General features: G+C 61.0%; 32 protein-coding genes, 2 tRNA genes and 1 other RNA gene. 17 read left to right on the top strand and 18 right to left on the bottom strand.

Annotated elements, in window-relative coordinates; genetic code table 11:
• Positions 1-162 precede the first annotated feature (162 nt).
• The 14 genes from HMPREF2874_RS06520 to HMPREF2874_RS06455 form a co-directional block, all read right to left on the bottom strand.
• Entirely contained in the window at positions 163-1,617 is a 1,455-nt protein-coding gene (locus HMPREF2874_RS06520; protein WP_141754234.1) for a hypothetical protein, read from the bottom strand.
• A 315-nt stretch (positions 1,618-1,932) separates the two neighbouring features.
• On the bottom strand, positions 1,933-3,204 hold the full coding sequence (gene fabF, locus HMPREF2874_RS06515; protein WP_070649545.1) for a beta-ketoacyl-ACP synthase II: 1,272 nt from the start codon (positions 3,202-3,204) through the stop codon (positions 1,933-1,935).
• Positions 3,205-3,385: 181 nt separating this feature from the next.
• The gene (locus HMPREF2874_RS06510; RefSeq protein WP_049334085.1) at positions 3,386-3,628 is read right to left on the bottom strand and encodes an acyl carrier protein; all 243 of its coding nucleotides are present in this window, start codon (positions 3,626-3,628) and stop codon (positions 3,386-3,388) included.
• Between the two features lie 145 nt (positions 3,629-3,773).
• The gene (locus HMPREF2874_RS06505; RefSeq protein ID WP_070649543.1) at positions 3,774-4,799 is read right to left on the bottom strand and encodes a beta-ketoacyl-ACP synthase III; all 1,026 of its coding nucleotides are present in this window, start codon (positions 4,797-4,799) and stop codon (positions 3,774-3,776) included.
• 79 nt (positions 4,800-4,878) lie between these two features.
• The gene (locus HMPREF2874_RS06500) at positions 4,879-5,778 is read right to left on the bottom strand and encodes an ACP S-malonyltransferase (protein WP_070649541.1); all 900 of its coding nucleotides are present in this window, start codon (positions 5,776-5,778) and stop codon (positions 4,879-4,881) included.
• A gap of 219 nt (positions 5,779-5,997) precedes the next feature.
• The gene (locus tag HMPREF2874_RS06495; protein WP_083309858.1) at positions 5,998-7,068 is read right to left on the bottom strand and encodes a tyrosine recombinase XerC; all 1,071 of its coding nucleotides are present in this window, start codon (positions 7,066-7,068) and stop codon (positions 5,998-6,000) included.
• A 245-nt stretch (positions 7,069-7,313) separates the two neighbouring features.
• Positions 7,314-9,110 (bottom strand): DNA-processing protein DprA, encoded by a 1,797-nt coding sequence (gene dprA, locus HMPREF2874_RS06490; protein WP_371440549.1) that lies wholly within the window; start codon positions 9,108-9,110, stop codon positions 7,314-7,316.
• 189 nt (positions 9,111-9,299) lie between these two features.
• The gene (locus tag HMPREF2874_RS06485) at positions 9,300-10,838 is read right to left on the bottom strand and encodes a YifB family Mg chelatase-like AAA ATPase (RefSeq protein WP_070649540.1); all 1,539 of its coding nucleotides are present in this window, start codon (positions 10,836-10,838) and stop codon (positions 9,300-9,302) included.
• The gene (locus HMPREF2874_RS09230) at positions 10,838-11,221 is read right to left on the bottom strand and encodes a YraN family protein (protein ID WP_070649643.1); all 384 of its coding nucleotides are present in this window, start codon (positions 11,219-11,221) and stop codon (positions 10,838-10,840) included. The genes HMPREF2874_RS06485 and HMPREF2874_RS09230 overlap by 1 nt, the downstream gene beginning before the upstream one ends.
• A 334-nt stretch (positions 11,222-11,555) precedes the next feature.
• Entirely contained in the window at positions 11,556-11,882 is a 327-nt protein-coding gene (locus HMPREF2874_RS06475) for a DUF2469 domain-containing protein (RefSeq protein WP_070649538.1), read from the bottom strand.
• A 118-nt stretch (positions 11,883-12,000) separates the two neighbouring features.
• Positions 12,001-12,843, bottom strand: coding sequence for a ribonuclease HII (locus HMPREF2874_RS06470; protein WP_070649641.1), 843 nt, complete (start codon positions 12,841-12,843; stop codon positions 12,001-12,003).
• Between the two features lie 16 nt (positions 12,844-12,859).
• The gene (gene lepB, locus HMPREF2874_RS06465) at positions 12,860-13,936 is read right to left on the bottom strand and encodes a signal peptidase I (RefSeq protein ID WP_070649536.1); all 1,077 of its coding nucleotides are present in this window, start codon (positions 13,934-13,936) and stop codon (positions 12,860-12,862) included.
• Positions 13,937-14,220: 284 nt separating this feature from the next.
• A complete protein-coding gene (gene rplS / locus HMPREF2874_RS06460; RefSeq protein ID WP_049337710.1) occupies positions 14,221-14,568 on the bottom strand; it encodes a 50S ribosomal protein L19 in 348 nt (115 codons plus the stop codon).
• A gap of 217 nt (positions 14,569-14,785) precedes the next feature.
• A complete protein-coding gene (locus HMPREF2874_RS06455; RefSeq protein ID WP_070649534.1) occupies positions 14,786-15,355 on the bottom strand; it encodes a single-stranded DNA-binding protein in 570 nt (189 codons plus the stop codon).
• A gap of 505 nt (positions 15,356-15,860) precedes the next feature.
• On the opposite strand from HMPREF2874_RS06455, the gene HMPREF2874_RS06450 reads away from it, so the two are divergent.
• Positions 15,861-16,760 (top strand): HNH endonuclease family protein, encoded by a 900-nt coding sequence (locus HMPREF2874_RS06450; RefSeq protein WP_070649531.1) that lies wholly within the window; start codon positions 15,861-15,863, stop codon positions 16,758-16,760.
• Between the two features lie 88 nt (positions 16,761-16,848).
• Here the strand turns inward: HMPREF2874_RS06450 and HMPREF2874_RS06445 are convergent.
• A tRNA-Arg gene (locus HMPREF2874_RS06445) sits at positions 16,849-16,921 on the bottom strand.
• A gap of 84 nt (positions 16,922-17,005) precedes the next feature.
• On the bottom strand, positions 17,006-18,685 hold the full coding sequence (gene mptB, locus HMPREF2874_RS06440; RefSeq protein ID WP_070649530.1) for a polyprenol phosphomannose-dependent alpha 1,6 mannosyltransferase MptB: 1,680 nt from the start codon (positions 18,683-18,685) through the stop codon (positions 17,006-17,008).
• Between the two features lie 192 nt (positions 18,686-18,877).
• Between mptB and orn the strand changes: the two genes are divergently transcribed.
• The 3 genes from orn to def all read left to right on the top strand — a co-directional run bounded on the left by orn (position 18,878) and on the right by def (position 20,597).
• Positions 18,878-19,534 (top strand): oligoribonuclease, encoded by a 657-nt coding sequence (gene orn / locus HMPREF2874_RS06435; RefSeq protein WP_070649527.1) that lies wholly within the window; start codon positions 18,878-18,880, stop codon positions 19,532-19,534.
• Between the two features lie 218 nt (positions 19,535-19,752).
• Positions 19,753-19,825, top strand: a tRNA-His gene (locus HMPREF2874_RS06430).
• A gap of 199 nt (positions 19,826-20,024) precedes the next feature.
• Positions 20,025-20,597 carry a peptide deformylase gene (gene def / locus HMPREF2874_RS06425; protein WP_049334074.1) on the top strand — a complete coding sequence of 191 codons (573 nt, stop codon included), beginning with the start codon at positions 20,025-20,027 and terminating at the stop codon, positions 20,595-20,597.
• A gap of 126 nt (positions 20,598-20,723) precedes the next feature.
• Here the strand turns inward: def and rnpB are convergent.
• Positions 20,724-21,117: RNase P RNA component class A (rnpB, locus tag HMPREF2874_RS06420), an RNA gene on the bottom strand.
• Between the two features lie 115 nt (positions 21,118-21,232).
• Between rnpB and HMPREF2874_RS06415 the strand changes: the two genes are divergently transcribed.
• From HMPREF2874_RS06415 to HMPREF2874_RS06380, 8 genes are all read left to right on the top strand, one after another.
• The gene (locus tag HMPREF2874_RS06415) at positions 21,233-22,027 is read left to right on the top strand and encodes a YaaA family protein (protein ID WP_070649526.1); all 795 of its coding nucleotides are present in this window, start codon (positions 21,233-21,235) and stop codon (positions 22,025-22,027) included.
• Between the two features lie 396 nt (positions 22,028-22,423).
• Positions 22,424-23,488 (top strand): twin-arginine translocation signal domain-containing protein, encoded by a 1,065-nt coding sequence (locus HMPREF2874_RS06410; protein ID WP_070649524.1) that lies wholly within the window; start codon positions 22,424-22,426, stop codon positions 23,486-23,488.
• Between the two features lie 411 nt (positions 23,489-23,899).
• Entirely contained in the window at positions 23,900-25,732 is a 1,833-nt protein-coding gene (locus tag HMPREF2874_RS06405) for an S-layer homology domain-containing protein (RefSeq protein ID WP_070649522.1), read from the top strand.
• Between the two features lie 321 nt (positions 25,733-26,053).
• Positions 26,054-26,953: an S-layer homology domain-containing protein gene (locus HMPREF2874_RS06400; RefSeq protein WP_070649520.1), complete on the top strand. Its 900-nt coding sequence runs from the start codon at positions 26,054-26,056 to the stop codon at positions 26,951-26,953.
• 264 nt (positions 26,954-27,217) lie between these two features.
• Entirely contained in the window at positions 27,218-29,335 is a 2,118-nt protein-coding gene (locus tag HMPREF2874_RS06395; protein WP_070649518.1) for an S-layer homology domain-containing protein, read from the top strand.
• A 344-nt stretch (positions 29,336-29,679) separates the two neighbouring features.
• Positions 29,680-31,623, top strand: coding sequence for an S-layer homology domain-containing protein (locus HMPREF2874_RS06390; RefSeq protein ID WP_070649516.1), 1,944 nt, complete (start codon positions 29,680-29,682; stop codon positions 31,621-31,623).
• Positions 31,624-31,921: 298 nt separating this feature from the next.
• On the top strand, positions 31,922-33,457 hold the full coding sequence (locus tag HMPREF2874_RS06385) for an S-layer homology domain-containing protein (protein ID WP_070649515.1): 1,536 nt from the start codon (positions 31,922-31,924) through the stop codon (positions 33,455-33,457).
• 320 nt (positions 33,458-33,777) lie between these two features.
• On the top strand, positions 33,778-35,403 hold the full coding sequence (locus tag HMPREF2874_RS06380) for an S-layer homology domain-containing protein (RefSeq protein WP_070649513.1): 1,626 nt from the start codon (positions 33,778-33,780) through the stop codon (positions 35,401-35,403).
• Between the two features lie 136 nt (positions 35,404-35,539).
• Here HMPREF2874_RS06380 and HMPREF2874_RS06375 read toward each other — a convergent pair whose 3' ends face one another.
• Positions 35,540-36,472 (bottom strand): Nif3-like dinuclear metal center hexameric protein, encoded by a 933-nt coding sequence (locus HMPREF2874_RS06375; protein WP_070649511.1) that lies wholly within the window; start codon positions 36,470-36,472, stop codon positions 35,540-35,542.
• 129 nt (positions 36,473-36,601) lie between these two features.
• Between HMPREF2874_RS06375 and msrA the strand changes: the two genes are divergently transcribed.
• The 5 genes from msrA to HMPREF2874_RS06350 all read left to right on the top strand — a co-directional run bounded on the left by msrA (position 36,602) and on the right by HMPREF2874_RS06350 (position 40,413).
• Positions 36,602-37,123: a peptide-methionine (S)-S-oxide reductase MsrA gene (gene msrA, locus HMPREF2874_RS06370; protein ID WP_070649510.1), complete on the top strand. Its 522-nt coding sequence runs from the start codon at positions 36,602-36,604 to the stop codon at positions 37,121-37,123.
• 97 nt (positions 37,124-37,220) lie between these two features.
• Positions 37,221-38,015 (top strand): DUF6318 family protein, encoded by a 795-nt coding sequence (locus HMPREF2874_RS06365; RefSeq protein ID WP_371440410.1) that lies wholly within the window; start codon positions 37,221-37,223, stop codon positions 38,013-38,015.
• Between the two features lie 200 nt (positions 38,016-38,215).
• Positions 38,216-39,046, top strand: coding sequence for a DUF6318 family protein (locus tag HMPREF2874_RS06360; protein WP_070649506.1), 831 nt, complete (start codon positions 38,216-38,218; stop codon positions 39,044-39,046).
• 166 nt (positions 39,047-39,212) lie between these two features.
• Positions 39,213-40,040, top strand: coding sequence for a DUF6318 family protein (locus HMPREF2874_RS06355; RefSeq protein ID WP_070649504.1), 828 nt, complete (start codon positions 39,213-39,215; stop codon positions 40,038-40,040).
• 70 nt (positions 40,041-40,110) lie between these two features.
• Entirely contained in the window at positions 40,111-40,413 is a 303-nt protein-coding gene (locus tag HMPREF2874_RS06350; protein ID WP_070649502.1) for a hypothetical protein, read from the top strand.
• Positions 40,414-40,428 lie beyond the last annotated feature (15 nt).

The raw sequence follows: 40,428 nt of genomic DNA, 5'->3' as shown, positions 1-40,428 counted from the left end.
CGCCGCAGAGGGGGCACTCCCCCGCGAGCGGCGTCCGGTATGCACTCTCAAACAACCAACCCACGGAAGCCTAACTCCCCCGCACGCCGGTATGCCATCTCTCCCCGCATTTAGCGCACGGAGCACCCGCTTTCTCGGGGATAAATTTCTTGGGATAGATTTCTAGGGGATAAACCAAATGTTCCTAATGGTATCCGGACCTCCCCAGAACATGTGGACCCACGCAGCGGAGGCCAGCACCCCGAGAAGGACCAGCCCCGGGCGGTAGACGCGACTCTTGGGCAGATAGGAGGCCACCAGCAGGGAGAGGGTAAACATCGGCAGGATGATACGAGGCGTGGAGGTAATGGGGAGCCAGAAGATGAAGAGGTATCCGGCGTAGCAGGCCGTCCACAGCCACAGTGCGGGGTGTAGCAGGGAGCGATTGCCCTTGAGCGAAATCCACCAATAGAAGCCCAGGATGAGCGCCACGAAGAATAGCGCCACGATTTCCCAGGGAAGGGATCCGCCAAGGTATTCGTCCCATTGCTTGACCCACTGGATAAAGATAAGGTGTCCCTCTTCAGGCTTGCGACCGCTCCATCCCAGTTCCGTCGCGAGGTACGCATCGGGGCGTCCGGTGCGGAGGGCGGCGTGCAGGGGGTGCACGAAGGCGAAGGAGCACACCACCAGGGCGCTCAGAAGCTGGCCGAGGCGGCCGCGGAACGCAGCCCACGCATCCGAGAGCGATAGCCGCAGGATGCCGCCGGTGCGGTCGCGGTAGTCGGCAACCGTGCACCAGAGCCACCACAGACCCACGAAGGCACCCAGCGGCACACCCACCGGCCGGGACAGGGCCGCGCAAAGGGCCACGGGGAGCAGCAGAAGGTAGCGGTTACGCACCACGCACCACGCGCACAGGGCCAGGAACAGGGTCGAGAGGGCTTCAGCGTAACCGGTGACAAAGATTGGGCTTGCGGGGCTCAGGGCGTACACGGCCAGGGCCCACAGCGCCAGGCGGTTGCGGGATTCATCCCCCGCCTGCGGGCGGGTGTCGAAGACGCCTCGGGCACTCCAGTTCAGGGAACCCACGAAAAGGCGGTAGAGCACGAGGGACAACGCGCACCCGGCCACAAGAGTCACCAGGACCGACGCCAGGCGGTAGTCAATACCGAAAACATTGGATACCCCACCGCTGAGCACCGACTGCAGGGGCATGAACGCCCAGGTGTTGTGGTTTACCGTTCCGTCGGGAAGGAAGGGCAACTCCTGGGGGTAGCCGTGTTTATAGATACGCTCGTAGAAGAGGGCGTCCCAAATGTTCAGGTAAGACAGGTAGTCGAGGCTCCGGTTGACCTTGCTCATGGGATGCTGCAGGTCTCGGGAAAGGGAGAGCGCAAAGATGCCGAAGTGAACCGCGCAGGAAAGAATCCAGATCAGCAGCGCCGGGACCCAGGTGCGGTAGGCGGGCAGCCGACGAATAGGGCGAGCATCCGAGGAATCAGCCGTTGCAGGGAGGGTAGACCGAGCCGTCCCCGCACTCTTCGTCGAGACGCGGGGCTCGTCGGGGGTCAACGCTTGATCGCTGATGTTTGAGGTAGTGGAGGAGGGCGCGGCCCGGTTCAGATGTTTAGCCATACTGCTCTCGAGTGTATAGTCCGATGGGGTTTTGGATACCCTGGTGCTGAAACTGCTATATGTGATGTGTTTTGGTGAATAACTTACCTATAGGATACCGGTAGGTTATGCCGTTACGACGTTGAACGCGGTATCCGCGGGAAATATGACGCAGACTGATTCGTGCGATTTCGACACACGACGCTGAAGCTCTAAATGGCTACCCGGGCAGATAAGAGACACCCCAGCAGCCCCTCCCAAAACGCAACGCTCCCCCGCTACACACGGTAGCTGAGGGAGCGTTACGTCTATCAGGAGCTAAAAGCCCCAGGATGCTTAGTTTTCGACCGAGCGGAATGCCACGACAGCGTTGTGGCCGCCGAAGCCGAAGGAGTTCGAGATGGCGACGACCTCACCGGCGGGCAGTTCGCGTGCCTCGGTGACAACGTTCAGGTCAATCTGCGGGTCCCTGTTGTCAAGGTTGATGGTGCAGGGTGCGGTGCGGTGGTGCAGCGCGAGAACGGTCAGCACGGCCTCGAGAGCGCCAGCGCCACCGAGCAGGTGGCCGGTCATCGACTTGGTTGCGGAGACAGCAATGTCCTTGGTGTGCTCGCCGAAGGTTTCGTGGATCGCGATTGCTTCGGGGAGGTCACCGGCGGGGGTGCTGGTCGCGTGGGCGTTAATATGCACCACGGTCTTGGGGTCGATGTTGCCGTCTTCGAGGGCTTCGCGCAGCGCGCGAGTTGCGCCGAGCGCTGCGGGGTCGGGCGCGGTGATGTGGTAGGAGTCTGCGGAGACGCCGGTACCGGCGAGCTCTGCGTAGACGCGTGCGCCGCGAGCCTTGGCGTGCTCTTCGGACTCGAGGATGAGGGCCGCTGCACCTTCACCCATGACGAAGCCGTCGCGGTCGACGTCGTAGGGACGCGATGCCTTCTCGGGCTCATCGTTACGGGAGGAGAGCGCCTGCATCTTGGCGAATGCCGCCATGGGCAGCGGGTGGATGGCAGCTTCGGAGCCGCCAACGATAACCACGTCGGCCTTGCCGCTACGAATCATCTCGGCGCCAATCTGCATGGCCTCGGTGGAGGATGCGCAAGCCGAGACAACGGTCTGGGCTGCCGCGCGTGCCTTGAGGTTCATAGAAACCGCGGCTGCGTTGCCGTTGGGCATGAGCATCGGCACGGTCATGGGCAGGACGCGGCGGGGACCCTTTTCGCGGAGGGTATCCCAGGCGTCCAGGAGGGTCCACACACCGCCGATACCGGTACCGAAGGCGACACCGGTGCGAAGGGGATCGACTTCCTCGGCAGATTCAGCGTCGGGGCCGGAGAAACCTGCGTCTTCCCACGCCTCGCGAGCTGCGATGAGGGCGAGCTGTCCCGAAGGATCGAGGCGCTTGGCTTCGACCTTGGTGAGGCGGCCGGATTCGAGGGGTTCAACGGCAAGCTGACCGGCGATGTAGACCGGTAGGTCGTATTCCTGAACCCAGGGCTGATCAATCGTGGAGACACCGGAAACGCCCTTGGTGGCGTTTGCCCAGGTGGTGGGGACGTCGCCGCCGATGGGGGTGGTTGCGCCGAGGCCGGTCACCAGCACTTTTCGAGACATTGTGGCACTTTCTCTTGGGTGGTTTTGTGGGTGGTCTATCCGGTGGTGTGTGGATAAAAACCTGTGGTCCCCGGGAGGCTTCGGTGCGCGGGCACGTTTGCGGGACCGGGGGTATGCAGTGGGGGTATGGTGATGCGGCGCGGACCGGTGAGAGCCCGCGCCGCGTCGGTCGCGTTACAGCTTAGGCTGCGTTTGCGATGAAGTCGACTGCGTCGCCAACGGTCTTGAGGTTCTTGACCTCTTCGTCGGGGATGGTAACTTCGAACTTCTCTTCGGCGTTCACGACGATGGTCATCATCGAGATGGAGTCGATGTCCAGGTCCTCGGTGAAGGACTTGTCCAGCTGAACGTCCTCAACCTCAACGCCGGTCTCTTCGTTAACGATCTCTGCCAGACCTGCGAGGATCTCTTCCTTGTTAGCCATTCAGGGGCTCCTTTTGTTATTTCGATGGTCGTCGCACCCACCGGACGGGGGTACGCGTGCATTACCGAGTTTATCGTGTATGCGCTGTGAACGCATGCGGCAACTCGGAGTGTGTGGGGATCCGTGTGGATCCGGCTCGGGGCCGTTACGGAAGAACGACTACCTGAGCTGCGAAGGCAAGACCCGCGCCAAAGCCAATCTGCAGGGCGAACTTACCGGAAAGCTCCGGGTTTTCCTTGAGCAGTCGGTGGGCTGCCAGCGGCACGGATGCGGCGGAGGTGTTGCCGGCATCGACGATGTCGCGCGCAACGGCGACGGTGTCGGGAAGCTTGAGGGTCTTGACCATCTGGTCGATGATGCGGGCGTTAGCCTGGTGCGGGATGAGGGCACCGAGCTCGTCGGGGGTAATGCCGGCTTCTTCAAGGGCCTTCTTGGCGACCTTGGCCATCTCCCAGACGGCCCAGCGGAAGACGGAGGGGCCATCCTGGCGCAGGGTGGGCCAAATCTTCTCGCCTTCCTGCACGGGGTTGGCAACGAAGTCGCGGTTGCGAATGTCGAGAAGGGAGTGGGTCATGCCGACGGTATGCCAGCGGGAGCCGTCCGAACCCCAGACGGTGGGGGCGATGCCGGGCTCGTCGGAGACGCCGACAACTGCGGCACCCGCGCCGTCGCCGAGCAGGAAGGAGATGGAGCGCTCGGTGTTATCGATGAAGTCCGACAGCTTTTCAACGCCGATCACGAGGACGTTCTTGGCGGTACCGGCGCGCACAAGTGCATCCGCCTGAGCGATGCCGTAGCAGAAGCCCGCGCAGGCTGCGGAGATGTCGTAGGCGGGGCACTTGGAGCCAATAGCATTAGCGACGATGGTAGCCAGAGAGGGAGTTGCGTAGGGGTGCGAAATGGTCGAGATGATGACCGCTTCGATATCTTCGCCAGCTACACCGGAGGACTGCAGGGCGTCCTTTGCGGCACCGATGGCGAGGTCGGTGACGGACTGGTTCTCGCTGGCGCGGTGGCGAGTAATGATGCCGGTGCGCTGACGAATCCACTCATCGGAGGAGTCGATGGCCTCGACAATGTCATCGTTGTGCACGATGACCTCGCCGCGGGCGGCACCGTAGCCGAGGATGCGGGAGTAGCGGTTGATCTCGTACTGCTTGAGGGTAGTCACGTATTCAATCCTTTATGCTGTTGCGGCTCGCAGGCTGCGGGCTGCTGTCTATGGGGTGAAGCTGAGTCGGTGCCCGTACTTAGGCCTTGAGGGCGTCGAGGTCCTCGGGAGTGTTGATGGCGGTCCCGGGGACGCCGCGCATGGCGCGCTTGGCCAGGCCGACGAGGGTGCCGGCGGGGGCCACCTCGATAATGCCCTCGACGTTACGGTCGAGCAGGGTTGCCATGCACAGGTCCCAGCGCACGGGGCTGGTGACCTGCGAAACCAGGGTCTGCACGAACTCTTCACCCGAGGTGACGACGGAGCCGTCACGGTTGGTCAGAAGCAGCGAGCTCGGGTCGGAGACCTTGAGGGAATCCGCAAATTCCTTGAGGGCGGGGACGGCCGGTGCCATAGCCTCGGTGTGGAATGCACCGGCCACCTTCAGGGGAATCACGCGGGTGCGGGCCGGCGGGTTGGCGGCGAATTCCTCGATGGCGGGGATGGGGCCTGCGGCAACAATCTGGCCGCCGCCGTTGGAGTTTGCGGCAACCAGGCCTGCTGCGGCGATGGCCTCGCGAACGGTGTCTTCAACGCCGCCGAGGACTGCGGCCATGCCGGTCGGGGAGGCAGCGGCTGCCTCCGCCATGCCGTTGGCACGCACGCGCACGAAACGCATGGCGTCTTCCTCGCTGAGCACGCCGGCCAGGGCGGCGGCGGTGATTTCACCGACGGAGTGTCCGGCAAAGACGAGCTCTTCACCCTCGAGATCCTTGAGCGCGAGGCGACCGGTCACGATACCCGCTGCCACGATGAGGGGCTGGGCAATGGCGGTGTCCTTGATGGTTTCCTCTTCGGCTTCGGTGCCGTAGTGGATCAGGTCGATACCTGCAGCCTCGGAGAGTCGTTCCAGGTGCTCGCGCACCCCTTCAATCTCAAGCCAGGGGCTCAGAAAGCCCTTCTTCTGGGATCCCTGACCGGGGCAAACGAGTGCGCGCATGCGGTGCGACCTTTCTGATTTTGGTACTCGTACGCGGCGCCGCAACGGGTGCGGCACCCTCGGATAATCTGTTACCTATGCTACCGCGTTCCACTGCCGTGCATAAAGTTTCAGCGTAAGTTGAACGGTGTATAGCTTAGAGCGAACGTACCCCGCCCATATAGAGAGACGACCCCGGGCGGCCCAACGACGCATTGCCAGGGGCCTCTCCCCCGTGGGTTAGGCCCGGGGGTGGGCGCGGGCATAGGTCTCGGCCAGGCGCCGCATCGACACGTGCGTATAAATCTGCGTTGTCGCAAGCGATGAGTGCCCCAGTAGCTCCTGCACCGAACGGATGTCGGCACCGCCATCGACCAGGTGGGTCGCCGCTGAATGACGCAGAACGTGCGCGCCGGAGGCCTGAGTGTTCTCCACGGTGCGCAGCAGGCGCGTCAGGTCCTCACGAATCTGACGGCTATTGGCCCGCCCGCCGCGAGGCCCGATGAACAGCGCCGTCACCCCGCTTGAGCCCTCGGGAATCCACTGCGGACGCCCCTTGGAAACCCAGCGGTTGAGGGCTTTGAGAGCCGGGGTTCCCAGCGGAACCACTCGTTCCTTGTTGCCCTTGCCCAGCACGCGCACCGTCTTATTCATGCGGTCGATGCTCTGCAGGTCCAGGCCGGTGAGTTCGGAGATGCGCATCCCGGAGGCGTAGAGAACCTCAACGACGGCTTCCAGGCGTAGCAGACGAGGGTTCCGGGGGTCTTCGGCCCGTTGCCGCTGAACGTTTTCGATGAGCTGGCTCATCTGGTCTCGGCTGAGCACAGGCGGCAGATGGCTCTCGCGCTTGGGGGTGCGCATACCGCGCGTGGGATTGGCCTGCACAAGCTCTTCCTCCTGTGCCCAGGAGAAGAAGGTTCGCAGGGTCGAGCCTCGACGGGCCACGGTCGAGCGGGCAGCACGGCGCAGGTGAAGCGAGCCGAACCATTCGCGAATGAGGGAGGCATCGATGCTGTCCACATGCCGCACGCCACGACGAGCCACGTAGCCGAAGAACCCCTCCAGGTCTGATACGTAGGATCGGATGGTCTCCTCGGAACGGTGCTTTTCGTAACGCAGGAAGCGTTCGAACCGCTCGATAACCGGGCGGAAGACCTCACCCGAGACGCCCAGGGCCGATTCACCGTTTGCCGATTCGCCGGAGGCCCGGCCCTCCGGTTCTGCCATCGGTCGGGTGTAGGCAACGGGAAGCGTGGTCGAGGGAGCATCCCGGCTCGTGTCGGACTGCGCAGGATGCGCCGGCTGGTTCATAGCGTCTCCTCTCGACCTCTTGGGTAACTGCCGTAGTACCGGTGGACGGGTACCGATGCGCGCCTCCCAGGGGTGGCACGATGCGTCGGGGTGCAACCGGCTCTCCCCATTCTAAGCGTTGGCTTGCTCCACGGGCCTACACGAGGGCTAAGCCTACACGAGGCCTAAACCTCAGCTGGCGGTGACGCAAGGTGCATCACCGCGTTGAGGTGGAGCCGGGGTGGAGCCTCTCCCCGGCTGTCTTCTCACGCTCCCTTCTTCGGGGGCATCTTACGCCAGCTGGTGCCGTTGCTCTCGGCCAGGCCCAGCCGTTCCAGTTGAGCAAGATCCATCATGACCTCTCGAGCGCCCAGCCCCAGAGCACTGGCGATATCGTCCACACCGCGGTAAGAACGCAAGCCCAAATCGTCCCACACCCTTCCCTGCCGTTCCGTAAGGTCGTCAAGAACGGTGGAGGCCGCCGACTCCTCGGCATCCCAGTCCCCGGCGTGCTCGGCGCCAAGCTCGTATCCCGCGGCGGCATCGTACTCCAACAGGTCGGCAGCCTCCGTCAAAATCTGGGCGAGACCGTCGCGCAGCAGGCGGTTCGTGCCCACCGAGTTGGGCGAGTTAATCTGCCCGGGAACAGCCCAGAGGGGGCGACCTATTTCGAGGGCGTGGCGTGCGGTGTTGAGCGCCCCGGAGCGCCAGCGGGCTTCAATCACGACCGTGTGCCTGGCCAGCCCCGCAATGAGGCGATTGCGTTCAAGAAAACGCCAGCGGGTCGGGGTGTTACCGATGCTCACTTCGCTCATGATGAGCCCGCGCTCGACGATGTTTTTGAGCGTATCGCCGTTCTGAGCCGGGTAGAGACGGTCCAAGCCTCCGGCCATGAATGCAACGGTGGGTAGCTCAGCGGTGCTGTGGGTGAGGGCCGCGCGATGAGCCGTGATGTCGATGCCCATCGCACCCCCGGAGATCACGAGGTACCCCCGGCGGGCGAGCTCAGCAGCCAGGTGCGTGGTCGCCTCGCTACCGTAGATGCTGGGGTCTCGCGAACCCACCAGGGCAGCGCTCGGCAGGTTAGCAAGGTCGAGCAGATGCCGTGAATCCCCCAGGCACCACAGTCCGTAGGGTTGGGCCGGGCCCAGGTCGCGGAGCTGTTCGGGCCAGAGCGGGTCGGCGGGGGTAACGAGCCACGCACCGAAGGTGGCGGCCATATGGGCCTCGGAGGCCAGGGTGCGTTCCATACGGCGGTGCCAGCGCAGACGGCGGGTTGCGAGTTCGGCGTGGAAGGCATCGCGGTTCATCTGATGCTCTCCGGGGCGGTAGTAGTCGCACGTATTCGTCATGAGTCGGGGGCTCTTCTCGTCGCCCACGACCCCGCGTAGAAAATCGCCAATCTGCGGGTCCGGTTCGCCCAGCTCCCAGATCTCGGACGGCACCCTTTCGCCGGTGAGCAGGTAGTACACCGTGAGGGGCGTTCCCAGGCAGGCGAGCGCCTCAACCACAAGCTCATCGGCCGGTTCTGCGCAACGCATCAGCTGGGCGGTACAACAGCGCACGTATTCGCGGCACGCGGCGGCAAGCTCTTCGGGGCTAAGGCCAGGATCGAAGAGCGGAGGTAGCCCGCCGGGTTCCTCGTTCGCAAAAACTCCGTCGGGTTTCTCAGCTCCGGATTTTTCCTCCCGGGCATCAGCCTTTTGAGGGTCGCCGATAGTCTCCTCCGCGCCCCTCTCCCCCGCGACCGCCGAGGGCTCAGGGGCTGCCGAGGGCTCCGCATTTGCCGAAGGCTCAGCGTTCATCAAAGGCTCAGCGTTCATCGAAGGGTCGGCGTTCATCGAAGGGTCGGCCGTCGACGTACCGGAGTCTACATCTTCTTGCCCATCCTGCGGGTTGGGCAGGTACACCGGGTTGAGGCACGCGGCGAGATATCCCGGCTCGCGCGCGGCGCTATAGGGGCTCGGCGAGGGCTCGTTCCCCAGGGAAAGGATGTGCCGGGCCCGCCAGCGGGTCATGGCCCGCAGGTCAAAGTCTGCCTCCAGGGCAAGCTCTCCCTGCACGTACCCCTGCCCCTTCGGCTTAGTTCCGGTCGCGGCGTGTGACGCCCCCTCTCGGGCGTTCTCCTTACTCCGTTTCGTACCGTGACGAGTGGCGGCTGAGCGGCGGTTTATGGTTGAGGTCATTGTTGTTCTCCCCTATCATCATTGATTTTCACGTCTTGAAGACCCTTGGTTCGCGTGCACCACGCGTTAGTGCAGCTGGCCCTGTTGGCGTAGGAACAGGGCCACGTCCAGGTGTTCCCGGCTCGGGTATGCGGCCCCTTCCAGGTCGGCCAGCGTCCAGGCGATGCGCAGCACCCGGTCGTAGCCGCGCGCCGTCAGGTTTCCCCGGTCGACAGCGGCGTTGAGCTCGCCGGTGAGTTTCGCGTCCAGGCGCAGCGGGCCGCGCAGAATCTTGCCGTTCATCTCCGCGTTCGTCTTCAGACCGTAGGGTTCTAATCGCTCGCGCTGAGCCTCACGGGCAGCCAGCACGCGCTCGCGAATCTGCGCCGAGCTCTCATTCATCTGACCTCCCGCAAGCTCCGTGGACGAGACCTTCGGGACCGTCACGTTGACGTCAATGCGGTCCACGAGCGGCCCGGAAAGACGCCCGAAGTAGGCGCGTCGCTCCCGGGGCGCGCAGGTGCACTCGGTACCGAGCCCCACGTTCATGCCGCAGGGGCAGGGGTTGGCGGCCAGAATCAGCTGAAAACGCGCGGGGTACGTGGCGGATGCGGTGGAACGGTCCAGGGTTACAACCCCGGATTCGAGGGGCTGACGTAGGGAGTCGAGGACCGTGCGTTTGAATTCGGGGGCTTCGTCGAGAAAGAGCACGCCGCGGTGTGCTTTAGAGACGCATCCGGGCCGAGGAATACCGCTGCCGCCTCCCAAAATTGCCGGCGCGGAGGCGCTGTGATGCGGAGCCTCGAAAGGAGGCTCACGTACCAGTTCGCTGAGTGCTTCACCCGCCGAGCAGAGGGAGCGGATAGCGGTCACCTCCATCGCCGCATCGTCGTCTAGGGGCGGCAGGATGCTCGGCAACCGCTCGGCCAGCATGGTTTTGCCCGATCCGGGAGGGCCGGTGAGGAGCATATGGTGCCCACCGGCCGCCGCGATTTCCAGGGCGAAGCGGCCCTGCGCTTGACCGGCTACGTCGCTCATATCCGAAGGAATACCCGCGCTTTTCTTGGGGCGGGCCTTCTCCTCGGGGTTCGGTGCGGGCGGGTAGGTTAGCTTCTGGGTCTGTGCCCCCAGAGCCGCGAACACCTCGGCCAGACAGCGGAATCCGCTCACCTGTGCGCCGGGGATGAGGGCCGCCTCCTCCGCATTTTCGGCGGGGACGATGACCCTGCGGTGCCCGGCGGCAACCGCGGCCTTCACGGCGGGCAGGATGCCCGGAACCGGGCGAATCGTCCCGTCGAGGCCCAGCTCCCCCAGGAACACACTGTCCCCGCTCGGGTGTAGCTTCTTCTCGGCCTGCAGTGCGGCCACCACAATGGCCAGGTCGAAGGCCGATCCGCGCTTAGGCAGGGTTGCCGGGGTCAGGTTGACGGTGAGCCGATGCTGGGTCAGGGTAATTCCGGTGTTCTTGGCTGCGGAGCGAACGCGCTCCTTGGACTCGTTGAGGGCGGTATCGGGCAGGCCCAGCAGCACGAAGCCTGGAAGTCCCTGCGAGATATCGGCCTCAACGTCAACGATGTGCCCGCTCAGCCCCACGAGGGCTACGGAGTAGGTGCGTGAGAAACCCATTACGCCACCCCCTTCAGGTGTTCGAAGGTAAAGGTTTCGCAGGTTCCGGTCACCGCAATCGCGTCGATGCGAAAGCGCGCGAAGTCCAGGCTCTCGCGCAGGCGGCACCAGAGAATCGCCAGGGAACGGGTGCGGCGCGCCTTGTCGCGGCCGATGGCGGCGAAGGGGTGCCCAAAGTCCTCGGTGCTTCGGGTTTTGACCTCGATAAAGACGAGCTCATCGTCGGGGTCAATCGCGACAATATCGATTTCGCCGCGAATCTGTTCGTGCTCCAGCCCGGCGGGCGGTCGCCAATTGCGGTCTACGATGCGGTAGCCGTTCGCCTCAAGGATGCGGCTGACCACCTCTTCGCCCCAGCGTCCGACGCCGTGGGCTCGGGGCAGGGCCCGCGGGACTGCGGCGGGGTTCTTCCGGGCGCGTCGTGCGCCTCTGCGGGGCGAGCCACCAGGTTCGTTCGTTCGGGGCGCCTGTGCGGTTGTCTGCGTTGCGATGCTCTGAGGTTCGGGGGTCACGATTCCCTCCCACGGTAGATGGCTTGGTCGTGCTTCTACTGTGCCCGGGCAAACCGGGCCAAGGAATCGGAAAGAAAAAACTGTGGATAACCTCGGCCGCATCGCGGTCAGGGAGGTTATCCACAGCTTCTTATTTGAAATTTTAGGGGTATTTTTTCAAAAACCCGTCGAGGGGAACGTCATATACACACCGGCTACCGGAACACTAGGCGCTAAAATCCGGCATCTCGGGGACCGTGAATTCCTGGTTGGGCAGGCGCTCCTCCACGTTCACATCGCGCACCGAGTAGGCGTGCACCTTCTTCACAAAGCGGTTGGAGCGGAACACATCCCACACCCAGACATCGCTCATGAGCACCTCGAAGTAGAGGGTGCCGTCCTGCACGTGCGGGGTCACATCCACCTGATTTGCCAGGTAGAAGCGCCGGTCGGTTTCCACCGCGTAGCTAAAGAGCGACATGACGTCCTTGTACTCGCGGTACAGCGCCATCTGGGCTTCCGTCTCGTAGTTTTCGAGGTCTTCTGCGCTCATTCTTCCTCCTACAGTCATTCTCTGCTGCGCGTGCGACTCGGGTGTCTCTCAGCGGGTATCTCACCAGCATTGTGGGGTGCTCCGAGCAATACTCAGGCTCCCTCAACGGCGCTTTCCCCTAGCGTTCGGGGCTCTTCTCCCCGGATGCACGGGCCCGCTGCGCAGCCGCTATCTGCTCGGCGGTGGCCGGTAACGACCAGGACAGGCGGTGCATCGGGCTGGGGCCCCGCGCGCTGATTGCCTCACGGTGAGCGGCCGAGCCGTAGCCCTTGTTCTTCGCCCAGCCGTACCCCGGGTGAACCCCGTCGAGGGCCACCATCAGCTCGTCTCGCTCAACCTTCGCCACCACAGAGGCAGCCGCAATCGAGGCGCACTTGTAGTCGCCCTTGATGACCATGGTCACGGGCATAGCCGCGGGTTCTCCCACCCCTTCCCAGGCCCCGGCCAGCAGAGCGTCGTAGCGCGCCTGTGCCGGGTCCGGTGCCAGCGCGCTGAACAGGTCCTCCTGCGGAGGGGTGAACCAGTCGTGCTTACCATCGAGTAGGGCGGCATCGGCGCGGTAGCCTCGGCGTGCCAGAGCAGCCAGGGCCCGCTGGGCGGCAAGCCGCAACGACAGGGTCATGCCCAGCGCATCCACGTCCTGCGGGTCCACGTGGCCCACCTCGACGGCGCACCAGCGGCGGATCTCGGGGACCATGGATTCGCGGCGCGCAGGCGAGAGGGCCTTGGAGTCAATCAGCCCGCCCACCTCAAGGGTGGCGTCCGGGCTAAGAATTGCGACGCCCACGCTGACCGGGCCGGCCATGGAGCCGCGTCCCACCTCGTCGATACCCGCCACCGCGCGAGCCCCCGCCTCGAAGAGTCGCTTCTCATGCTCCAGGTCGGCGGCGGGCTTTGGCGCCCGAGGCTTCGCAGCCTTGGACTTCTCCGCTTTTGCGGGTTCCTCAGCCTGTGCGCTCACCGTCACGGCCTCTCTCCTACTGCTCGGGGGTCGAGGTCGGAGAGGGAACCGAGGAGAACACAGAGCTCTCGTCGGTCAGCAGGCCGAAGTGGTTCAGCGGCCAGGCCACCACGAAGACGTTACCCTGAACGTCATCCTTCGAGATGAAGGCGGTGCCGTCAGAGATGTGGTAGCGGGAATCCGCGGAGTTGCTACGGTGGTCACCCATCACGAAGTACTTGTCCTTGGGCACGGTCACCTTGAAGGCCAGCTCGGAGGGCTGGTTGCCCGGGTACAGGTAGGGCTCGTTAATCTCCACGCCATTGACCTTGATCTTGCCGGAGCCATCACTCTCCACCACGTCACCGGGAGTGCCGATAACGCGCTTGACCAGGTAGTTCGAAGAGGTATCGGGCAGAACACCCACGAAGGAGAGGCCTTCCTTAATGGGGTTGCTGCTCTTCTGGGTCGAAGGAATCCAGCCCTGCGAATCTTTGAACACGATGACGTCGCCGCGCTTGGGCTCATTGAAATAGGAACCCGCCACGTTGATGAACACGCGGTCGTTGACCTGCAGGGTCTGCTCCATCGAACCGGAGGGAATGTAGAAACCGCGCAGCAGGAAGGTCTTAATCAGGAACGCAATAATCAGAGCGTAGAGAACCACGGTACCGCCCTCACGCACCTGAACCCAGGCCCACTCGCCCAGGCGGTCCTCCTCGCGGGCCTTAGCGAAGGTCAGCTCGGCCTGCTCGGCGCGCTTGGCCTTGCGGCGCTCCTTGGCGGTCATGGCCGAGGGGTCCTTGGGCTTCTCTTCGCCCTTCTCAACGCTCTTATCGGCGGTGGTTGCGGCGTCCTCTTCTACCGAGCCCTTGGTATCAGGTGCTTCCGCGGGCTGAGCGGATGCGCTCGCCGCCTCGGCAGCGGCGGGTCGAGCGTCGCCTACGTGGGATTCCTCGCCCTGTTCGGAGGAGGCCAGCTCGGCCTGTTCACGTTTCTTCTCTTCGGCCAGACGCGCGGCGTACTCCTCCATCTCACGGCGCTCGCGACGGGATTGGGGCTTATATCCCTCGGGATAGGGGCTGTTGTTCGCAGTCGTCTTGTCATCTGCCATGCTGAAGAGCCTTTCGTTTGAGAGACATGTAGGCCAACCTGAGTGAGGCGGTACCTAGCTATTGTAACGAGAGCACCCGTGCCGCCGCCTCTTTGACTCGTATAGCGAAGCTCCGCCGAGCCCTACGGCTCGCCGACAGCAGGGGCCGCGGGAGTGCTCCTCCCCCGCTTCTAGACAGCGCATCACCGTATTCGGGGTGCTCGCCCGGATACGCAAAAACCGCCCCACACTCCGCACGGGTGCGGATGGGAGCGGTTTGCAACAGAATTCTGAATCTATAAAGATTAGAACTCGCGCTTCTCGCGGATACGAGCAGCCTTACCGTGGCGGTCGCGCATGTAGTACAGCTTTGCACGACGGACGTCACCGCGGGTCACAACCTCAATCTTCTCGATGGAGGGAGAGTGAACGGGGAAGGTACGCTCAACACCAACGCCGAAGGAAACCTTGCGGACGGTGAAGGTCTCGCGAACGCCTGCACCCTGGCGGCCAACGACGAAGCCCTTGAAGACCTGGATACGGTGGTTCTTACCTTCAACGATCTTAACGTGAACGTTCAGGGTGTCACCGGGGCCGAAGGCGGGGATGTCGTCACGGAGGGACTTCTTGTCGAGGAAGTCAAGAGTCTGCATAGTTGTAGATCTCCAGAGCCATCTGCCGCAGGTCAAATAGACTCAGATTGCTCTGCCCCACTGCGGGACAGAAAACTTGATGCTTCGGACAGGATTGGTGCCCGAAGGCTGACACCGTTGGTCGCTCTCCCCCCTGCGGCAGGGGCGTGCCCGATGTCAACACAATGTCCCATTATCCCAATGCACCCGCCTTTATGCAAGCATCCGGGGAGCACTTTTAGAAGGGGGGTTCGTCACTCTGAGCTCCCCCACCCTGGGATGCGCCACCCTGCACGCCCCCGCCCGGTGCTCCCGTAGCCTGCGCTCCAGCGCTCTGAGCCACCGCGTTCGGCAACTCGGCGTTCTGGGGCACATGCGATACCGTATCCGGCGCGCTCTGCGGCGTATTCGGTAGCGCGCCCAGCGGGGAATCCTCGTGGATTGCGCGCTTCTCCACGGTGCGAGCAAAGGAACTGGTGCCATAGTTCAGGTCGTGGCCGATGCCCTGCGCGTCAATCTCCACGGTAGTTCCCTGCGTGCCGTCCTCGCGGTTCCACCGGTTGATGCGCTGACGCCCGCTAATGACGAGCGGCTGCCCCTTCTGCACCGAGACGGCGATGTTCTGCGCCAGGCGGCGGTAGGCCTTGATGGTGTACCAATTGGTCGTGCCCTCCTTCCAGGTTCCGGTAGCGTCCTGCCAACGCGGGGTGCTGGCCAGGCGGAAGTTCACGACGGGCACGCCGTTCGGCAGGGCCGCCAAGGTCGGGTTGGATGCGGTGAATCCGCGGATTACGATGGTGTCGCTCACGATATCTCCTATGATTTCTTGGGGTTAACCCCGGGCTAAAGCCTCTGCACCGGCTGGCCCGAACCGGTTGAGGGGCCTCCGTTCGGGCTCCCGGTCGGTTGCCCCAGGTTGGGTTGGGCCGGTTGACAGCCTCAGTCAAGTTGGGCCGGCAAGTTACCCGGTCGGCTCTTCGGGTAGGTTTCTTCTACTGTGCCGCGTGCGCCGCCACCGGGCGCCCGCCCCTCGCGCATCTGTGGATAATTCACGGTCTTATCGCGCTACCATCCCACCTGTGGACGAAATATTTGAACGTTTGGGGTAGTTTTTTCAAAAAACCGACGCGAGGAACCGTCATTGGAACGAATTATGACGCCATCCGCCTCCTCGCTCCCCTCCTCGCAGAGGCGAGCTAATTCACGGCGAGTGAGTTACCTTTTACACCGCAAGCCCTCTATCCTTGATGGAGCGGCGACCCGCTGCTTTGACCAATACCTGACCGATACACCGTGCTACCCCCGGAGTTTCCGTGAGCAAAAAGCCCATGAACAGCAACGACCTGCCCACGCTGCAGGATCTTCAGCGGATTCAACGCAACCTACCCAGGCTCCCCGAGTCCATGGACCCGCAGAAGAAGCGCCTCATCTACGGCCTACTGGCCCTTCTGGCCATCATTCTGCTGATTGTCGGCATGATCTACGTGAGCAAGCACGGCGAGGGCGGCCTCTTCGGTTCGGAGTCTTCGACCTCCACTACCGACGACGATGACGCCAACGTAGCAACCGAGACGCTCTCCGAGGTCAAGAACCCGTACAAGGCGGTTGATCCCGCGACCGCGCTCGCACCGGATCTGGCCACCGCGAAGAGCGAGCTGGCATCCCTGCAGGTGAAGGAACGCGCATCGAAGGCTGGCTACTCCCGTGAACAGTTCGGCCCCGCCTGGGATGACGTTGACGGCAACAAGTGCAATACCCGCGACGACATTCTGCGCCGCGACCTGACCAACGTTCGCTTCAAGGTCAGGACCCACGCATGCACCGTCATTACCGGCACCCTGGATGACCCGTACACCGGCAAGACCATCGAGTTCAAGCGCGGCAAGAAGACCTCCGCGGCCGTACAGATTGACCACGTGGTGGCTCTGTCGAACGCATGGCAGACCGGCGCGCAGGATCTGACCGCAGAGCAGCGCCGCCAGCTGGCAAACGACCCCGAGAACCTGCTCGCCGTGGACGGCCCGGCCAACCAGCAGAAATCCGATGCGGACGCCGCCGAGTGGCTGCCGAGCAACACCGCCTACCGCTGCACCTACGTGGCTCGTCAGGTACACGTGAAGGCGAAGTACAAGCTGTGGGTCACCGCGGACGAGAAGAAGGTTATGGAGCGCGTGCTCAACTCCTGCAAGGACACGAACCCGACCAAGAAGTAACGTGCCCCACATCTTTGCGGTAGCTCAAGGGTATAAAGAAAACCGCCCCGCACCCCCGTTGAAGGGTGCGGGGCGGTTTTCGTTACGGCGCCCCAGGAGGGAATCGAACCCCCGACCAAGAGATTAGAAGGCTCCTGCTCTATCCTCTGAGCTACTGGGGCCTCCCTCTAGGGTACACGAGTCCTGGCTGTTCCCCGCACGTTTGGACGCCCATGGGAACCGTCAGGGCGGAACACGCGAGGGGGTTAGCTCCGCGTGGAGCCGGTCAGCACCTCGCGATCCTGCTTCTTCGCCTCGCGGCGGCGTGCACGGCGGCTCGATGCGCCGGGGAACAGCTGCCACCACAGGCGAATCGCGGTGCGGCGCACCTGCGTGGGGCGGAAGCTCACGTACACCATACGGCGGGTTGCCGGGTCGAGGACCATGAGGTACACAATGTAGCCCAGGCAGACCACCGTTGCGATAAGTCGGCCCATATCCTGGTTGAAATCGCGCAGATAGGGCGAAACGTTCAGCTGGTCGCTCACTGCGTAGGTGACGAAGAAGAGCGTGGTAATGAAGTACCACATGAGCTGGAAGTGCGAGCGCAGGCCGGTTGCCGCGAGCATCGGGATAGCCCAGAGCAGGTACCACGGCTGAATCATGGGGCTACACAGGAGCATGAACAGGATAGCCAGGCCGGCGTGGCGCACGATGTTGCGGTCGCGTCCGACGAATGCCATTGCTACCGCTCCGAGCATACCGATGCCCTTGCCGACGGTCTCGATGAGTTTGCGGATGACCTCGAAGGTATCCCCCTGCGTGAAGAGGGATGCCGCGCCAATCACCAGGCCGAAGGGGGTGTACCAGATGTACTGGCCGCCGGTCGTGGACAGCGCCTTGATCCAGCCGAATTCCAGTCCGGTTGCCCAGCCCATGAGCGCCATTTCGGCGAGCAGGAGCACGCCGGAGAGCGCCCAGAACACGAACTTGCGCGGCCAGGAGGCGTTCTTGCCGGCCCAGAGCAGGCCCACGAAGGGCAGCACCACGAGGGCGAGGGGCTTGACCGCCACGCCGAGAGCCACGAAGGTCACGCCGAGCGGTCCACCCCAGAGGGTGTCGCGGTAGCGCTTGGCGTAGTAGAGGCCACCGAGCATGAACATGGTCATGAGCGAGTCATTATGACCGCTGGCGATAAATGCCGCGATGAAGAGCGGGTTGGGGCCAATCTGCCAGAGGGCGCGAGCCTGGTTGAATCCGTGAACTTTGGCAAGGTTTGCCACAAAGAAGAGGATGCCGATAACCGCGAGCACGGAGAGCAGACGGAAATAGAAGATGGACAGGTCTACATCTTCGCCAGCTAAGCGCACAATCCATTCTTCAAGCTTGAGCGAGAGGGGACCGTAGGGCGGCGGAGATTCTGCCCATTGCGGGTCGGCGCCGTTCTGCATGAAGTTCGAGATTTCGGAGACACCGTGCTTGTACGGGTTGAGGCCGTGCGCCATGACCATGCCCTGACCGTAGTAGGAGAACATGTCGCGGCTGTAGATGGTGAAGGCGAAGACCTGCGGCAGGGACCAGCTGGTGATGACGGCAATCATCCACCGCATGGCGTTGGGCTCGTTCCAATCGCCCATCTTCTGGTAGATGCGCAGCCATTCACGGCACATGATCATGGCGCCGAGGGCCAGCAGGATAATGCCGGCGATGACCCATACGGCGTCAAACCTGATGGCACGAATCAGGTCGTAGCGCCAAAAGTTGGAGCTGTCCGAGAGCCATCCGACGGTGTAGGACCCCAGGGTGACCATGATTGAGCCGATGGTGCCAATGACGAGCGTTCGCAGACGGTGGTTATTGACGTAATCCAGCAGCCGGGGTGAGAGGGGTGTGTCGTGTGCTCTGGCGGCGGCGAGCCGGCGTGCGGGCTCTTTCAGTGAGCGCATTACTCCCTTTCTGTATGCGTCGTCTCTTTGGCTTTTATCATACCCGAGCGCTTCACCGGAGCCCGGCGGATTCGGGTGCGAGCGCGCGGTGTGGACACCGCCTCTGCACACACCTGAGCGTTCTTATACGTTCCGACTATGTTCCCGACGCGCGGAGGGGCGGGCGGGCGCGAATGAGGGTAGAGTTGGAGTGTGAGTATTTCTAGTGAACGTATTGTATGGATTGACTGCGAGATGACCGGCCTCGACGTGGCCAATGACGCCCTGATTGAGGTGGGCGTTCTGGTCACCGATGCCGACCTCAACATTTTGGGTTCGGGCGTGGAGTTCGTCATTAAGCCCGGCGACGAGTCCCCCGCGGGTGCGGTGGAGAACATGAACGACTTCGTGCGTTCGATGCACGAGTCCTCGGGTCTGCTGGACGACCTTGAGAACGGCGTGTCGATGGATTACGCCCAGGAGCAGGTGCTCCGCTACGTGAAGAAGTATGTTCCTGTGGCGGGCAAGGCGCAGCTGGGTGGTAACTCGGTGGGCATGGATAAGCGCTTCCTGGAACGTTACATGCCGCAGGTGATGGACCACCTGCACTACCGCGTGATTGATGTGTCCACGATTAAGGAGCTGGCTTCGCGCTGGTACCCCGCCGCCCGTCACAGCGCCCCGGTGAAGACCGGTCACCACCGCGCGCTGGGCGATATTAAGGATTCGATTGACGAGCTGAAGTACTACCGTCGCGCAATTTTTGTGGAGCAGGGTCCGGATGCCGTGGCCGCCGCTAAGATTGCCCGCGAGGTTGAGGCGGAGCGCGTCGAGCTGGAGGCGAAGGCCGCCGAACCTGCCGAGCAGTAGCCGAACGCTACGCAACGGCGCCTGAGCGCGATGTAGCTGTGCACCGGGGATGCGCGTCCTGCGGGCCCACGAGGATGTCCCGGGGCGTGCGTCCGGCGCGTCCCAACTCCCATCTCAAACTGTAACGAGCATCACCCAATCTCAGCTTGGCAGGGTTCGTGAACTCATGTACAGTAGTATCCGTTGCACATCGCAAGGGAAACCAAGCGAAGCACATGGTGGTCGTAGCTCAGTTGGCAGAGCGCCTGGTTGTGGTCCAGGAGGTCGCGGGTTCAACCCCCGTCGATCACCCCGATGGAAAGGGTCGTTATGGTTATCCGTAACGGCCCTTTCGCTTTACCCTCACCTCGGTTTACCCGCGCAAGGTTTACCGGAGCAAAACTTTTACACCAGCATTTTCAACCCTTCGAACGAGAACAGCACGCCCCGCGACTTCATGCGGCAGGCGCACCCAATAAGTTCCCGTTCAACACAAGCAAAGGATGATTCCGTGGCTATTCGCCCCATCGTTATTCACGGCAACCCCGTTCTGCACCGCCCCGCGGCACCCGTCACCGAGTTTAATGATGAGCTCAAGGAGCTCGTGGCTGACATGTACGAAACCATGGACGCATCCAACGGCGTGGGTCTGGCAGCACCGCAGATCGGTGTGGGCCTGCGCATCTTCACCTACAAGATGGAGAACGAGGACGGCGTTCCCCCGCGCGGCTGCATCATTAACCCGGTGCTGACCCTGGGCAAGATTTCTACCGCTGACCCGGACCCCTATGAGGAGGAAGAGGGCTGCCTCTCCTTCCCCGGTTACGGCTTCCCCCTCAAGCGCGCCGAGTGGGTCACGGTGAACGGCCTTGACGAGCACGGCAACCCCGTCCATTTTGAGGCGACCGGCTGGTTCGCACGCTGCATGCAGCACGAGACCGACCACCTGGACGGCAAGCTGTACGTGAACCGCCTGAACAAGAAGTGGACCAGCAAGATGAAGAAGGTCGTCAAGAAGGAAGGCTGGACCGTGGACGGCAACTCGTGGATGCCGGGCGTGGACCCCGATCCCTTCGGCCACTAATCGCGGGCTCCCCTAGAGCCTTCCCAAAGGCCGGGCGGGCCTCCCGCAAATCTTTAAAGCGAAGACCGCGAACGCGCTAGAAAATGCGTTCGCGGTCTTCGCTTACCATCTGCGGATGGTGACGTGAAAACGGGTCGTCCTATGAGCCGGGTTCTGTCTAAAACGCCGCCCGAAGGGGCGTTTCGAGGCAATCATCTATCTAGAACGTACGTTGCCGCACGTCTCAAGCAGCCTACCCGAATACGCACCCCGAGAACCGGGGATCGGGCGCACTACCCTACCATGGCGCATCCTATTTGACCTTGCTCCGGATGGGGTTTACCTAGCCGGGCACGTCACCGCGCCCGCTGGTGGTCTCTTACACCACCCTTTCACCCTTACCGCGGCGAACCGCGGCGGTTTACTTTCTGTGGCACTGGCCTGCGGGTTACCCCGAGTGGATGTTATCCACCATCCTGTGCTGTGGAGCCCGGACTTTCCTCGAAGCATCCGAGTGCCTCGCGATTGCCCGGACGACCCGTTTTCACCCCACTCATTATACGCATACCTCTTGGGGCGGTTATTTACCGGGTTCGTCTCGCGGGTACGCTGGAATCTCGCGGATGCGCTGGCAGCCTGCCGGGTACACTGGGTAGATGCTAATTCTTCTTCCCCCTTCCGAAGGTAAGACCCCCGCCCCGGCTGGCAATGCGCCGGTTTCTTTCGCTGACCTCTCGTTCCCTGAGCTCACTTCCGAGCGTGAGAGCGTCCTGGAGGAGCTGACCGCGGTCAGTTCGGGCCCCGATGCCCTGGCGGAGCTCAAGGTAGGTGCGTCCCTCGAAGCCGAGGTAGAGCGCAACACGCGTCTATTGTCCGAGCCGGCGCAGCCCGCGATTCGCACCTATACGGGTGTACTGTTTGAGGCGCTGGATTACGCGAGCTTCTCCCCCGCCGAGCGCGATGCGGCGCACTGGTCGCTGCTGATTTCTTCGGCGCTGTGGGGTGTTCTGCGCCCCGAGGACGCGATTCCCGCCTACCGCCTGTCCATGGGCGTGAAGCTGGGTTCGATTGGTGCGCTGGCAAACTTCTGGAAGGGTGCGCTGGGCACCGCTCTGGAGGACACGGCGAAGGATCAACTGATTCTGGATTGCCGTTCCTCGGCGTACGCGAAGTCGTGGGTGACTCCCCCGTCGCAGACTCTGGCGGTTCGCGTGGAGCGGGTGGCGGCCGATGGTTCTCGCAAGGTCGTCTCACACATGGCGAAGCATTACCGCGGCCTCTTTGCTCGGTATCTGATTCAGTCGGGGCTGGCGGCGCGCCCCCTGGATGGTTCCACGGCGGGTATTGCCGAATTCTTGGAGGCGGTCAGCGAGGATTGGGCGGTGGAGTGCGCTCTGCCCACGGCCCGTAAGGCGGGTGTCCTGACCCTCCTCGTGCACGAGGGGCAATAAATCTCAGCGGGTTTTATGTCGTGATTTTAGCCGGGCGGTGCGATTGTGCTGCCCGGCTAAAAATTTAATATTAAGAAATTTTTACCTTTATAAGAATCACGGGAGATAACATTCTTTCTCGATGCTTCAGCATTTCCTCTCATTAGCGCTTTCCTAATACGCTTTACGGTAGAGGTATCACTCAGTGCACTGTTTTCTTTAACCATTCGATGCGTTTATAGTATTAATTAACCCCTCACCGAGAGGGCTTGCATATTCACCTCGTTTTCTCTCGACTCAGCGTTATCGGAGCCCGGTACGTCCTGCACGCCGATAAGTCTCGCTCGGATTATGGCCGAGCTACAGGTCTAGCGGCGGTATAACAATTCATTCAGAAACACACCGATTGGACACGATATGTCTACCTCGTCATCTCGTCGCCTCTTCCTGAAGGGCACCGCCGCCCTCGGTATCGCCGGGGCACTAGGTGCTGGCCAGCTCGCCCTGCAGGGTGCGCAGGCCGCAACCCTGGACATTCAGAGCGTTCCTCTGGATTTGCGGGTCAATCAGGCAATGATTGATATCAGCGGCTTTACCCTCTCCTACGAAGTTTCCGGTTTACAACCGATTTTTGAAAACGGGCTATATACTCCCTATTTTGAAATCGGTAACTACACCGAGGATAAGGGATTTAAAGTATTCTATTTTATTTCCCTCGAGAAGAATCGTTTGGATACCGATAATGTGTACCGCCAAACGGTCATTCTTCCCACGGATATGACGACCGGCCCAAAGGGAAAGTACGGTATTCGTCTTACCCTGCGCCCCTACAATAAGCAGTACACCATTCTGCGCACGATGGTTTCTGACGTTACCGTCAATACCGATTACGCGCGGGCGCCTTTCATTATTGATCTGGAAGACGAAGATCCGTACTCTTACGACGTATACACCGTGTGCCAGCAGAAGATGATGCTCATCGACAAGAACCGCCGCATCTACCCTTACCGCGCGGCCACGCGCGGCGACCTTATGGATACGCTGTACCGCACGGTGGGTTCGCCCAAGGTAGTTCTCCCCGCAGTTTCGCCGTACCCGGATGTTTCGCCGCAGGATCCCCGGTACGCCGCCTACATCTGGGCCGTGCAGAAGGGACTGACGAGCGGCTGGTCCGACGGCAAGATGCATCCGGAGGCAGTAGCTCACCGCACCACGATGGCCGCTTTCCTGTATCGCTTCAACGAGGCGTACCCGGCCCTTACCGAAGGGACCCACCCCACTCCGGTGGTGCCTGCGGATATGCACCCCGGTTCTCCCTTCTTTAGGGAATCCGTGTGGCTGCATACGCGCGCGAATATCGACCCGAATTTCGCGTACAAGAGCGCAAATTTCTTCCCGGACCAGGAGGTTACCCGTGCCGAATGGGCTCGAGCCCTGATTATGCTGCATATGGATATTCTGTGTGCCAATATGCGAGATTAGGGACGGGTTGCCCTTCACTCGGCCTTTTCTAATTTTTCTTCGCTGGACATTTTTTGCGGGATACCCCATTTTGCGATTGCGCATCAAACCCACCGCATGACGATACTTATCAACTTTATATAGTTGATAATTTGGTTTTTATCGATTGTGCGGTGGGTTTTCTGCCCCGTTTGGAGCATGGAGCTTTGCCCGCGACTCAGTGTTTGTGCTTATCAGCACAATATTTAGGCATATTTTCCACCTCATGCACATAGTTTTTAAAGTTATACTTCAGCTTAAGATCAGCCTTCTGGTGTGAAACTTTTTCCAAGTCCACAACCGCCCCGATTACGGCAGGTCTTATCTATTTGCTACGGTGTTGATACGCACTTCCACACAATGCGTCACACCGATAAAACTGATTGGATACCAATGTCCTCACTTCAGAGCCATCCGCGTTTCGTATTCTCTAAGAATATGGTGAAGGGCGGTTGCGCCCTCACCCTTGCCGGCGCGATGCTCCTGCCTCTCTCCCCGGCCATGGCGGCCCCCACGGCGAATACCCCGGCAGTAGCCGGTGCCGTGCAGCAGGGAGAAGCACAGAACACGCAGCACCTGCAGGTCACCTCCGGCACCTTCGACATCCTCAAGGGCGGCACCATCACCGTTAACGGCTCCGGGTTCTCCCCCGAGTTCGTGCACGATAAGTCTTTCCGTCTTTACATCGTGCCCAAGGGTGAGAGCATCGCTTTCCCGCCGCATCACCCGCGCAGCTACCCCTACTACGCCCAGGACGTGCCCTCCACCGCCTTTGCTGCGGACGGCACCGTGAAGCTCACCGCATCGGTGGACGCCAACTTCTTTGAGGCAACAGGCTCCTCCTTCGACGTGGTGCTCGGCTACCGCGACTCCGACCAGGACGGTTGGATTCCGGCGGGCGAGACTCGCACCGAGCTGAAGGTTGCCGCCGTTCCCACGGTTTCGTCCCCGACCCTGAGCTACAGCGCTTCGACCGTGGATGCTTCGGCAAACACCTCGATCACCGTGAACGGCGCTGGATTCCAGGACATTTCCTACAACGGTAACGAGTCTCTGATTCTGGCCGTGCGCGCCGTTGACCCGGCCACCGGCAAGCCGACCGGTCCTGCGCTGGCCCAGTCCGAGGCAAAGTTCACCTACTACTCGGCCTTCTTCGGCCAGTACATGGGCTACGTTAACGGCCGCTTCAGCACGAACCTGAACATCCCCGCGGGCACCCTGAAGGCTGGCACTTCCTATGTGGTGCAGACCTTCGAGTACACCGTCCCGGAAGACAACGACCAGGCGAACGAGCAGGCCCTGAGCACCCAGGCATTCGTGCCGGTGACCGGCGTGAACGCCGTCCACGCAGACCCCTCGGTTACCCTGAGCACCGATTCGGTGGATCTGGGCTCTTCCACGACGGTTCGTGTGAAGGGCTCCCACCTCAATGTTCCGGCCGGTTCTTCGGTCCAGGTTCTCTTCTCCGCCGCCGAGGCTGACGGTCAGCCCACCGGCGACCCCATCCAGAAGGTTGTGCTCCCCGCCAACCGCGTGTCCCAGGGCGCCTTCGAGACTGCCCTGTCGATTGACGGAACCCAGCTCGAGGCCGATGGCCACTACGCGATCTTCGTGAACGTGGTATCGGCCAAGGGCGAGAGCGAGCGCGTCTCGGCCACCTACCTGAACCTGACCGGCACCTCGCCGCAGCAGAAGAATGGTTTTGCCGACGTTCCCTCCACCCACTCCCTGTACAAGGCCGTGCAGTGGGCCAGCGAGAAGAAGCTCCTGGACCCGCACGAGAAGACCTGGTTCGGGGCGAACGATAACGCAACCCGCGGCGACCTGACCGTTGCCCTGTACCGTCTGGCGGGTTCACCGAAGGTCACCCTTCCCGCGACCAGCCCTTATAAGGACGTGAAGACCACCGACCCGAACTACTCTGCCTACATTTGGGCTCGTCAGAAGGGTATTACCTACGGTTGGGCCGACGGTAATTTCCACGCCGAGGCCGGTGTCTCGAACGCCACCGTGGCGGCCTTCCTGTACCGTTACGACGGCAAGAAGCGCGTGACCGTCACCCAGGCTCCGTACACGGACGTCAAGGTGGGTTCGGCGTTCTACCGCGAGATTACCTGGGCTAAGCAGCGTAATCTTCAGGTGTTCCCGGGCAGCAACTACTACCCCACGGCTCTGGCAAGCCGTGGCGAGCTGGCCGGGTTCCTGATGAACTACGCGGGCCGCTAAGGGCTGACAAAGCCTTCTTCTGCCGGGCGGATGCAGATGCTACCGAGAGGTGCGTCGCGCATCCGCCCGGCGGATTTTTGCGGGGGTGGAAGCCGCGCCGATCATCTGGCTCATCTCTCACCGTTGAGCCTATTTCCATAAAACCACCCCGAGTATTCCAGCATGTCCAAGGCCTTTCAGCGGGTTGAGTTCGCATTTTGGGTCCTGCGGTTTTATGCTAGGTCTATTGCATATCCGTGCGCGTATTCCCCTTTTCCGGCGGGGAACACGCGGTAGCGCGGTACAAGAAACACACCGACACACCAACCACATCGAGGATTTATGTCCCGCAACGCGAAGCGTTCCGCCACGTCTAATTCTTCACCGAATCATCACGAGTCCGCACAGGTTCTCAGCTCCGTCGATTCTGCCGACGCATCCGACGAGCAGCGGAAGAAGTCGACTTCCCGCCGCCGCATCGAGCTGGGCGTGGGCGCGGTAATCCTGGCGGGTGTGCTGTACCTGCCGTTCTCTCCCCTTCTCTCGATGGCCGATCCCTCGCAGGCGAATACTCCGGCGGCAGATGCCACCGTCCCGGCATCGGCCAGCCTTCGTGCCTCCGCGGATGGTAGCGCCTCGCTAAGCCTCTCTTCCCCCGACACGAAGCTGCACCGTCCGGTCATTGCCTCGCCCGATTACCAGCCCGCTTTCGAGGATGTACCCGAGGGTTCTGCCTACTACGATGGTGTGCGCTGGGCCGTGCGCGCGCAGGTGATGGATCCCGATTCCGAGACTCTCTTCGGCGCGGATAACACGGTGACGCGAGGCGAGCTGATTCGCATCTTCTATCGTCTGGCGGGCTCGCCGTCCGTGACTCGGCCGGACCGCTCCCCCTACGAGGATGTGGACGAGTCCGATCCGAATTACGACGCCTACCTGTGGGCGCGCGAACAGCAGATTACGAGCGGCTGGAATGATGGCAAGTTCCACCCGGAGGCACCCCTGTCGAACGCCTCGACCGTCGCCCTGTTGCACCGTGCTGACGGTTCCTCGAAGATTCAGCTGACGGGCACCTCACCGTTTAGTGACGTGAATTCCTCGACCCCCTTCTATCGCCAGATTGTGTGGGCGTCTCGCCGCGGCGTGTCGACCGTGTCTGAGGGTGACGCGTTTGCCCCGACGGAGCACACGTCGAAGGCACGCGTGGCGATGATGCTGTACCTGTACTTCCGCACGCTGTAGCCGGCGGTCCGGGGTCTTAGAGCTTGAAATAAAGGGAAACATTCAACATGCAGTTGAGCGGGTCTGTGATTTCCGGTTGAGGGTTTGGTAGGGTGAAATCATCCCCGAAACCGACGGGGAAAACCAACCAACCCATCGCACCCGCGCCCCCATACGCGCGGGGGTGCCTCACCGTTTTGGTGCGGTATTCCGCAATGTTGCGCACCGCTTCCCGCGGTACCGCACACCGCGGTGCGAGACACAATAGAACCGATAGGGATAATGATGTCTTCTCTTCCGAACTCTAAGACCCCTTCTTCTTTTGCCCGCGCAGCACAAGGATGCGGTGCGCTGGTTCTCGCCGGTGCCATGGTGTTTCCCATGAGCCCGGCGCTGGCTCAGAATGTGACTGCGGAAGCACCCGCGGCCGTTGCCGCCGGCTCCCTGCCGGCTGACCACACCCCGAAGGCCGGCGGTGACCAGAAGGCTGAGACCAACGCCTTCACCCCGCACTGGAGCTACAGTGCCCTCACCGATACGTCCAAGGACCAGGATTTTCACTTCAACGGCTGGGACTTCAACGGCGATATTAACTCCCCCAAGGGCGTGCAGATTCTTATTCGTGAGAAGGGTTCGAACACCCCCGTCCTGGCTATCAGCGACATTGTCGAGTACAACGACCCCGAGTATGCGTTCCAGTACCAGCACGGACTCCTCAACGGTAACGTTAAGATTCCCGCTAACACCCTGGATTCGGCCAAGCAGTACACTGTCGAGGTGTGGGGCAACAACGGCTACGAGGGCAGCGACAAGCTCGTCACTCCCGTCGTGGGTCAGGCCCCCGAGGGCCGCGGCACTCTGTTGGCCTGGCAGGATCTGAACTTCAAGGGTTCGGACGGCGTTCAGGCCGCCAACCTGCCCACGGCTCAGGACAACGACAAGATGCCCGAGCCGAAGCCGGATCCCAAGCCAGTGGAGCAGACCACCACTTTTGAGGCGTCCGTGCCCGACGGCTACAAGTACGATGGCGTGAACCCCTTCCTCATCACGACCGAGGGCGGCACCGTTCACGTGAAGGGTTCGGGCTACACCAAGGAGTGGCGTGCCCAGCACGGCACCGTTGCGCTGTACATTGCCCCCGCAAAATACGCACCCTCTGGCTACAGGATTCCGACCTCGGATATGCTGCGTTTTGTGGAGGGTCAGGACTTTACCATTGCCGATGATGGCACCTTCGAGGCTGACCTGAAGGTTGAGGCGTACAAGCTTGCCGCCTACTACTTCATTGACGACGATATTTTCCACGATCCGACCGGCGGCACGAAGTACGACGTCCGCTACGAGATTCGTGTGGTCACTGAACAGAAGGACCAGAAGCCGCTGACCGCTGAGGAGCTGTGGACCAGCAAGAACGTGGTTCACACCCGGGTGCTGAACACTCTGGGCGAGAAGCCGGAGCCGTTCGCGCCGCGCCTGAGCTACGACGCTGTGGCTGATACCGCAAAGGCACAGGTTTTGAACGTTGGCGGTCAGGGGTTCAACGGCAATATTAACTCCGTTAAGGGCGTTCAGTTCGTGGTTCGTGAGAAGGGCTCGAACACCCCGGTTCTGGCAACCAGTGACATTATCGAGTTTGACCACCCCACCCAGGCTTCGGCCTACCGTGACGGCAATCTGCGCGGTACCGTGAATCTTCCGGAAAACACCCTGAATGCTTCGAAGAAGTACGTGATTGAGGTCTGGGCTAACGACGGTTACAGCGAGAACGGCGAGCTACTCGCGCCGGTCGTGGGCAAGTCCACCGAGGGGCGCGGCGAGCTGCTCGCATGGCAGGACCTGGATCTGAACGGCACTAACGGCTACAAGGATGCAAACCTGCCCACGGCTCAGGACAACGACAAGAAGCCTGACCCGGCACCGCAGCCGACCCCCAAGCCCGAGCCGAAGCCTCAGCCGTCCCCGCAGCCCGACCAGAACCAGCTTCAGAAGGCCACCCGCGGTGAGCTCGCGGCAGCCCTCTACGTGCAGGCGGGTACCCCCGAGGTGAAGCTCCCCGAGACTTCCCCGTGGCCGGATGTGAAGACCACCGACCCGAACTTCCCCGCCTACGTGTGGGCCCGTCAGAAGGGCATCACCTTCGGCTGGTCGGACGGCAAGTTCCACGCCGACGCCGGCGTTTCGAACGCAACCGTTGCGGCTTTCACCTACCGCGCGGCGGGTTCGCCTGCAGTAACGGGCACCTCCTCCTACAAGGACGTGACCCCGGGTTCGGCCTTCTACCGTGAGATTCTGTGGGCTCAGCAGAACAAGGTGGTGCTGAATGCTAACGGCACTTTTGACGCTCAGCACATGGTGACCAAGGCTGAGCTGGCCACCCTGATTGCGGCATACCAGGCCCGCTAGGCACCGTATCGGTGCGCCCGCGCCTCCCCCGGTTTTGCCTTGGGGGTGAGTGCGGCGCATCAGATAGCTCTCTGAATCCCCCGTGTTCCCGAACGGTTTTCTGTTCGGGGGCACGGGGTTCAGCTTTTAACAGCTAACCGCTGTGTGAGATTTTTCAGAACCTTATAGTGTTCCTTGAGTGTTTCCTGACAAGTGTTCAACACTTTGCTAGGGTGAGAATATCCCCGAAACCGACGGGGATACTCAACCACTTTCTCCTTGGGCCAGCGCAGATTCGACGGAAATTTCTCACCCCCATTTAGAACCTGCATCGGCGCAATGGACATGACCGATAAGGAATGTTTATGTCCGCTCTTCCGAACTCCAAGTCTTCACTCCTGTATGCAACCCGCAGCTGCAGTGCACTGGCACTAGCGGGTGCGATGATTCTGCCGCTGTCTCCTGCGCTTGCTCAGAACGCCACAGCAGATGCTCCTGCAGCGGCTAGTTCTCAGTCGGGTGATCGCGTCCGTGAGAATCCCGCTGATACTTCTGATGAGTTCACTCCCCACTTGGGATACCACTCGTTGAAGAATACTGATGAGGACCAGGTTCTGGAATTCTCGGGTTGGGGTTTTGAGGGTGATTTTAACTCCCCGAAGGGCATCCAGATTGTTGTGCGAGAGGTGGGTTTGAACTCTCCGGTTCTGGTGGTTAGCGACATCGTTGAATATAACCACGAGAATCTGGCTTTCGCTTACCAGAGCGGCTACATCCACGGTACGGTGAAGATTCCGGCAAACACCCTGGATAAGTCAAAGGATTATGTTATCGAGGTGTGGGGTAACAACGGTTACGAGGGCGACGAGTTCATTACCCCCGTCGTGGGTCAGGCGCCCGAGGGCCGCGGTACCCTGCTGGCTACCCAGGAGCTGAATTTCGAAGGCTCTGACGGCACGACGGCTGCAGATATTCCGGGTAAGACCCCGCAGAAGGCTACGTTCAAGTTTCGGTACGACAACCAGGAACAGCTGCTGTACACCTCCGAGGGCGGCACCATCCACGTGAAGGGCTGGGGCTACACCAAGGAGTGGCGTGAGAAGCACGGCAAGGTAGTGGTCTACATTGTTGCTTCTCAGGGTGTTCCTGACGGCGCTGATGTTCTGCCCGCCAATGATGTTCTGCTCCGTTTTGAAGAGGGTAAGGACTTCACCATTGCTGAAAACGGCACCCTGAATGCTCAGTTGACGGTCAAGCCCGGTGCGTTGCAGAGCTACTACAAGCCTCGCACCCCTTTCCTCGGCATTCCGCGTTACGAGAAGCGTTACGAGGTGAGTTACGAGATTGGCATGTTTACCGAGAAGCAGGGTGAGCCCCAGCTGACTGTGGAGGACCTGTCGGCTGGTAGGAACGTGCTGTATCGTACTATGCTGGACACTCAGGCGTTCCGCTCCAGCGCGTTCGCCCCCAAGGTGGAGTATAAGGCTCTGGGTGACACCGCCGCCGATCAGAGCATTTACTTCTTGGGTACCGGCTTCTACGGCAAGTTTGCCTCCGCCGGGGGTGTTCAGTATGTGATTCGTGAGAAGGGTTCGAACACCCCGGTTCTGGCGACGAGTGACATCTTTTGGTATAACCGCTATCACCATTTTTCTGAGTTCGAGAACGGCGAGGTGCGCGGCGTCGTGAAGGTTCCGGCGAGTACTCTGGACCCGGCGAAGAAGTACGTCGTGGAGGTTTGGAGTAACGACGGCTATAAGAACGGCGAGTTTGCCGGCCCTGTGGTGGGCAAGGCGCCCGAGGGTCGCAGTACCCTGTTAGCTTCTCAGGACCTGAACTTCAAGGGTTCTGACGCTACTGACGGTAAGCAGCCCAGCCTGACCGATGAGCAGCGCAAGGAACGCGCTACTCGCGGCGAGCTGGCTGCGGCGCTGTACGCTCAGGCTGGTAGCCCCAAGGTGGACCTCCCGGCTGTCTCCCCGTGGCCGGATGTGAAGACCACCGACCCGAACTATGCCGCCTACATTTGGGCTCGCCAGAAGGGCATTACCTTCGGCTGGGCTGATGGCAAGTTCCATGCGGATGCCGGAATTTCGAACGCTACCGTCGCGGCTTTCACCTACCGCGCGGCTGGGTCCCCCACCGTGCAGTACTGGTCCCCGTACACCGATGTGGCCCCGGGTTCTGCGTTCTTCCGTGAGATTGCGTGGGCTGGGCAGAACAAGGTTGCACTGAGTACCAGCGGCACGTTCAACCCCAAGCACATGGTGACTCGCGGTGAGCTGGAGGTTCTGATGATGGCTTTCTAGGCTCGCTCAGCGTAGCCACCTGAATGACCCCGTGCTCCCGAATGATTTTCTGTTCGGGAGCACGGGGTTCAGCTTTTAACAGCTAACCGCTGTGTGAGATTTTTCAGAACCTTATAGTGTTCCTTGAGTGTTTCCTGACATCTGTTCAACCCTTTGATAGGGTGAAAATGTCCCCGAAACCGACGGGGATATTCGACCACTTTCTCATTGGGTTGGCGCAGATTCCACGGAGATTTCTCACCCCAGAAACCCTATGAAGCTGCATCATCCCGGTGGGTACGACCCGTAAGGATGATGTATGTCCTCGCTTCCGAACTCTAAGTCTTCTTTCCTCCGTGCGGCGCAGGGTTGCGGCGCACTGGTGCTGGCTGGTGCGATGGTCCTGCCGATGGCCCCGGCGCTCGCCCAGGATGCGGCACCTGCCGCTAATGCACCGGCGGCGAATGCGGTAACCCCCAAGCCTGCGGCTCAGGACGCTGCCGCACAGCCGACGTACTCCACCGACTATGACACCATTTTTTACACCGGTGAGGGCGGCACCGTGACCCTGAAGGGCTCCGGTTTCACCAAGCAGTGGCGTGAGCAGCACGGCACCGTTGTCTTCTACATTGCCGCTACGAAGGATCACCCCGGTAACGCTGAGCCTTCCACCTCGATGCTTCGCTTTGAAGAGGGCAAGGACTTCACCATTGCCAATGATGGCACTTTTGAGGCAAAACTGACCATCAAGGCTAAGGCTCTGGAGAGTTTCTACACTCCTATCGATTATTTCCCGGGTATCATCCTGAATGAGGTGCGTTACGAGACGGGTATCTTGACCGAGGCTAAGGGTCAGCCCCAGTCGAGCATTGAGGATATTTGGGCTCGCAAGAACGTTATCGCCCACAACCCGATGTACACCCGTGCCTACCATCCGCAGGTCCTGGCACCTAAGTTGAAGTACGATGCTCTGAAGGACACCACGAAGGATCAGGAGCTGCTGATTAAGGGTGAGGGTTTCGTTGGGGAGGAGCTACCCGGCCGTGAGGGTGCCATGTACGTGATTCGTGAGAAGGGCACCGGCACCCCCGTCCTGGCGATGAGCGATATGAAGTCCTACTATGAAGATCCCGATGGCGTAACCCGCCTGGAGGGAGGCACTCTTTACCGCACCATCAAAATCCCCGCAAACACCCTGGATCCGTCTAAGCAGTACGTCATTGAGGCGTGGAGCGACTACGACTACGACCTCACCAAGAAGGACAGGCCCCTCATCACCCCGATCGTGGGTTTGGCGCCGGAGCACCGCGGTGTTCTTATGGCTCGTCAGGATCTGAAGTTTGAGGGTGTTCAGGACTTCACGGATGCTACCGTGCCCAAGGGAGAGTACAAGAGCCTTATCTCGAAGCTCACCTACCAGGAGCAGCAGCAGCGCGCTACTCGCGGCGAGCTGACTGCGGCGCTGTACGCTCAGGCCGGCAGCCCCAAGGTGGACCTCCCGGCGGTCTCCCCCTGGCCGGATGTGAAGACCACCGACCCGAATTATGCCGCCTACGTGTGGGCTCGCCAGAAGGGCATTACCTTCGGCTGGTCGGATGGTAAGTTCCACGCGGAGGCAAGCATTTCGAACGCTACCGTTGCGGCGTTCACCTACCGTGCAGCGGGTTCTCCGGCTGTTTCTGGTGTTTCTTCGTTCACGGATGTTAATCCGAGTTCCGCCTTCTACCGTGAGATTCTGTGGTCCACGCAGCAGTACGTCATCAATCCGGATTTCGGCGCTTTTAATGCGACGGACCTGGTGAACCGTGGTCAGCTGGAGCAGATGCTGTTCAACTTCCAGAATCGAGCTAAGTAGAACGGTGCCGGGTAGATCCACGCTAAGTAAGGCGGCCTAGTTTTACGCTGAATACCCCGTGTTCCCGAGCAGGTTCTCTGCTCAGGAACACGGGGTTTCAGCTTTTAACGGCTACTCACTGTGTGAGATTTTTCGGAACCTTCAAGTGTTCCTTGAGTGTTTCCTGACAAGTGTTCAACACTTTGCTAGGGTGAGAATATCCCCGAAACCGACGGGGATACTCAACCACTTTCTCATTGGGCTAGGACAGATTCGCCGGCAATCTTTATAACCGCTGGCGACCCCCTACAGCCCCGGAGAAACGACTTTAAGGATGTCTCATGTCCTCGCTTCCGAACTCTACGTCTTCATTCTTCCACGCGGCTCGGAACTGCAGCGCGCTCGTACTGGCGAGCGCGATGGTCCTGCCGATGGCCCCGGCACTGGCCCAGGACGCTGCACCCACCGCAAACGCGCCCGTGGCTAACGCGACTGCCAAGACCCCCGCACCTGCAGCTCAGGATGTCGCGGATGAGCCGTCGTTCACCGTTACGTATGAGGATTACTACTTCCAGGACGGCCGTGACTACATCGGGCAGGAGGGCGACGGCCTGTACACCGGTGAGGACAGTAAAATTACGGTTCTGGGCACCGGCTTCACCAAGGAGTGGCGCGAACAGCACGGCAAGGTGGTCATCTATATCGCACCCGAGGAGAACGTCCTCTATAACGCTCTGCAGATTACCGACACTCTTCTGCGGTTCGAGGAGGGCAAGGACTTCACCATTGACGATGACGGCACCTTTGTCGCCCCGCTGAAGGTTGAGGCTAATACTCTGCCGAGTTACTACACTCTCACGGAGTATTTTCCGGATATGACCCTGGACAAGGTGCGTTACGAGGTTGGCATCCTCGCCGAGCCCGAGGGCCAGCCGCAGTCAACCGTTCAGGATATCTGGGCTCGCAAGAACGTTGTGACGCATCACGGTCTGAGCACCAATGATTATCACTCCGATACCTTTGCACCTAAGTTGAAATACGATGCTCTGAAGGACACCACGAAGGATCAGGAACTGCTGATTCAGGGTCAGGGCTTCGTGGGGAATAACATCCCCGGCGCCGAGGGCATGATGTACGTCATTCGCGAGAAGGGCACTGGCTCCCCCGTCCTGGTCATGAGCGAGATGAAGCATTACATCCACGGTGATGATGAGTACGAGAGGAGCCTGGAGGGAGGCTTCGCTTTCGTCAACCTCAAGATTCCCGCAAACACGCTGGATCCGTCCAAGCAGTACGTCATTGAGGCGTGGAGCGACTACGGCTATGTCAGTCAGACGGATAAGACCCTCATCACCCCGCTTGTGGGTTTGGCTCCGGAGCACCGCGGCGTTCTTTTGGCGCACCAGGAATTGAAGTTTGAGGGCGTCCCGAGTTTCACGAACGCTTACGTACCCGTAGAGGAACGTATGTACTTTTCGACGTCGCTGAACGATGAGGAACAGAAGCAGCCTGCCACCCGCGGTGAGCTGGTTTCCACTCTTTATGAGATGAAGGGCAGCCCCAAGGTGGACCTCCCGGCTGTCTCCCCGTGGCCGGATGTGAAGACGGACGACCCGAACTACGCCGCCTACATTTGGGCTCGTGAAAAGGGCGTTACCTTCGGCGGACCCGACGGCAAGTTCCACGCGGAGGACGGTCTCACGAATGCAACCGTTGCCGCGATGGTCTACCGTGCGTCCGGTTCACCGGAAGTATCGGGTGTTTCGTCCTTCCCGGATGTTACGCCGGATTCCGCATTCTATCGTGAGATTCTGTGGGCTACCCAGCAGAATGTTATTACTCCCGAGACCGGCATGTTTGAACCGAATCATGCTGTGACCCGCATTGAGTTGGAGTGGATGTTGTTTTATTACCGGCATCGTGTGCTGAACCCTATCACTACCGGCCTGTATCGCATTGCTAACTAAGTAGGCCAGGTAACTAAGTAGGCCGGGCCGGTTCTAGCCCGGGTACCTCGTCACAACAGACGGGGTGCCCGGGCTCTTACGCATTGAGGGAATCTGCGCGGATTCTTCTAGAGTTCTCTCCCCTAGAATTCTCGCCCTAGAGTTCCCATGCGGGGGCTGCGGCGGTGCTTGCCGAGTGCGCGTCCTGACCGGTTGCCACGCCGGTGGAGACGGTGAAGTCCCACGGGTCGGTGTTCAGTGCGGACAGCTTCGTTTCGATAGCGAAGCCGCGCTCAGCGAGCAGGGCGCGCAGGCGGTTTGCCGCCGACTGCAGCCAGAGGGATTCGCTAGCTGCATGGGAGCAATCAATCAGGGCGATGTTGCTACCGTCAACTCGTGCGGTTTCGCGGAATTCGCTGGCGGGGTGGTGGCGCAGGTCGGCGGTAATGTACACCTGCGCGTCAGTGGCGCGCACAGCGTCGAAGAGGGAGTCACCGGCACCACCGCAGAGGGCGACGCGGCGGATCGGCTGGTCGGCGCGTCCGGCGATGCGCAGGCCACCGGCGGTTGCGGGCAGTGCCGCTGCGAGGCGTTCTGCAAGCTCCTTGAGGGTGATTTCTTCGGGCAGGGTGCCGAGGCGGCCGGTGCCTACCGCGTGTTCCTGTTCGTCAAGTACCTGGGTTTGTGCTTCAGTGAGCGGTTCGCGGTCAATCAGGCCGATAGCGTCACAGAGTGCTTCGTTCACGCCTTCAACGGCGGCATCTGCGTTGGTGTGCGCGCCGAGCAGTCCGCATCCGCCTTCGATGAGGGTGTGCAGAACGTTGCCTTTGTAGTCGCTGTCGGGGATGAACTTTGCGCCGCGGAGCAGCAGCGGGTGGTGGGTGATGAGTAGCTGCGCGCCTTCGGCTACGGCTTCTTCGGCGGTGGCGGTGAGGGCGTCTACTGCGAAGAGGACGGTGCTCACTTTAGCGGCGCCACGTCCGGCGACGAGGCCGGAGGCGTCCCATCCGGCGGCGAGCTGCGGCGGGAAGAGCGTGTGGAAGGCGTCGACGACTTCTGCGAGGGTGGGGGTTTCTAGTTTTTCAGTCATACCTCTATTGTGGCAGGTGGCGCGGCGGGGCAGGTGGGGGTTTACGCCAAAGCCTGCGGTAGCGCAGGAATATTATGCGGCTCGGCGGTGTTCTTCAGATAGTGTGGTTTTATAGTTCAAGGAGAGATTATGGCTGAAATTGTTCTTGCCGGTGGATGCTTCTGGTGCCTGGATGCCGTCTATCGTCAGTTCCGCGGCGTTGAGTCCAGCGTGTGCGGCTACGCTGGCGGCGACATGCCCGACCCCGATTACCGTTCGGTGTGCTCTGGAACGACCGGGCATCACGAGGCCGTGAAGATTACCTTCGATCCGCAGGTAATCAGCTACGACACCATCCTGGATATTTTCTTCATCAGCCACGACCCGACCAGTTGGGACCGTCAGGGGGCTGACACGGGTTCGCAGTACCGTTCGGTGATTTTCTACGAGGACGAGCAGCAGCGCGAGCTGGCGGAGCGAGCTAAGGAACGGGCCCAGCAGCTCTTTGATGCGCCCATCGTGACCGAGATTAAGCCGCTCGATGTCTTCTACGAGGCCGAACCTGTTCACCAGAACTACTATGCGCTCAATCCGGCGCAGGGGTATTGCGCGTTCGTGGTGAGCCCCAAGGTGGCCAAGGCTCGCCGTGCTTTCTCGCAGCTGCTCCGTTAGAACGGTTTTGTGACGGACGGTGAGTGGGATGAACGGGTAGCCCGGGTATGATGATTACAGTAGCTCACTCAGCTCTGATGAATTCTACCGAGAGGCTATGATGAACAGCCCTTTCCCTGTTTCTTCCATTGTGACCCGTCGCGCCGCCCTGCTGGCCGCAGGTGCTGGTGCCGCCGTGACGCTGAGCGCCTGTGCCCAGTCCGTGCATCCGCTGTCGAAGTCTTCCGAGTCGGCTTCTGAATCCGCCTCGGCAAGTGAGTCCGCGTCTTCCAGCGCATCGGCCTCTGCTTCTTCTAGCGCCTCGGCCTCTTCCAGCGCTTCTGCGTCTTCGAACAAGTCCTACAAGGGCCCCTTGAAGTTCGATAACTACGAGAAGAACGGCACCTACGTTCCGGCCACCGAAACCGAAAAGGCCAAGAACGTGCCGAAGCCCCTCCCCCCGGAGCACATGAATGATCGGAGCCCCGAGGGAATCTACGAGTTTACGGGCTTCTGGCTGGCTTCCATCAACTACCTGATGCTCACCGGCGATTCTGAGCCGCTCAAGAAGGCTGATCCCGCCGATGTGTACGTTAAGCAGTTTAACGAGTACGTTCAGCTGTACCAGGACTACGGTGGATGGACTTACGGTGCCGATACCCTGATGGAGATGAGCCTTTTGGCGGATCTTCCCCGTCAGAGCACCAAGAACCCCAACCAGTACACGTGGAGTGCCAACCTCACCTTCAACCAGGATTTGAAGGCTCACGTAGACGGTTCTGCTCCCCACAAGATTGCCAAGAGCGAGGGCGGCCGCACGTATGTTGGTGTGGAGTATAAGAATGGTGTCTGGGTAATGCTCACCGGTCACGAGGATGAGGCTTCCGCATCGGCTTCTTCGGCATCGGCATAACTTCCTCTCTCCCCTCCCCCGTACGCACTATTGTGGTTGTGTGCGGGGGACTTTGTGTTTTCGGGATTTCGTGTTTAAGCGCCTGTCCGGCGGCGTATTTCATACATGACGCGCGATGACGGGGCCTTCAGCAAGGACAGGTATGATAGGAGCGGTGGCTCACTCAACTTCCGATAATCTACAAACTTCGAAAGGCTACGATGACCGGCCCTTCTTCCGCCCCCGTTACCCGACGCACCGCGCTATTTATCACCGGCGCTACGGCTACCGTCGCGCTGAGCGCCTGCGCTCCGAAGGTACGCCCCCTAGCTGATTCCTCTGCCTCGGGCTCGTCTTCTTCGTCTCCGTCGGCGGCTTCCTCGTCTAGTGCGTCTGCTTCTTCGAAGGCATCCGCTTCGGCTTCTTCGGGTAAGTCCTACAAGGGTCCCCTGAAGTTCGATAACTACGAGAAGAACGGCACCTACGTTCCGGCCACCGAAACCGAAAAGGCCAAGAACGTGCCGAAGCCCCTCCCCCCGAGCAACATGCACGACCCGTCGGTCGATGGTATCTACTCTTTCCTCGGCTACTGGATTTCGTCGATTAATTATTTGTTGCTTACCGGCGACTCCGAACCGCTGAGCAAGTCCGATCAGGATTATGTGGAGATTTTCCAGCGTTTCTCCACCATGTACCAGGACAAGTCCGGTTGGATGTACGGTTCTGATGCTCCGATGGGCATCTCGCTTTCCACCGATACTCCTACCCAGAAGTCCTCGGGCTCTAACCCGCGATACCGTTGGAATGGTCGTTTGCTTCTCGATCAGAATCTGAAGATTTATCTGCAGGGTAGGGGCTCCAACACCGCCTTTACCGCGGAGAGCCACGACATCTACATCGATATGACCTACAGGTCTGGCGGCTGGACCGTTATCACCAAAGATACGAGCGACGACGACAGCGGTAGCTCCGGAAGCTCCGGAAGTTCCCCCTCCCCCAGCTCCAAGAGCCCGAAGAGCGGCAGCGGGAAGAGCGGCGGACTCAGCGTCTAGTCAGCCTCCCGACGTACACCCCTATGCGGCGGATGCTTTAGCGCCTAGTGTGCGAGCATCCGCCGCATTTTTTGCACTATCAGATAACTTCATATTGGGTTGAGAACCAGCCTGCGATATTCTGGTTTTAACTGTTCATGCATGTACATTACTCAGAAAGATTCTTATGTCTACTCTGTACACCCGCCGTACCGCGCTGACTGCGTTGGGTATGGGTGCCGCTACCCTGCTGGCCGCCTGCTCTTCTAACTCTTCCGAGTCGTCTTCCTCGCCGAGCGCGACTACCGCATCTTCGAGCGCAAGCACGACTCCTTCCGCCTCCGTGGCTCCCACTCCGGAGGCGACGACCACCATTGAGCCCGGCCCCAGCCTAAAGGGCGAGGTCGTTCTGGCTGATTACTCCTCGACCGGCACCTTTGAGGCCGGTACGAAGGAACACAAGGCTCAGAACGTTCCGGTTCCCCTGGAGCCTGCGAAGCTGCGCGAGAACAGCGTTGAGGGCCTGCACGCGTTCATTGCATACTGGCAGGCCACCCTGAACTACCTGTTGCTCACCGGCGACGGTACCCGCTTCACGAACATTGACCACACGGGTGACTACACCACGGTGGCCGAGCTATTCCAGAGCATGTACGCCTCTGATAGCGGCTGGGTGGTTGGTTCGGAGCGCCCCCTGGTCTTCTCGCTGACCGCGGATCGCCCCACGAAGGACACCCGCACCGGTTACTACACCTGGGCTACCGAGATGACGATTGATACCGCCGAGGGTGCTGGCGTGTACAGCAAGACCAACGACCGCACCCAGACCCTGGCCGATGTATTCAAGTACCAGGGTAAGCCGGTAGCCGGCCAGGTCGTGGCTCACTACCAGGACGGCACCTGGCGTATGGTGCGCCGTACTCCCGGTACCGCTTCGCCTTCGCCGGCTGCTTCGGTGAGCCCGAGCGCTTCTGCAGAGGCTACTACCGCTTCTGCTGAGGCATCGGCGCAGTAGGTTCAACAGGCGCAGTAAAGTTTCTACGGCCTATACCGCTGAGAAGCCACATGCGTTTCGAGAAGCCACTATGTTTGTTGCTTTTCGAAACACATGTGGCTTCTCGCTTTTAGCCTTTGAGAGGCTCACGGCGGCACCGCAAAGCAAGAGGCAGCTAACGAATAAAGACATAAACAAAGAAGCCCTTCATCCGAAGATGAAGAGCTTCTTTCCTAGTGGTGACCCCAACCGGATTTGTATGGTGATGAGGGCGCATAATGCCGAGCGCGCGAGGGAATTCATTATGCGTCCGAATGCCACGCTGCAAGAAGTGGCGGGGCATGATGCCGAGCGCGCGAGGGAATCCATCATGCCCCGCAGTGCCGCGACGTAAGGAGCGGCGCCGTGA

It is taken from the genome of Rothia sp. HMSC068F09 (assembly GCF_001812775.1).
GTDB lineage: Bacteria > Actinomycetota > Actinomycetes > Actinomycetales > Micrococcaceae > Rothia > Rothia mucilaginosa_A.
Note: the sequence above shows the minus strand (reverse complement) of the source record. Positions and strands in the feature narration are given on the sequence as shown.

Excerpts from the sequence above, each read along its gene's own strand:
- HMPREF2874_RS06520 (WP_141754234.1), bottom strand. The coding sequence starts at position 1,617 with ATGGCTAAACATCTGAACCGGGCCGCGCCCTCCTCCACTACCTCAAAC.
- fabF (WP_070649545.1), bottom strand. The coding sequence starts at position 3,204 with ATGTCTCGAAAAGTGCTGGTGACCGGCCTCGGCGCAACCACCCCCATC.
- HMPREF2874_RS06510 (WP_049334085.1), bottom strand. The coding sequence starts at position 3,628 with ATGGCTAACAAGGAAGAGATCCTCGCAGGTCTGGCAGAGATCGTTAAC.
- HMPREF2874_RS06500 (WP_070649541.1), bottom strand. The coding sequence starts at position 5,778 with ATGCGCGCACTCGTTTGCCCCGGTCAGGGATCCCAGAAGAAGGGCTTT.
- HMPREF2874_RS06495 (WP_083309858.1), bottom strand. The coding sequence starts at position 7,068 with ATGAACCAGCCGGCGCATCCTGCGCAGTCCGACACGAGCCGGGATGCT.
- HMPREF2874_RS06485 (WP_070649540.1), bottom strand. The coding sequence starts at position 10,838 with ATGGGTTTCTCACGCACCTACTCCGTAGCCCTCGTGGGGCTGAGCGGG.
- HMPREF2874_RS06475 (WP_070649538.1), bottom strand. The coding sequence starts at position 11,882 with ATGAGCGCAGAAGACCTCGAAAACTACGAGACGGAAGCCCAGATGGCG.
- lepB (WP_070649536.1), bottom strand. The coding sequence starts at position 13,936 with ATGGCAGATGACAAGACGACTGCGAACAACAGCCCCTATCCCGAGGGA.
- rplS (WP_049337710.1), bottom strand. The coding sequence starts at position 14,568 with ATGCAGACTCTTGACTTCCTCGACAAGAAGTCCCTCCGTGACGACATC.
- mptB (WP_070649530.1), bottom strand. The coding sequence starts at position 18,685 with ATGCGCTCACTGAAAGAGCCCGCACGCCGGCTCGCCGCCGCCAGAGCA.
- HMPREF2874_RS06415 (WP_070649526.1), top strand. The coding sequence starts at position 21,233 with ATGCTAATTCTTCTTCCCCCTTCCGAAGGTAAGACCCCCGCCCCGGCT.
- HMPREF2874_RS06410 (WP_070649524.1), top strand. The coding sequence starts at position 22,424 with ATGTCTACCTCGTCATCTCGTCGCCTCTTCCTGAAGGGCACCGCCGCC.
- HMPREF2874_RS06405 (WP_070649522.1), top strand. The coding sequence starts at position 23,900 with ATGTCCTCACTTCAGAGCCATCCGCGTTTCGTATTCTCTAAGAATATG.
- HMPREF2874_RS06400 (WP_070649520.1), top strand. The coding sequence starts at position 26,054 with ATGTCCCGCAACGCGAAGCGTTCCGCCACGTCTAATTCTTCACCGAAT.
- HMPREF2874_RS06395 (WP_070649518.1), top strand. The coding sequence starts at position 27,218 with ATGTCTTCTCTTCCGAACTCTAAGACCCCTTCTTCTTTTGCCCGCGCA.
- HMPREF2874_RS06390 (WP_070649516.1), top strand. The coding sequence starts at position 29,680 with ATGTCCGCTCTTCCGAACTCCAAGTCTTCACTCCTGTATGCAACCCGC.
- HMPREF2874_RS06385 (WP_070649515.1), top strand. The coding sequence starts at position 31,922 with ATGTCCTCGCTTCCGAACTCTAAGTCTTCTTTCCTCCGTGCGGCGCAG.
- HMPREF2874_RS06380 (WP_070649513.1), top strand. The coding sequence starts at position 33,778 with ATGTCCTCGCTTCCGAACTCTACGTCTTCATTCTTCCACGCGGCTCGG.
- HMPREF2874_RS06375 (WP_070649511.1), bottom strand. The coding sequence starts at position 36,472 with ATGACTGAAAAACTAGAAACCCCCACCCTCGCAGAAGTCGTCGACGCC.
- msrA (WP_070649510.1), top strand. The coding sequence starts at position 36,602 with ATGGCTGAAATTGTTCTTGCCGGTGGATGCTTCTGGTGCCTGGATGCC.
- HMPREF2874_RS06365 (WP_371440410.1), top strand. The coding sequence starts at position 37,221 with ATGATGAACAGCCCTTTCCCTGTTTCTTCCATTGTGACCCGTCGCGCC.
- HMPREF2874_RS06360 (WP_070649506.1), top strand. The coding sequence starts at position 38,216 with ATGACCGGCCCTTCTTCCGCCCCCGTTACCCGACGCACCGCGCTATTT.
- HMPREF2874_RS06355 (WP_070649504.1), top strand. The coding sequence starts at position 39,213 with ATGTCTACTCTGTACACCCGCCGTACCGCGCTGACTGCGTTGGGTATG.
- HMPREF2874_RS06350 (WP_070649502.1), top strand. The coding sequence starts at position 40,111 with ATGTTTGTTGCTTTTCGAAACACATGTGGCTTCTCGCTTTTAGCCTTT.